This window comes from Alkalihalobacterium sp. APHAB7, assembly GCF_048323755.1.
In the GTDB taxonomy this organism is placed as follows: Bacteria; Bacillota; Bacilli; order Bacillales; family Bacillaceae_F; genus Alkalihalobacterium.
In genome coordinates, this window is the sequence record NZ_JBLWFS010000013.1 from 1 (window position 1) to 57,671 (window position 57,671).

The window sequence follows — 57,671 nt, forward strand, 5'->3', positions numbered from 1 at the left end:
GCGAAGCGAAAATTTTTGGAGAAAGAGGGGGTACCCCCTCTTTCTCCAAAAAATAATAAACCCTACCAAAAAACTAGTTAGGTGAAAACATTGATTCTCAAATTTACACAGGATTGTGGACTTGACTGCGTAACGGACTGAGAGGCCCTTATTATATAATATTGATGCTTAATTTTAATAAAATTGAACAAATAAGGGCTTCTGAGTCCGCTAAAGTCTAAATAAATAAGATTTTAATAGAATAGGGGCATCTCAGTCCGCTAAAGAAAAGCAGGGTCCTTCCGCTTTTCTTATGACCAGGAAGACATGCCGCCTTTAACGTTTGTAAGCTTTGTAAACCCAAGTCGTTTCAACCGTTTACTCGCTTTATTACTTCTCATCCCGCTTTGGCAAAGTAAGATCACTTCTTTTTCACGATCTAATTCATGATGCCTTTTCTTTATTTTAGATAAAGGGATGTTTTGAAATCCTTCAATGTGATTTAATTCATATTCTAATGCTGATCGTACATCAATTAATTGAACGTCTTTTTTCTTAACTAGCATTTTGACTTCGGTGTTACTAATTTGTTTTACACCTTTAGCTGGCAGAAAATTTCGAACGGTTAAAATAATTAAAACTACAACGATAACCCATTTTAGTATATCCAATGAGATCTTCTCCTTTTAACAGAGTTCTGCAAATTTTTTCTCTTTGTTGTCAGGATTGCTAATATAATATCCTGTCACCTGAACCCCTTTTTGTTTTAAAAATCGGATACATAGATTTTTCGCTACAACATCATTTGATATAATAATGACCTCACTACCTATGAATGGTTGATAATATCTTTTAATATAAGCAAATGGTATATTCGTAGCTCCTGTAACCGGATGGTGACTAGCGATATGGTAGTCACGAATATCTATGATTTTGGTTTCTTTCTTAAGGTGCTGAAGATTCGTGCACTTTACTCCTCGTACTGGAAAAAAGCGTCTGTAAAACCATACAAGAATAAAGAGCAATACGAATGACATCGTAATTGTAACCATTTCATGGTCCTCCTGTGTAACAAAGCTGCGTCTACTATTTTACTATATTATAAGAGGATGTTCAAAAAGTCCGGGAAAAATCTCTTTCGAATTTCTTCGTCAGCTTGCTCTTCCGCTCTTCACGTATTAAACCCATACGCTCCAGTACTCAGAGACTGCGCTTCCTCGAACTTCTCGGATCTTTTTGTCCTCCTTTATGAACATATATTATAAGATAAAAATTCATTTGTTAAGTAAAATATCTATTGGTAAAAATGCGCAGCTTGGTTTTGTTTATTATTGTGAGGGAGATACTTATTTTTGATTTCGCTTATTTATTGTTCATGTTTCTGATTTTATTGTCCGTTTTCTTAATTTATTGTGCGAAATCCACTTTTTTTAACCAAAATGTGAACTCTAGGAATTTGTCATTAAATCCAAGTGAATAAAAAATACCCATTACCGTTATATTGATAGCGGGAAAATGGGTATTGTTGAGAGCGCAGATTACTTTGTTACAAGTGGGCCATCCCAAGAAAGGATACCGCCACTTACGTTTGTTACTTTTGTATAACCTTGATCAAAGAGAAAGTTTGCCGCTTGCATGCTGCGGTTACCACTTCTACAGAAAATAACAATCTCTTGGCCTTGCGGAAGTTGCGCGTATTCATTAGCAAGACGGCTAAGTGGGATATTTGTCATTCCTTCTACATGAGCTTCTTCATATTCATCAATCTCACGGACATCGATAAACACCGCATTATCGTCTGTTTTCATTTTTGTTTTGAGTTCAGTTGTCGTGATTTCCCCAATTTGATCATTTGTTGTTCCAAAAAACATAAATATCACTCCTACTCCAATTACCAATGTAAGAACGGCTAACATGGTTTTCTGTTTCATACAGTACAAAACCTCTCTATCGTTGATTTATTATTTGAGTATTAGGAAAAACTCTTTAGATACTCTTAGGATAACATGATTAACGAGTAGAATGGCCCTAACTTCTTCCAAAAAGTACATTTTCATTCATCGATTGAACGTTGAAGAAATAGATTACTAGATAAATAAGTTGACGTTTCCTTCTTCTGCTTCTGCAAGATATGTTGCTACACCAGCATATTCAATACCGTCGATTAATTCTTCCTTTTGGATCCCCATTACATCCATTGACATCGTACAAGCAACCATTTTGATATCTAGCTCTTTCGCCATTTCGATTAACTCATTTAAAGAAACGACATTGTGTTTTTTCATCATATGCTTCATTAACTTCGATCCTGCGCCGCCGAAATTCATTTTGGATAATCCTAGTTTTTCAGGACCTCTTGGCATCATTTTACCGAACATTTTTTCTAAAAAGTTCTTTTTAACGGGGATATGTTCATCTTTACGTAGTACATTCAAACCCCAGAATGTGAAAAACATCGTTACTGGTTTCCCCATTGCTGCAGCACCAGTTGCGATAATAAAACTAGCTAATGCTTTATCTAAATCACCATCAAATACAATCATTGTCGCTTTCTTTTGTTCCATTTAGATCTCCTCCTAATATACTCTTATAGGTATTTTCTATATCGTTATTTTATACCCTTATAGGTATTTTGTCAACCAAAAAATATATTGGTTATCTTCCAATTCTCTTTCAAATTCTAGCTTTATTTTCTTACGTCCTTGTTCTGATCCTTGATTCAAGTTACGATCGTGACATTAGGTTAAGTTTTTACATATACTTAGCGTTTTTAAGTTCTCTCAGGATACTTAATAAACTCAATTTCCCCATTTTCAATATGGTAAAGAACAGGAATGATTGGTACGTGTTGACCTAACTCTTTATAGATTGGGTGCGCAATCAGTCGTTCCACTTGCTTCAGGAGGTGTGTCTCTGATAGTTGCGTAGTGCACATTTGCGTACTATCTTCATGGATAAATGACTCCTGGATTCCCTTCAGCCATGGTTTTAAAGCTTCTTCGTTATTTCCGTTTACCGCAGCATCTATCCCTCCACAATGAGTGTGGCCGATGATCATGATTCCTTTTACTCTTAAGTGCTTTAGAGCATAATATAAGCTTGCAGAAAAGCTTTCATCATGTTCATTTACTTGATTACCAATATTACGGTGAATAAATAATTTTCCAAGCGGCATTTGTGTAATAACAGAAGGACTCACCCGTGAATCACTACACGCTAAAACAAGTAATTCCGGTTCTTGCCCCTGAACCATATTATCGAAGAAATGAGGGTCTACTTTTCTCATCTCTTCATAAAACAGTTTATTGTTTCGTTTTAATTCCCTTTCCATTTCACTCACTCCTTGATTGTGGCCAGTGCTTCATCAATTGAATGAGACTCGATTTTCCCCTTGTATTTTTCATACCAGCCCGCTCGCTTTAAGACATCTCGGACAGGTCCTTTAATATCACACAACATGATATTCTTTCCGAGACTTTCATAAGTGATGAACAGTTCGTTTAAGTGTTCAATTGCGACAGCATCCATATCATTAACCCCTGAAAAATCAAGGATAACGGAATGAAGTGATGGTTGCTCTAAAAACTTTCTTTGAATCATGTCTTCAATTTTTGTAATGTTTGCAAAATACAACGGCGAGTCGATTCTTAATATGGAAACATTCTCTTTTTCGACAGCTTCTGGATATCTTTTGATATTACGATAGACATTCGCCTCTTCTACATAGCCTAATTCAGCAACATGAGGGTTTGCACTCCTCCATATAAAAACGATAAGAGAAAAAATAATACCAAGGAAAATACCCGTTTCAATTCCTAACGTTAATGTGGCGCCAAATGTAATTAACAATGTAGCACCATCTATTCGTTTGATCTTAAATAAATGCTTCGCTTCTTTAACATCAATTAACCCATAAACAGCTACCATAATGATCGCAGCGAGAACAGCATTCGGCATGTAGTAAAACCAAGATGTAAAGAATAATAGCGTTAAAATGATTAAAGTTGCTGTAATAATAGCTGCAAGACCTGTTCTGGCACCAGCACCGTAATTAACGGCTGAACGTGAAAAACCGCCAGTTACTGGATACCCTGAAAAAGTTGAGGCCGATACGTTAGCAAGTCCTAGACCAATTAGTTCACGATTTGCATGTACTTTATATTTCTCTTTTGTAGCAATCACTTTTGCCATCGCGAAACTTTCAACAAAACCGATGATTGCGATTGTGATTGCGATTGGCATTAAGGCGCTAACAGCCTCCATACTCCACGCCGGTAACGAAACCATCGGTAAACCGTCTGGTACTTCACCAATAATACTTACTCCTTTTTCATGAAGGTCAAATATATAAACAAGAAGTATACTATAAACAACGACCACAAGTGGCGCTGGAATTTTCGGTATCCACTTCTTCATAACGATTAAAATAATAATACTAGTAATTCCAATGAAAAAAGTATAAAAGTTAATGCTAGTGATTTGTAGGACCGCCCGATATAATAGTTCAAATACATTTTCAGTTGAGGGAAGGTTAATCCCCAGTAGATGTTTTAATTGGCTGAGACCAATAACGATAGCTGCTGCAGAAGTAAATCCACTAATAACTGCATGAGAGATAAATTCGGTTACAAATCCGAGTTTCAATAACCCGAGAACTAATTGTATGACCCCAACCATTAAGGCAAGTAATAACACAAGTGAAATATACTCACTTGAACCTGGATCAGCCAGTCCTTGGACACCCGTTAATACAAGAAGTGACACCATCGCAACAGGTCCCACTGCAAGCTGTCTTGAGGAACCAAAAAAGGCATAAACAATTAATGGTATCGTTGATGCATACAGCCCGATTACAGGTGGCAAACCAGCTAGCATCGCATAAGCCATACCTTGTGGAATTAACATAATGGCAACAATTAATCCCGCTGATAAATCACCGCGTAAATCATGTTTTTTATACGTTAACATCCACTCAAGCCCTGGAAATAACTTCTTGAGCATTGGTTTTCCCTCCTTTCTATTAAAGGAGAAGGTGACTCTCTAGCGATCTCACCTTCTCTTTTCTACTAAAAATAGATGCACCTCGTTTAATAGCATCTATTTTTAGTAATAGGTGGCCTAACCTTAGTTTGAATCACCTTCAATTTAAACCTTATTAAGCTTTTTTAATCCAGAACTTAAAAACATCACCATCTTCGTCTTGATGGACGAGTTCATTTCCAGAAGCTTTACACCAAGCTGCGATATCAGCTTTGGAGCCTTTATCTGTTGCATGAACTTCTAGTACTTTACCTACCTCTAATTCGTCGATTGCTTTTTTTGTACGTACAATTGGCATCGGGCACGCTAATCCTGTTGCGTTTAATACTTTATTACTATTCATGTTCATTCTCTCCTTTAAAATTAAGAATATCTAGAATACATTGCATTTAGATCACTTTTAGTTGCTTTCAACTTTTCCAGTCCATTCAGACATTCCAGGTTTTACGTTCAAAACCATTTCAAAACCATTGTCTGTTAACAGCTTCGCAGCCATTGCACTTCTGCTTCCTGTACGGCATACAACGTATACAGTATCATGTTGATTTAGTTCACCCAGACGTTCTTCTAGCTCGCCAAGTGGAATAGATTTGGAGGTAGGAATGCGAGCAAAAGCATACTCAGCAGGCTCACGAACGTCTAAAATCGTTACTCCCGCTTCACCAATTTTGCTTTCTAATTCTGTATTTGATGTGACATGAAGAAAGTCAACTTCCTCCTTTGTCTCAGAAGGATCCGCTTTACGTAAATAATGCAGTAGTACATCCCCTTCTTCGTTTGTACCTAAATATTGGTTGCCTGTTGAGTTAGCCCATGCTTTTAAGTCGGCTAATGAACCTTTATCTGTAGCTTGAATTTCAAGCACTTCACCTGATTTTAATTGATCCATTGCTTTTTTTGTACGTACAATTGGCATTGGACATGCTAACCCTTTTGCATCTAACACTTGATCTACTTTAATTGCCATGTTGTTACCTCCTCTTATTAATACCCTTACCCCTATAGATATAATACAATTAAAATATTTTGCGGTCAATACTTTTTACCTGTAGGGGTATTTAAATGTTTAAAATATTCTAGTTTCACTGCTAAAAGAAACTTTATTACATAGCCTTCCCCTAAATAAATATTAAGGGAAAGACTATATTCTATTTCATGATAAAAGCTACCAATTGAAACAAAATGAAGATGGCTCCTACCAGGAACCAGAGATAGACAGCAGGTCATATCGGTGGTTTCGTGTATTGCTTTTTATCCTCTGCTGTCTTCTTTGATTGAATGCCTCACAGGTGAGTTGTGCAGTGATCTTTTTTTTCTTTCATGAAGTGATGCCTCCCTTACTTAATTAGTGAGTGTGGTGCACAGCACAACGATTTGGTCCAATCTCTAATTCTTGTTTACGCTCTGCATCAGCTTGCTCCACACCACGGTTGATTGCAATAATATCTTCAAAGTTCGGTGGTTTTACAGAAGATGCAGATTGTTCTACGTGATCTAGGAATGAATCTTTTGTCATCGTGAACATTTTTTCATTACGTTCACGAATATTTCCTAGTAGATCACCAATATACCCTTTGTCATTCACTTCTTCTACATAATCGGCATAGTGACCCGGAAGAACAATAACATCGTCAGCAATCGCTGAAACTTTATCATAAATCGTGTGGTATAGGTCATCTGCCCACTCACGAACTTTATTACCTAAGTCAGGTCGACCTAAACCACTAACGAAAATGGTGTCCCCTGAGAATAGTAATTTATCATTAACGAAGAATGATACACTACCAGGGGTATGCCCTGGTGTTTTTACAGCTAATACTTCTAATTTAATATTGTTGAATTCTATACGATCATGATTTTCTAATGCTTCAAATTCAAAAATTGCTCCTTCACTTTTCATAAGGAAATATTTCGCCCCTAATTTTTCCGCCAATTCATGGCCCCCAGAAATATGATCAGCATGTAAGTGAGAGTCAACAATATGAGTAATCGTGGCGCCCTCTTTTTTCGCTGCTTCAACATATACATCTGTAAAACGGCTCGGGTCTACAATTAGTGCTTCATCATCCGATGTGACCATATAGGAAAGACAACCTTTTCCGATACGAATAAATTGGTCTACTTTAATTTTTTCATCTTCATAAATACGAACTTGGTGAAGATGTTCGCTCCACGCTTTCATTCCATCAACTAATGAGTAAACTTTATTAAAACCCGCGTCAACTAACATTTCTCCTACAAATGCAGATGAACCACCTTTTGCACATAAAACAACAATATCTTTTTCTGTTGGTAGTTGTTCTACTATTGGATCAACCCCATCAATGAGTTCAAAATAAGGAACATTAAGATGTGAAAAAGTTTTTCCTTCTATCTTCCAATCTTGGAAATCTGATTCGTTACGAACATCAAGAATAAATAACTCCTCGTTATCTACGATACGATCCATAATTTCTTTTGCAGTAATATCTTTTACATTACTCATCGTTTCATCTCCCCTTTAACTAATTTATACCCTATTAGGTATCGTTGTTGGTTATATCTTATACCTTACGGGGTATATATGTCAATAGAATTCATTTATTTTTTTCTAACCAACCCCTTTAATGTTAATGTTTGTTGCGCTTATGGAATTAAACACACATCTATTCGTAATGCATTTGAAGACCATTTCCCTTACACTTCTATCCTTTGAGGTCCTTCATCAGGTTCATGAAGGACACTTCCCTTGTAATTCATCCCTCCTTTGTCCTTCATCACCTCTATGAAGGACAACCTTTAATTGAAATACCTGCTTTAGTGGATACATTTTTCCTAAATGGAGAACTTAATTTTTAGGATAAACTTTCACTTGTGACAAACCATTGTTATTAAAATTCAATTAGAAACATAAAAGGATTGGTATGAACCATGGTCTATTTACTATTACTCCTAGGGTTTGTTCTATTAATTAAAGGTGCTGACTATTTTGTTGATGGATCTGCAGCCATCGCGACTCTTCTGCGAGTTTCACCCTTATTAGTTGGTCTCACGATTGTCGCGTTCGGTTCAGGTGCCCCGGAAGCTACTGTCAGTATAATTGCCGCTTTAGAAGGTAGTACAGATGTAACAGTAGCCAATGTCGTCGGCAGTAATATTATTAATACAGCCCTAGTAGTCGGCGTAACTGCGGTTATATTCCCTTTAAAAGTGGAAAGTGCCACTATAAAAAAAGAAATTCCTTTGGCATTCTTGGCCAGTATTGCTTTACTTGTTTTAATTAGCGATCAATTTCTGCAAGATGCAACAGAAAATATGATTACAAGAAGTGACGGTATCATCTTTTTATTGTTCTTTTCCATTTTTTTATATTATGTTATTGAAGCTGCCAGAAATAGTCGTGAGTCATTAACTGAAGAAAATGAGGATACTCAAAAGCCAATGTGGGGGAAAAACATTCTCCTAGCGATTGCAGGTTTAGCGGCCATTATTTTAGGGGGATATTTAGTTGTTGAAAGCAGTACCGAAATTGCAATTCGGTTTGGAATGAGTGAAACATTAGTCGGTCTAACAATTGTAGCGATCGGATCTTCACTGCCGGAACTCGCAATATCCATTTCTGCAGCATTAAAAAAACAAAGTCAAATGGCTTTAGGTAATATTGTTGGGAGTTCCATTTTTAATATTTTATTTGTGCTCGGAGTCGCTTCGATTATCACACCGCTCCCTGTCGACCCAAAAATCTTCTTTGATGTCAATGTCATGATCATTCTTACGGTCGTTTTATTCATCTATTCTCGTACAGAGTATACAATTGGAAAATTAGAAGGCCTGATTTTGTCACTCGTTTATATTATTTATTTAGTATTAATAATCATTAGAAATTAAATTGGAGTTAGTAAACTCTGGATAAAAAGTAAAAAAGGCTGTCTCATTTTGAGCAGCCTTTTCAATTTGAGGGTACAGTTAAGACATCCATGTTGTAAAGTTTGTGAAGCTTGTTTTTTTCACTTGTGGTGTTTTCATATCGGGATAACCAAGATAAATAAACCCTAATATTTCTCCCCGTTCAGACATTCCGAAAAATTCGTTCACTTGTTTCTCGTAGCAAATCGCTCCAGTACGCCATATCGCTCCTAGGCCAAGAGCATGCGCGGCAAGTAACATATTTTGTATCGCTGCATGAACTGCGGCATACTCCTCTTGTATTAGTACATTCTTTTTAGAGCTCGGTTCAACCCCAACTGTTAGGATAACAGGCGCTCGAAGTGGGTTTTTCTTGACTCGTTCAATTTTCTTGATCATCTCTGGTGTGGTAGGATCTTCGGAATTCGCTGTTGTAATCTTTTCAAATACTTTCCCTAACTCCGCACGACTAGCTCCTGTTAGAACGAAGAAGCGCCACGGCTCTGTATGAAAATGGTTAGGTGCATACGTTCCAGCTTCTAATATTTGTTCAATTAGTTCATTTGGAACAGGAGCCTCCTTAACAATACCTATACTTCTTCTCGTTTTAATCGCATCAAACAACTCCATGCAATCAACTCCTTCTATTGAGTTATGAGCCCAGAAATACTTCTTCATCTATATGAAAAGTTCCCAAGAAGTGTTAAATCTGATTAAAAAACAAATCGATCATTCGTCATTTCCAGGGGAAGCGCAAGATCTGACATAGATCGTGAATGTTTATGTTTATTTTTATAGTTAGATACTCTTTTCGTTTTCTTTGTTTTTAAATTTTGTATACATTTCATCTAGTTTTGTAAAAATCCATTGTAAAGCCAAACCGTGAAGCAATACCCCTAAAGTCTGAAAAAATTGATCGAAGGGTACAATCGCAATCACAAGGAAAGGATTTACTTTTATAAATCTCCACTTTTGTTCAGCCTTTATAAATCGTATTAAGTAATCTACTAAAAATATACCCCAAACGATCCAAATGGACAAAATAGTAAACACATACTATTAAGCTAAGTATGTAAATTTCGATAGATGGCACCTTTTAATAAAAAATACGGTACAGTACATCCATACTTTCTTAAGATAGTTTCTATGAAGTTTATAATGCTAGGGGTTATAACCAACATAACTATAACATTTCTTAACTTATCTAGCTTTGTAAGATAATTAGAGAAATAGCTGGAAAGAAAATCAAATTGTGACAATATTGTTAAAAGTATTGCAAAATAGTTAGAAAATTTGTAAAATTTAAATTAGTTATTAAAACTTTTTATTATTCAGTTTTGATTTCAAAATTTATGACAAAGGAGGTACAGAGATGGCTGGTATGAACACTGGAAAATTGGCTCATGATCATGCGTTACAAGTTTTAGAATTGCTAACACATGAGTATTGGACGAGTGAATTGATGGAAAAAGTTAAAAATGAGCTGAGAGTTTCTTATGAAAAGCTTAGCGAGCACTTATGTGCTGGGAAATGTGCTTGCGGAGATCAAAAGTCAGATGTCGACTTTTATCAAACGCTATATGAAGATATGCAAGAAGCATTATCTTCACAATCCATGTCGGTTGTTCCTGTACTTCAAGACCAATTACTGGAGTACTATCAAACTAAGGATCAATCGCATCGGTGTATTCAATCGTTATTGAATACTAAACATAAATGGGTGGATGAGATCGACTAACGAAAGAGAAAACCAGAAATGGCATAGGCTATTTCTGGTTTTCTTTCGTTCGTTTCGGTTTAGTGTTTGTATTTGGAAATGGGATTCGCTAAAATCTCGTTGAGGTGATCTTTTGGATATTTTGCTCTGGATAATCATTAGTGTGCTATTTGTATTTGGTTTTATTGGACTCATTTACCCGATCATTCCATCTGTCGTGTTGATTTGGCTAGGTGTTGTTCTCTATTATTTCTTCGGTTCAGCTGCAGCTGTTTCCTGGTGGACTTGGGCAACGCTTGGCGTCTTAACGGTCGTGTTGTTTTTAACTGATTATTTAGCGAATCTCTATTTCGTTCAACGCTCTGGGGGATCAAAATGGGGAATTCGTGCAGCAACAGTTGGTGTAATTATCGGCTGCTTTGTTGTCCCGCCTTTCGGGATCTTACTCGTCCCGTTTATCCTTGTCCTTCTCACTGAATTAATTCAGCGAAAAGCGTTAAGTGATGCTATAAAAGTAGCATTGGGAACACTCATCGCCTTTTTGAGTGGTACATTTGCGAAAGCTCTTTTTCAGTTGGTTATGATCGTTGTGTTCTTGATCGATGTGATTTTTTAGCACAAGATACACCATGCGTTAAAGTAAGCTACTTCCCGAATAACTCTAACTTCAACCTTTTCGATGGTTACCACCCAACTTCATCTTCTTTTGGACCATTGCTTCAAACCATGCCCAAGGTAGAATGTTTTTTATAAAAATTGTCGCTCGGATCCCTTTTCCAACTGGATAGCGAAATTTTGTGTTTTTCGAGCGACAGATATTAGCGATCACTTCGACTACTTCATTCGGGTCATCTGCTCGTTCCCCGGATTTCTTTGCCACCGAGTAAACTTTTTTCATAAACGCGTCGTAGTCGCCGTCGATATTTGGGTCAATTTTACTCAAGGCTTTTTCCCAAATTTCAGTTTTATACGAACCAGGTTCGACGATGCTTACTTGAATGTTAAAAGGAAGTAATTCTAATCGAAGGGACTCGCTAAACCCAGAAAGTGCAAACTTGGATGAAACATAGGGGCCTAAACCGGGAAAGCCAACGTGCCCGCTAACACTTCCAATATTAATAATCTTGCCGTTCCGCCTTTCTCTCATCATAGGAAGAAAAGCTTTTGTTACGGCAATGACACCGAAAAGGTTTGTATCAAACTGCGCCTTCCACTCTTCTAGGTCCAAGAGCTCTGTAATTCCGCCTGCACTGTATCCAGCATTATTGATCAGGATATCTAGTTTGCCGTATTGGTTTTCTATATGCTGCCTGACGTGTTCAATTTGATGAGGGTCCGTCACGTCTAATGGTAGAATTTCAATCCGATCTGTTAACTTTTTTTGTTCTGCTTCCATTATAAGTGCTGTTTGTTTGGACAGGTCACGCATAGTGGCGATGACAGTATACCCTCGTGATGCTAGTTCAAGTGTCGATAAAAAACCAAAACCACTATTGGTTCCCGTAATTAATACAATTTCGTTATTCATGATCGCTCTCCCTTACAGTTATGGTCTATATGTATTCGATATCGTTCTTATCATTATCCTTTATTTAATCGAGTTTTGTTTTTCTGCGGTACTCCTTTTACTACCAATAGCTTGTTTGATTAAAATTCTAAATCGAAATAAATACTATTTACAATCAAGATATGTTACGATAGACTATAAACCGTAATAATTACGTTTATAATGGAAGCTACTTCACTACATCGTGGTTGAGCTTATAGGAGGAATATTAGAAATGAGAGTACCAGTAACCGTTTTAAGTGGATATTTAGGAGCAGGTAAAACAACCTTACTAAATCATATATTACAAAATCGTGAAGGCTTAAAAGTAGCTGTCATCGTTAATGATATGAGTGAAGTGAACGTTGATGCAAAGTTAGTTAAAGATGGTGGCTTTGTTCGTACAGAAGAAAAACTAGTTGAAATGCAAAATGGCTGTATTTGCTGTACACTTCGTGAAGACTTAATGAAAGAAGTCGAACAACTAGTCGATGCTGGTGGTATTGACTACATTGTGATCGAGTCTTCAGGAATTAGTGAGCCTATCCCTGTTGCTCAAACGTTCACCTATTTAGATGAAGAAATGGATATTGATTTAACGTCAAAATGTCGTTTAGACACGATGGTCACCGTCGTTGATGCGAACCGTTTTTGGGAAGATTACGCATCAGGCGAAACGTTATTAGACCGTAAACAAGGTACAGATGAAACCGATACTCGTGATATTGCCGATCTATTAATTGATCAAATGGAATTTGCCAATGTGATTATTTTAAATAAAACCGAAATGTTAGAAGAAAGTGATACACAAGAATTAATGGACTTCTTACGTAAAATGAATGCCGATGCGAAGATCATACCAACTTCACATTCAAACGTTTCACTAACAGAAATATTAAATACGAATCGTTTTGATTTTGATAAATCAAGTCAATCGCCCGGTTGGATTAAAGAATTAAACGAAGAGCATACGCCTGAAACAGAAGAATATGGGGTAACTTCATTTGTTTACCGCCGCCGTAAGCCATTTCATCCAGAGCGTTTAATGAATTGGCTTGAAAATTGGCCGGTTGATGTAGTCCGAGCAAAAGGCTTCTTCTGGCTGGCGTCAAGAAATGATATGGCAGGTCTTCTCTCTCAAGCAGGTTCTGCGGTAACAATTCAAGGTGCTGGAGAGTGGGTAGCTGCTTATACAGAGGCAGAGAAACAAAAAACACTACAAGAAGAGCCCGAATTACTTGAAAAGTGGGATCCAGTATTCGGAGATCGAATTACAGAGCTTGTTCTAATTGGGATTGATATGAACCACGCTGAGGTGGAGGCTTCTCTTGATGAATGCTTGTTAACAGATGAAGAAATAAACTTGGATTGGACTACGTTTAACGATCCGATCCCTCGCTTTGTTGAAGCTTAATTTTTATAAGACCTAAAGTGAAGAGTAACTCATGACAGTTTGTCCTACACGATTTTTATAGAGACTGTTTCCATTTTGAATAAATGGACATGTCTCATAGATGTAGTGTACACATTAACTAATGAGTTGCTCTTTTTTATTTATTCCATCTTTTGTTCAACTTGTTTTAGTAACAATAGCTACAAACATAGCCGTTTATCCCAGCTCCTATTCCTTGTAAAATAACAATAACTGATTTGTGGAGTATAATGAAGGTAAGTGAATTCAATTATAATCAAATGTGGTGAGACAAATGCTGATTTTGGCTATCATTACTTGTCTATTCTGGCTCGCTGTTTTAGTCGATGCAACAGTAGGAATGAGGAAACTTGAGAAATTAGAGGACGTAAAAACGAGTGACTCGATAAAGCTAACCCCACCGTTAGTTTCTATCATTGTTGCTGCTCGTAATGAAGAAAATGATATCGAAGGAAGTTTGCATTCACAACTACAACAAACGTATAAAAATATCGAATGGATCGTTGTCAATGACCGATCCACTGACCGTACCGGAGAAATCATTAATCAAAAAAGTACTACAGACAATCGCATCCACCCTATTCATATCGAGCAACTGGACGAGGGCTGGCTTGGGAAAAACCATGCTCTATATAAGGGGTATTTAGCTTCAAAGGGAGATTATCTTCTTTTTACAGATGCAGATGTGTATTACAAACCCGATACCTTAGAAAAAGCCCTTTCTTATATGACAGAAAATCAAGTCGATCATTTGACACTCGCACCTAATATGAATGTAAAACGATTTTGGGCGAAAGCATTCGTAACCTTTTTTCTGTTTGGTTTTTCCTATTTTAAACGACCTTGGAAAGCAAATGATGATAAAAGTAAAGTAGCTATTGGGATCGGTGCTTTTAACCTGTTAAGAAGAGATGCTTATGAAGAAATAGGTACACATAAAGTAATTCGTGAACGTCCTGATGATGATTTGATGCTTGGTATTCAAATCAAAAGTTCTGGTAAAAAACAACGTTTCGTCTCTGCGTTGGAACATTTAGAAGTAGAATGGTATGCCACTTTAAAAGGAGCGTTGATTGGACTAGAGAAAAATGCGTTTGCTGGTCTTTATTATCGGTATACAATGGTTCTCGTAGCTATTACGGGGGTTTTTATCTCACAACTTCTACCTTTTCTCGCTGTATTTTTTACGGGTGGTCCTACTAGGATTGTCTATTTGTTATCGATTGCGATATTGTTTCTTTTATATCAACAAACTGCTAACGTTATGGCTAAAAATGCACTTAAGTACTTTTTGGTTTTTCCGATTTCAGCTGTACTGTTTATATACTGTATCATCCGAGCAACGGTTTTAACGACCGTACGTGGCGGGATCATTTGGAGGGGCACACATTACCCATTAGCGGAACTACGCAAACAAAATAAAAAATAACATCAAAAAGCGAGGTGTTCCTTACAATGAAGGACAACCTCGCTTATTCTTAGATAAAAAATTGTAAGTTTTAGTAATTTTAGCGTAAATACTGCTAAACACGTGCTTGTGCTTTTTTGCAGTAGCTTTCTAGTCGACTGTTTTCATTGAAGGTTACAAGAATGAGTATCTGTATAATGTTATTAACTATCACACATTACAACAGCTTATATTAGACTTCCATTACTCGCTTTCGTGACGCATATAAGTTGTTTCGTAGATATGTTCGATATCTTGATCTGTCATATGTGACAATGTCTGCTTCTCCATCCCTCTTACCATTTCAATATAACGGATCATATTCTCACGTTCTTTTCTACTCATTCTTAATTTCCCCTTTCTGTATTATAACAATGTTTTATTTATTTATTATTATATAACAGAAGAACTGAAAGTCAACACTGTTTTTTAAATTTTTTTAAGTTTTCTTACAAATAGGAAAAGAGGCTTGACCTATAAGGAAAGTCCGCCACTGCTACGAATAATTTCTGCATACTAAAGTCATGCTTTAACTTGTATTATCAGTAGGTGATGAACTCCTTTTTGAGTCAACCTCTTCGATTTCAGTTTATTCAATTACTCGTTTGGCAAATAAATAATTCTGTTGCCAATAACCAATATCCATAAAGTTTTCAGCAATATGAACACCTCTTGATGAAGAAGCGTGGATCATATCGCCGTCCCCCATATAAATACCGACATGGCCTACTCGACCATCTGTATATAAATCTTGGTTCGTAAAGAAAATTAAATCTCCTCGTTCTAGGTTTTGAACACTTGTACCAAGGCTTGCTTGTTGCCTAGATGTTCGCGGAATGTCAATCCCGTTTTGTTGAAACACTAATTGGGTAAATGAGGAGCAATCAAATAAATTGGGTGCTTCATCAAGAGTTGCTCCAAATTTATAACCAGCACCGATATATCTTTCCGCCTGTTGTATAACAAGATCTCTTACTTGGCCTTCTGTATTTGTGTATCGTTTGGGCACTGGCTGTTTTTCTTCCGCAGGTTTCATTTCTTTTGCTTGTTGACGTGGAACAAGTTTGATGACGTCACCTCGGTAAATAATGTTACCCTGAAGTCCGTTGATCCTTTTTAAAGCACTGACTGTTGTATGGTGCGCCTGCGCTATTTCCCACAAGGAATCTCCAGCTTGTACTCGATACCTCTCTGCTGGTTTTTCGATTTGGATTGACCCATTTTCTCGCTTGAAATACAAAAATGAGTTATATAACGCTCCTGCAGCACCTAGCGAAACGTAGGCGACATCGTTAAACCATCTCGGAGGATCAATGTTGATATAATCATCTCCTCGTTTTGCCATCGTTCCACCTAGTGTCATGCGAACGGATGTGGAGCCGTCTGTAGTTTCGTATGTCATCGTATCCTTTTCGAATATAATATGATTGTAGCCTAGTATTTTCGATAATTGCATAAATGGTAAATAGTATTGACCATTTAATCGAATTGGATTGATACCATCGACCATCGTACCGTTGATGGCTATACCAGCTTGAGGTACTTTTTCAAGAGCTGAAACCGGATTTAAACCAAAACCCGTAATTAGAATAATCATTACTAGAAAACCACTCACCGTGTTTCTAATCGTTAATTTCTGTCTCTTAATCATCATCATACTCCCTCATATAGTTGTTCTTTTATGCAGGAGTAGCTTCTGTTCATTTTTTGATTTTATGCATATCTCCATTTTTAGGAGTTACGACTAAGAACAGCCAAATTGGACGAAATAGGTGTTTTTAATGGGCTGTTCTATTTTCAAACCTTCACGCACAGTGTGAAGAGCCAAGCATCCGCTTAGCTTACGTCCTAAGCAAGTGGCAACTTTATTGTAAATGTCGTTCCCGCTCCCACTTTAGTAGAAACAAAAATTTCACCATTATATTGTTTAACAATTCCATAGCATACCATCAATCCAAGACCTGTTCCTTTTTCTTTCGTTGTATAAAAAGGTTCGCCAATTTTATTTAGTATTTCAGATGGGATGCCTTTTCCATCATCACTAATTGTAACGACAACGTTTTGATCACTAATTGAAGTGTCCACAATCATTTCCCCACCATCTTCCATTGCGTCTATACCGTTTTCGATTATATTAAAAAATACTTGTTTCATTTGTGCTTCATTACACAGTACAAAACAGGTACTTTCTATTGTTTTACAGGAAATTTGAATGTTTTTCGTCTGTGCATCTTGTTGAAAGATTTCAGTAGTTGAACGTAAAATTGCGCTAAGGTCATTAAGTTTGACTTGCTGAGATAGGGGCTTTCCTAATGTTAATAGTTCGTTGGAAATCATTGCAATTCGATCGAGCTCGCTCTCAAAAATTGAATAATGATCCGGGTAGTAGATCGATCCTTCCTTCCACAATTGGAGAAAACCTTTGATTGTTGTTAACGGATTATTAATTTCATGGGCAATCCCTGCTGCTAGTTCGCCGATAAAGGATAGCTTTTCGGATTGGATGTGAAGCTGTTGTTCTTCAAAAAGAGAATTATAATTTTCTATCGTATTTTCTAATGTTTTTTTAGTAGATGTAATGTCATGAAATTGAATTGCATATTCGTTTCCAGAACAATATATTTCTACATTAAACCAACTAAGTGTTAGCTCACAGAATAGCTCAAATTGTACATTTCCTCCCGTTTTTATAACTTCTTGAAATTTTCCGTATAATGGAGTGGGTGTAAGCGATTTAACTTCTTTCCAGACCACTTTGTCCGTTAAAGATTCTTTTGATGTTAAAAATAATCTTTCTGTTGCTTTATTCAAGTATTTGCATTCACCATGCTCATTTAATATGAAAAAAGGGTCCTGCAAATTGTCAATAAAGGCGTCTAATCTTCTTTCTTTGTCGTCAACCTCATTCATGAATACATTCCTTTCCAATTCCTTTTTTTCCATATTAACGGGCAGTAACTCCGACATGTAGACGTTGATATATCAATACGTCCATTGTGGAGATAACTGCCCGTAGATAAATTTAAATGTAGAACTAAACAATTATTTGCGTTGGTAGTATGTTAATGTTGTTTACTCCATCCTTTCAATTCAACAAAAAAGTACAAACACCTTCAATTTAGAACAAAAATAGGACTAAAATAGGAGAAAGCATGTTAATTCAATTAACATGTTTTCTCCCGGTTTTATACCTCTGTTTTATCTAGTTTATTTGATCCATGTTCAGCTCTAGCACAACTGGACAGTGGTCACTGCCTAAAATGTGACTATGAACGTGAGCGTCAATGATCTTTTCTTTTAATGCTTCAGAAATAATAAAATAATCAATTCTCCAGCCGATATTTCGCTCACGCACTTTGTTCATATAAGACCACCATGTGTATGTGTCGGTTTGACCTGGATAGCAGTGTCTAAATGTATCAACAAATCCGCTGGAAAGTAGTGTTGTCATTTTTTCTCGCTCTTCCTTCGTGAAACCTGAATTCCCATCGTTTGGTTTTGGGTTTTTTAGATCAATTTCTTGATGGGCGACATTTAAATCTCCACAATAGATAACTGGCTTCTTTGTATTAAGTTTTATCAAGTATTGGCGAAGTTCATCTTCCCATTTAAGTCGGTAAGAAAGTCGCGACAAGTCTCGCTTTGAATTTGGTGTATAAACATTAACTAAATAGAACGTATCAAACTCCAATGTAATGATGCGGCCTTCTTGTTCATCGTTATTTTGATCTACGCCATAAGATACAGATAGTGGTGTTTTCTTTGTAAAAACAGCTGTTCCTGAATACCCTTTCTTTTCGGCATAATTCCAATATTGCTCATAACCCTCTAATTCGAGAGTAATTTGTCCTTCTTGACATTTTGTTTCTTGAAGACAAAAAATATCAGCGTTCATTTCTTTAAAATAGTCTAAAAAACCTTTTGTTACACATGCTCTAATTCCATTTACGTTCCAAGAAATAAGTTTCATAGCCTCTCCGTCTCCTAGTTGTTTTTCTTAATCTATATTTAGATTAACTTGTAAAAAACAAGCTTCTGCTTCTTTATTTTCTGATAGAGTTCTATTATACAGGAAATTGATGATTTTGCACGGATAGAAGCTTACCTTGCTATGGGTTACTTAGCTCATCAAATTAAATGCTTATAAGGCGCGTTTAAGCTATTTTCAACCCTTTCAGTTGTTAAAGTGGCTGTAGAATCAACATCAAACCTAATGAGCACAAATCACCAAAACTAAGAACAAAAAAAGCATAATTTCCAACTCAATCGCGGAAACTATGCTTCATCTTTCAGTTCGAGTTTAATTATTATTTAAGTAAGTCGTTAGAACGTTTGTAATATGTTCAATGTCTTTTGACGCCTTAGATTGAATTACATAATGATCACCTTCTAAATGAGCAGAAACATTATGTACCCCTTGCTGACTTAAAAAATCCAACACATCATCAACACTTTCATTTTGAGTTAATAATACTTTCTGACCGACAAAATGACGGTTGACGTAAATATCATACATATCATGGGCTTTCTTTACTTGAGCTTCAGCATCAGCAACGCGAAAAAAAGGAAAGTTCAAATTCGTATTGTTGTTAAACATGGACTTCACTCCTCATTTGATGTTTCTGTTAGTATGCAGCACTAATCCAATTTGTATAACAGCCTACATCTTCCGGTAACTGGAAGCTTCGGATGCGGAACTACCTTATAAGAAATAAGTGGTGCCAATACCTTAAAGGTACCTGGCACCACTTATGTGGATATTTATTATTTTTATAAGCCTTCTTCCTCAAAGCGTTTTAAGTCATTTTTATGTCCAATGACAATGAGGATGTCATTTAAATGAATAAGATCATCTGGTAAAGGTGATACGATAACTTGTTCTTTTCGTTTGAAGGCTAAAATGGTACACCCGTATTTGGCACGGATATCAAGCTGAATAAGTGAACGGTTTGCTACCTTTTCTGTCGCTAAAAGCTCGACAATACTATATTCATCAGATAATTCAATGTAATCGATAATTTTTTCTGAAACAAGATGTTGGGCTATTCGAATTCCCATATCTTTTTCAGGGTGTACGATTCGATCTGCGCCGATTTTTTCCAACACCTTATGGTGATAATCGTTTTGTGCTTTCACCCAGACATTTCGAACACCCATTTCTTTCAATAACAAGGTACATAGAATACTAGATTGAATATTTTCACCAATAGCCACAATCACATAGTCAAAATTACGTATCCCCAAACTTTGAAGCGTACTTTCTTCTGTCGCATTTGCGATAACCGTATGGGTTGAAAAGTTCGTAAACTCATTAACTTTGTCCTCGTTAGAATCAATGGCTAATACATCGTGCCCCATCTTGTAAAGCTCTTTACAAACAGATCCCCCAAAACGTCCCAAACCAACAACTGCAAATTGTTTCCTCATGTAACTCTCCTTTAAAACACACCAAATAGTATAATATGGTTAATTTACTCCTAGATATTATTTTTGTCAATGTAAAAAGCAAAAGGAAGTTGGCGGTTTGCTTACGACCAACTTCCTTTTTATCAATTAGTGATGGGCGTGATGATCTCCGTGTGCTGAGATGATTTCGAGTTTTTCGTCAATAATCCCTTGAGTTTGGTATGAGACTACATCTGTAGTTCCTAATAGATAGGCGTGATTATAAGGGCCTTCAGTCGGTTCTACATCAAACATTGGTTTTAATAATGTTAAGAAATCGTACCATTCATCCGTTACCTCGCCTTCTTCTAACCAAACCATCGGTGCATGTTTCCCTAGATGAGCAAAAGGAGCGGCAAGAATAGCAAGTTCAGGCGATGCAGTGGACGCTATCATAAGACCATGTCCAGGCTGATTAACGCCCCAGCCAAAGTTTGTTGTTCGATCTTTAAATTTTGCGAATTCAATTGAAAGTTCAACTGGTGTATCTCCTGAGATTGTAGTAACTGTTCCGTATTCTTCTAATTGCTTGACAACCTCTTGAGAAATAATATCTTCAGATCCAAGTACATAAATTTCTGCGTTACCATTTCGTCGCTCTAACGCTTCAATCGTTTCTTGGGGAAGCTCTGAATGCGTAACATAAAGTACCGGTTCGGACATATGAGAAATCCAACTTCCAGCAGGTATAGAATGGAGCTTTGCTTCCTCATCCATTGAACTAATAATTACCCCATTTGGCGTACCGTGGGTCAGTTCAGCGTAAATTTGATCAATCTCATTTGCGAATGCTGCTGCTTCAGTTTCCGTTGTTTGATCAATTTTAAAGTCAGCCAATTTATCTAATTCTCCGTAATTAATCGTTCCCATGACCATCACTTGAGTACCAGCAACATTTCCTTTTGGTTGCAAGCGGTTTATTTCGGTAATCACCCTGTCTGGAATAGCTCCATTTTCAGTGTAAAATAACGGACCATCATTTGGATGGTGAACAAGGTTCAAACTAGCGAGTGATAATTGCCAGCTTTCAAGCGGGGCCAAAATAACTGTACCCGGCTGATTTTCTTCATGCGTTGCAGGCCAAATCATTTGTGACGTCATAATTGATAATTCGAGTGGATCATCCGAAGGTAGTCGTGTAATATTTTTTGTATTAAAATGCAACAAGTTTTCGGCGGCTTTATCATTGAAATTGGTTGGTGCAGTAAGTGTATCACCGTGATGATGACCACCGTGTTCTGTCTCATCAGCATGACCGTGTGCATGCCCGTGATCGTGTCCCTCTTCCACATCTACTTCTTCTTGAACTTCTGTTTCTTCAGGAGTTGGACTAGCTTGATCGTGATCGTCATGATTAGCGCAAGCTCCTAAAACAGTAATGAGTGCCGCCAGCGTAACGACGGATAGTGTTCGTTTAATCTTTTTCATAGATTGTCCTCCTATGTACTATAAGTCGGTTCTTTTAAAATGTACTAAAGAAATTTGAAGAAAGTTTGCAGATTCAAAAGTTCACAATTTCTTCTAAATAGGCAATTGATCTAAAAACTGTTCAACAACTGCTTTTGAATCAAGTCTGGCAGCAACATATGGAGGGTGGTTTCGCTTCATCGCTTCAAGCGGAAGACCTAACCACAACAACTGTTTGTCAACAATAACAAATGGAAAAGGAACTTCTTCTCCAACCCATTCATAAGGTTGATCGATACTGTGTTCAATTGCTGAAAGAATGGTTATTTTAACATGACTTGAAATAGCTTTCAATTGCTCCTTCCATACGCTTGGCAATGTCATAAGATTTGGTAACGAGAGAACAATCGAGTCACTCACACTTTCCAGGTCTTGAAAAACTCGTTCTAATTTTAAGGCGTGAATCCATTGAAGACGTGGGTGTTGATTTTTAATCCATGTCCCAATCTCTTGTGGTGTTACTAACTGCCGATTGTCCGTTTGGTATTCAACAAGTTGTCTCAGAGTTTTTCCGCGGAATACGCGTTGTTTGATAAAAGCAGTATTACTCACGTGAATAAATTTGCCTCTGGTTCTAGTAATTGCAACATTAATAAGGCGCTCACTCTCTTTTCCAATTAACAACATCCCTGCTCGTTCTTCAGGAAACGTATCAACCGAATCAAAAATCATCACATCCCGCTCACTTCCTTGAAAACGATGCACGGTCGCAGAAATAATATCAGCGATTGCCTGCTCCTTCTCATAAAGGTCATTCAGTAGAAGATCCATCATTTGTGCTTGGGCACGATAAGGCGTAACATAACCAATCGACTTCGCTTGATCGGAAAAAGCTTCATGAATGAGCTGGAATGAGAGGAGTAACTGCCACGGATTAAACCGAGATTTTGAGTTCCTCTCTTGCAACCCATATTCTCCAGTGTAACTGGTGTCGACCATTATAGAAGCACGCTTCGGAAACGGTTGTTGATTTACAATCTTTTCGCGTTGTTTAAGAACAGACGGGTGATCACCTACGAGACCTTGATAAATATATTGGTTTGTAAACGCAGAAACCTCAGGATGCATTCGTCGTTGTTCTTTTAAAAGATACAAATGTGGGTGAAGTGTTCCTCCATTTACGACATCAACAATACCAGCACGGTGAAATATATCTTCCTTTAACCACCGATCAACCAATTCATGCCTAGCTGCAGCTATCGGTGGCAATTGTTTAAAGTCTCCACATACGACAACCCGTTTTCCTAGAGAAGCTGCAAAGGCTGTTTGTGGTATATAAGCCATACTTACTTCATCGACGATGACGACATCATATTCTTCCTCATAGATTGTTGCATCTGTGGCTGCTTTTGCTAATGTCGTACAAACAATAGATGCTTGTTTTACATATTGAATTTCTTTTTGACGAATTTTCTCTAACACTCTCGCAATTTTCGATTCAATTTCGAGTAATTGGTCTGTATCTCTTTTGCTAAAAGACCTGGCTAAATCTTGTTTTAATCCTCGACGTTCTGTTAAAAGAGTTTCACGTTCTTCGGCTAAATGAGGCTCGTATTTTTCGATTAGTTGACTTGTCGTTAATGCTTCATGGAGTTGAAGTAATTCCCCGACTTGTGAACCGTACCGAAGGACTTCCCCTTCCTCAAATTTATTTTTCTTTTGGATAAAAGTTGCGATTTCACTTGAAAGGACGTCAACAGCCTGATTACTGTGTGACAAGATCAATACGCTTCTTGCGTTAAAATACATATTGGCAGCAACTCGTGCTAACGTGTATGTTTTACCGGTTCCAGGAGGTCCCCATACGAAAGTTACCGGATTTGCTTTCGTACGTAAATACAACTCATGTGCAGCAGTTTTAGCTGGTTCAGCTAGTTGTTTCGCTTCCATTGTCGGATCCATCAACCTCTTCACTCGCGCTCGTCTCTTTTTGCTTTTCTTGATATCTTCTAGACGTTCGATCAATTCATCAAGCAATTCCCAAGGATCATATAACAGGGTCGCTTCTGAAATAAGGTCGCCGATCGATTGCTCAACGGATAATAAGATGCTTTTTCCTTCAGATGAGAGGATTCTTCCGTCTTGTTTCACGTTCCCCCATTCTAAGCGAACGTTCGAACCGACAGGAACGCGTAAGGGGGATGTTGTTTCGAAATAATAGGTACAAAAATTATCATTTGATAATAGATGCCCTTTTACAACTCGATACTTGTTGCTACCATACTTTTTTAAGTGTTGGATCTCTATTTGAAGTGCTTTTTGCCATTCTTTTATATAAGTTAACGTACTGGTCATTGATCTCTTCCTTTTGTGTTTGTCCCTGTGAAATTTTAAGTGCAAAAGTATAATTACAGTGAGAAGTCTATTTTGCTATGCTCTATTCACATTGAAAGTTAATTCAGAAAATGGTAAAAATGTAGCCTCTTAGCTTTAAAAATATAATCCTAACATAATTAATGAGGTTTCACTAGACATCCTAATTCAGCAACCCAACTAAGATAAATGGTCTAACTTATGCTTTGTCCCATTTATTTGAAAACTATCACTATTCTTACTTTGTGTAGTTTTTGCATATGTTTTGTGCTATTCCCATATAATAATTATTGTCTCCTAACTCATACATCACGAACTGGCCTGGGCTGATACTTAGGGTTAGGGGACGCCAAATATGACCTAAACAGATTTGTGATAGTACTGTAGAGAAAAAAACAATTAAAAAAACGCGTTCCTTATTAAAAATGGAGAGACGCGCTTTTTATGATAGTTATATTTTTTTACTTTCATTTACGTTTGCGTCTAGACCTTGTTGGAATTCTCCTTTATATTCCACTAGATCAATGTGACACCCTAGACCGATTCGAATGTTCTGACCTCGGACAATTTTTGCGGTGCTACCTTTAACTATAACAGTTTCCCCATTTTTGAAATCAGTTCTTCCTCCATTTATGGTCACCTCTACAACTTCAACTTAAAAATAATGTAACATAACACTGTTACGTTGAAATGCCTGCAATCATTTTTTTATTTATGTATAATGAATATTGAATTTCTCCCATACACTTCAATAGAGCTGTTTTACTAGTAAAAGTTATGAATTTAGTCTTTAGGAAGGAACTGGACCTATGATTTTTTGAGAGATTAGCTTATAATTACTTTTTGGGGAGGAGGTAATGATATGGCAGATGTTCAACAATATGTGTTCTTTGATTTTGAAATGCTTTGTTCTAATCGAGGTATGCCTTTTGAAGATATGGAGGCGATCCGTTTAGGTGCTGTTAAATATGACCTAGCAACCGAGAATATCGTTTTTTTTGATGAGTATATTCGTCCAACAAAATTTAAACCACTCTCTGCTTTTTGTAAAAAGTTGACCGGGATTCATGATCAAGATTTAGTTGATGCAAAGGATTTTCCGACAGTTTTTGAAGAATTTCTGACGTGGGTTGGCGGAATTAAACGGACAAAGTTCTTCTCTTGGTCACCAAGTGATATTTCCAGGTTAAAACTAGATGCTCAGAGGCATGAGATTTCATCTAGAACGGTAAAAAAAATCGTTCAGCGTTATGTAGATTTCCAAGCCATTTTTACGAAACGAGTAACAAAAGAAAATGTTTCAGTAGAACGTGGTCTAGATTTTTATGGACTAACTTTCAGTGGCCAACAACATAATCCGATGCATGACGCCTACAACACTCTTCAAATCTATTTAAGTTTTGTAAACGATCCAACAGCAAGTGATCTAATTATGCTGAAGCAATTCATTTTCCATGAGGCTGAATATATTTCACAAAACCGTAAAACGTTAAATCAAGAAATTAAAAAGCAATTAGAAAAAGATGTTCATTCCTTTTTATTTGAATTAAAAGAAATTTATAAAATGAAAGACGCCTCTAAATTAACAAAACGAGCGCGACGACTTTCTCAAAAGTATGAAAATATCTTAATTAATCAATCTGGTATGTTCGAGGAAGATGTGATGGATGATATTCGATTGTTAGTGGATTTTCATCATGAACTACAATTATCGTTTGAAGAACATATGAATCATGCTTCAAAAATCATGATTTTACCAGAAAGTATCGTTCAACCAATGAATGATCTTTCACTGAAGCGAGGATGCTAAGCCATCTAGCTTCATACATATTTAAATAATTTATACCATAATTCCCCACCCTTCGTTTTTTTCAATACTTCTCTCCATCCCACTTATTTTCATGTTATATATTTTCACTATTGCTGACACTCTCCTCTTCAGCTACACTCCACTTTTCATCATGACTCCATATAACTGTTTATTTTACTCCACTTTGCATCATGATTCCCTTTAAATGATTTAGTTCTATTTTCTCCTCTTTTTAAAACACTATTTAAGGCAAAAATTAGCTGCGTTTGTAAGCTTCCCCTCGCATAAATACAGTCGCAAAAGCTGAACATAACTAATGTTTGAAACAATCTTCAAACAAATTACGGAGGGGGAATTCACTCATGAACATGTTCGGTAAAAGACGAAATAACAATCGTAATGGTTTAATGTTGTCTTTAGTAGGCTTAGGTGTAGGTGCTGCAGCTTACGGGATGATGCGCGGTCGAAATAACAATAACAACAATATGAACATGAATAACATGATGGATACTGTAGGACGAGCGATCCGACAAGTTCGTGACTAATTTTTGTAAAAAACAACCTCGAACAGCTTATCTCAGATAGGCTGTTCTTTTTTCAACCTTTTAGTTCTGAAAGGCATTTACTTTTCAGGTTTGCTCTCCATATTCCGGTTAGAAATTCCTCCGAAAAGCTTGATCATTTTACCTAAAAAGAATTATGATAAAACAATACATATAAAAACATATATCTTGTAAGAAACCAATGAAAGGTAGTTACAGTAAAGGAGGAACTCAGATGAACATACCAAAATACCCTGAAGGCTTTGACGAATGTGATCGCACTAAACGATTATCAGAAGAAGACCTAGACAATAAGATCAATGTAGAGATTGAATATATGATACAGTATATGACTCGTAATGATACAGAAAACTATTCGAAAGCATTTGAAGATGTTTTAATTATGATCGACCGTATATATGAAGATGACCAAACATATTACGAAATTTCCGTTGCAAAACAACATAGCCGAGCAATTGTAAGGTAAAAGTTTTTTACAGGTGTGCAAATATGTTTTTCATAAAAAAACTGACTTCCTAGAAACCGTTAGCACTCAAGTTGTTGAAACCACAAAAGTATTGTGAAAACAGCATGGAGCTGACGCTAGGAAGCCAGTTTTATTTTACATCCGGTTTAATTGTACTCACTTTGAACTTTTCGTTTTCTAATATCTCAATATGGTTGTCTGTTGTTGATGCAATGGCCTTCGTATGTTCAACCAATTGAATGACCGTGCGATGTGCTTGTTTCGCCCCTCTAATTAACAAGGGCACTCCAATAAAATCAATACCAAACCGCCTTGAAAATAATCCCCCAAAGGTCATAGCAACTGGAACGGTTGGTGAACAATTAGAGAAAACAATTTGATCGATTTCTTTACCGTCGTCTTGCAACAAAGAAATGAAGGAATGAAGAGCTGGTATAACAGCAGTTGATTTCCCTCTTCCTACCGTATACACCTTATGTCCACTTTCATCTTTCCCGTGATAAATAAACCTTCCGAAGTCTCCAGGTGTTAATTTATTGAAAATATCAATTCCTAATATTTCCTCTCTTGTTGGCTCTCGATCTTTCGGTAGTTTATCAAGATGGTAAGCTGCGGCTAATGCCGAAGAATGTGTTCCTGCAAAGCAATTATAAACATAAAGCAAAGCAACGCTCCTCCTTCATGTACAAATGATCCGAAAGTTGTCTCATTTTGAATACGATAGGATTGTCATATACCTTGTAAAATACCTTAGTTTAACAGAAATTATACTTGGCAAATAAAAATAACATAGTGAAACGGGGCTTTCTTTTACCAAAATGCACTACATAGCAAATTGAATACATGCTAAATTAAATCGGTAAACTAAGTTCGATAAGACATTTACAAAATAAAAATTAGGGTGTGAAAGCAGATGTCACAATCAAAAAGTCAAGAAGACCGTCAATTTAGAAAGCGGAAAGAAGCACAAAATCCACATGGTAAAATAAGATCATTAAAAGAAATCGCAGCTGAAACACCACCTAAAGAATAAATAGAATCTTAATCAATGACGGACGTTTAATTCAACAACTGAAGACTCAGTTTTAGACCGTCGATAATCTCTTACGAAGAAAAAACAGGCGGGGTAGTCTCCCGTCTGTTCCAATGGTCATTCGTTTTTCTCCATCGACTTGTTAAGCTTGGCTAACATTATATTTAAATTATGAAAGGCAAACTGGTCTGCTGCTTTTTCGTGAGGAATATTTCGATATCTCTTTTTTTCTTCATGAGTATGGCCATACTTCATTTCTTCTATAAAACGCTCGTAATAAAATTCGCCACGATTAAAATAATCAAATAAACGATCTCTCTTATCTCGCCCTTTTCCTCCAAGCAACCCGTGACAAAGATGTCCGACTTCATGTAAACATATAAAAGCCGCGTACTCATAACAAGAGACACACAATCTTTTCATGTCTAATAGGTATTCTTTATTTTTGTAATCTTCAGCAATCGCCATAATGTTCATATAAATAATTGGTTTGAAATCCCCTTCATCATCAATTTCTAATTGTCCTGGATAGTTAATCGGGGCATCTGAAATGTAAAATGTAACATCTTCAATAATGTTTTGATAAATCGAAGTCTCTAACCATGTGACGGTAGTACGAATCCCCTCTAGCGCCTCAATGATATGTTGTTTCTTAATTTTATATTTCTCACGAATCGTCTCCTCAGTTTCATACATAAATTCTAATGCTTCTATCTTTTTAAATGCCCGACACCTCCCTTTATTTGGTTCTCGTGGAAGCTTAGTTAGAAAAGTTTATTCTCAAATTGATTAAGTTATGTTTGACAGATAAGATCTTCTTAAAGATGACTTTTGTTGTTCCAGACGAATAAAATGAAAAAATTAACAAAATCTATAAAAAAGCACTAAGAAGGATGCAAACATGGATAATCAATCCGCTAACAAAAAGCACGTTACTATCGAGCATATGTAAGTTCTTTTAATACGAATGTAATCCACCCTAAAAACCCATGGGTACCTGCTTGGTGGTCTGCAGCGTTTCCAGGCATGGGACATTTAATGCACGGTGCGTATATCAAAGGGTTTATTCTTTTCATCTGGGAATTTGTCGTCAATGTTAATTCTCACATTAATGAAAGTATGGTTTATTCATTTACTGGTCAGTTTGACTTAGCAAAGGAGGTAATTGATACGAGGTGGGTTTTACTGTATATTCCTGTCTACATCGCTTCCATTTGGGACAGTTACAGAAAGACCATTGATATTAACAAAATCTACGTTTTAGCTAATAAAGAAAAGGCTCCTATAATTCCATTTAACCTTGGTCCTATGGGATTAAACTTTTTAGATAGACGGCAGCCGTGGCTAGCAATGGTTTGGTCATTTCTCATGCCTGGCATGGGTCACCTTTACTTAAAGAGGATGCCGACTGGTTTCTTTCTTTTGTTTTGTTGGATGTTATGTACATACTTTTCTAACATTCTCCCTGCTTTTCATTTTTCGTTATTGGGAGAGTTTGCACTCGCTACTGCAATCCTTAACCCACAATGGGCATTGTTTATGCCATCTCTTTATGGTTTTGCCATTTATGAATCATATTCATTGGCTGTAGAATACAACAAATTGTATAAGATGGAGCAATCAGAATACTTGAAAAAAGAATACCAAACACTGCAGTTACATTTGATAGATAGCAAAGGGTGAAGACTTTTATGTTAGTCGTATCCTCATTTGAACAATCGGCTTCTTTAGAAATTGCAATTGCTAATTTAGAGCAAAATGGAATACCAAAAAATAAAATTTTAGCTGTTCCCTTTGATAGACGACGAGAAGAGCGAAAACTATTTGATAGTATCCATCGTTCTGATGGTGTAAGTTTATTTGATGTAGCTGCAGCTTTAGGAACCGCTTTTTCTGTATTAGGTGCAAGCTTTGGGTTTGTATTGTATTGGGGGCCAATAATTTGGGGCTTAATTGGCCTTGCAGTTGGTGCTAGTTTAGGGTTTATCATCGATTATTTTTTTACGAAAAGACATTCAAAAAATCGGAAGGAAACAAAAACACCGTCAACAGAGGTCGTATTAATTGTTGAATGTGAAGCCGCTCAAAGTCATTTGGTAGAAGATATTCTTTGGTCTAATCTCGCTTTAGGTGTCACTCAAGTATCAAAGTCAATTTAAACCACAACTAAAAGCTAAAGGAGAAAACAATGAACGAAAATCACGTTATCGATACGCTCAATGAGTTTTTACAAGGTCAATATATGGGTATTCACGCCTATGAACATTTAATAGCAAGATTAGAAGACGATCAAGTAAAACAACAATTTCAGATGATACAGCAAAACCATAAGGAGCATGCAATGCGAGTAGCCGAGCGAATTCAAAACTTAGGTGGGACACCAGTCGATGATGAAGGGATTATCGGATCAATACAAGGGTTTATGAGCCAATTTACATTACCAGAAGCGACCGAAGATATTATTGAGTCAGCAATCAAAGGAGAAAGTGATTACGGAATTGGCATGTCAGAAAAAATCATTAGAGGCGATCTAGATCCTGAAAGCTATCAGCTCATCGAACAAATCTTTGATGAAGACCGAAAACATGTAGAGTTTTTAAGGAATTTACTACACTAATTCGTTTGACCATGCATTAAATCAACCGTAGTAGATTTAAACCTTACTATTGTACATAAGGTTTAAGACAGGACATGGTCATCCTGACTTATATTGTCAAATGCTATTAAGTTATCAACATGCGGTAAATGACGTGCTATATTCTAGCTGCCAAAAAAGAAGCAATGGACCTAAACATCGTATCCATTGCTTCTTCTAGAGCTTTGTTGAAAATATAGTTATGCAGTTTGAACTCCTGAATCGATTTCAACTGTTGCTTTTTGAATTCGGCGATTACGAACTTCTTCAATAGAAATTCGCATGTTTTCGTAAACTATCGTCTCCCCTTTTTTGGGAAGATAGCCGAGTGTGTCCGAAATCCAACCACCTAAAGTATTTGAGCTTGTATCTGGTATCGAAACATTAATAGACTCGCAGAATTCCTCTACTGAAATTCGTCCGTCTAACCGAAGTTTACCGTCTTCGAGTACTTCAATTAATTGTTCGTTTTCATCGTGCTCATCCCAGATCTCACCAACAATTTCTTCTAAAATATCTTCGATTGAAATAATACCAGCCGTACCTCCATATTCATCAAGAACTATAGCTAAATGAACTTTACTTTTTTGTAATTCCTTAAGGAGGTGAGAGATTTTTACCGAACCAATAACAAAGTGTGGCTTACGAATGATTTCATCTAATGAAAACGACGGTTCCTGCACGTACTTTGTAAAAAAGTCACGGTGAGAGATAATTCCGATAATATTATCAATCGAACCATCGTATACAGGGACGCGTGAATATTTTTCGTTAATAAACACATCTTTAATTTCATCAATTGGTGTATCCATCGACACCGAAATAACATCGGGTCTTGGTGTAAGAATGTCCTTAACGACAATATCATCAAATTCGATTGCATTATGAAGAAGTTCCCGTTCTTGAGTGTGAAATGTCCCTTCCTCTTCTCCAATTTCGACTAAGGCCTTTACATCCTCATCTGTCACACTTGGCTCTTCTCCTTTATCTCCCATTAGTTTATTAATTCCTAATTTGAGTTGAACAAAAAGCCATGTAATTGGATAGAAGATTTTCATGACTGCCCTCAAAGTGGCAGAAATTGCAAGTAAATATTTTTCTGCATACTGCTTTGCTAACGATTTCGGTAAAATTTCACCAAACACTAAAACTAATAAGGTTATAACGACCGTCGTAACAAGTAGTGTGCTGCCGTTACTACCATACATGTCAGTTGCAATCTTAGTCGCAATCGTCGCCATCGCTATGTTAACAATGTTGTTTCCAATTAAGATGGTTGATAAGCTTTGGTCGAAATTTTCTGCCATTTTTAATGAGCGTATTGCTTTTACATTATTTTGCTCAGCTTGATTTCGTAACCTCACTTTGTTTACGCTTGTAATCGCAGTTTCCGACGCAGAAAAATATCCAGATAACAATAACAATGCCCCTAATAAGATTATCGAGTCATAGGGTATACTGTCCAAAATTCCATCACTCTCCTGAAATGTATTACTACTAATATATATTAAACCTACAATAATTAGCAATGTTTTTTACATAAAGATAAAATGATCTTCATAAAAATGAACATTTGTTCAGTCTTGTCTCTATTACATATTTTTCTTCTGGAGAAAGCAACCTAAAACGAAGGAGGTGTTATTAAGATGGAAAAAGAAAAACAAGGAAGCCAAAACATGCCCGATTTTAATAAGATGTCGGACCGAATGATCGTCGAACCAACGGACAGTCCTACTTTTGTTATGAAAACGAATCTAGACACAAAAGATGCTACCGAAGATAATCCTTATTTTAAAGAAAAAAACAAACAACATACTAAAGAGTTTTGTGATTACTTTGAAGAGGAATAATTGCTACCCATTAAGCTAGGGAGTTTCCCCCTAGCTTTTTCAGATGTTCATGCAAATTTAAAAGGATTATTTATTCTTTCATTAATATTGATTTTCCCAATCTTGTATGTCCTCCAAGGAGTGGCTTGCGCTTTCAGACAGAGTTCTTTACTTGTATCACTGCTCGTTTCCACCATTACATTTGTAGCCATTCTAATAATATATTTAAATTCATCTGCTCTCATTTACATATTCATATATAACGGATCTGGACTAATTGGTTATGGTGGTGTTAAGTTTTTTCGCAAGAACATCAGCTAAAGTTGCCTACATTGCTATAACAATAAAAACGTTAAAAAGCCAACATCAATCTGTTGACTTTCTAACGTTTTTTCACTCTGTAAAAAGTTCCTGATGTGGTACTGACTAGTACACCATCTTCATTATAAATATCACATTCTGCAAATGTAACATTGTATCCATCTTTAGAAAAACGGGCTTTAGCAATTAATTTCCCACTTGTGACAGCATTCATGTGAGTCGTTTTTAATTCAAGCGAAACATATGGATCTTCCTTAAATCGAAAATGTAAATGACCAATTGCAGTATCAGCCAAATACGTAAAAACCCCGCCATGCACTGTACCTAATGGATTAAACATCGCTTCACTTACTGGACACTCGATTGTACATTGCCTTTTCTGTTCATCGTATGAAAATTGAAAATCAAAAAATTGAAATAGAAACACTTTCTCATAAGTCAGTTCAGTTTTTTCAGCTGCTCTTTGCGCTTGTTTTATTACGGATTCTTTGTCCAACTTTTCTTCCCCCTAATATTCAAATCAACTTAAATTCATCTATAATATTACTTTCGATATTTAATAGAGAAATTCCTTCTCTTGGAAAAACAACATCTCTTAGTTTAAACATATACGATGAGTTGGTGGAATAAAAATCATTTGGAGGAAGGTTATCTATACAGGAATTAAAAAATATAAGAGACTGATACACAGTTAATTACTGAATTTATAGTTACTAAATTTTCGATAATAATTTAGTAAGTTTATATGATTGTGCTTCTTCAGGAATCTAGCCGTCAGTCTCTTTATTTTATCGTGGTTTACGGTTTTAAAACGACTTTAATACAGTCATCTTGATGGTCGTTAAATATTTTATATGCCTGACTTGCATCGTCTAGTGAAACTTTATGGGTAATTATTTCTTTTGGGTCATATTCACCGTTAACAATTTGATCATATAACATTGGCATATAAGGAATAACTGGGGCTTGTCCCATCTTTAACGTTATATTTCTTGCGAAGAAAGCACCTAACGGGAACAGGTTATAATTTGAACCGTATACACCTGTAAGATGAACCGTTCCATTTTTTCTTACCGCCTTAGTCGCAATTTGGATCGGGCCTAAAGTTCCTCCTTGAAGCTTTAACTTTTGTTCGATGAACTCAAGCGGTGATTTTTTACCGTCCATTCCCACACAATCAATGACAACATCTGCTCCGCCTTGTGTAATTTCTTTTAAATGTTCCCCCATATCCGGAAACTTAGTGAAATCATATACTTCGACATTGTTCATTTTTTTCGCGTGATTCAAACGATAGTCCAAATAATCGATTGCAATTACCCGCTTCGCCCCCTTCATCCACGCATATTTTTGTGTCATTAATCCAACAGGGCCACAACCGAGAACAATGACGGTATCTCCTTCTTTTACACCACTATAATCGACGCTCCAATAAGCAGTCGGTAACACATCTGATAAAAATAACAATGACTCATCCTCTAATTCACACGACTCTGGAATGAGAAATGGCGTAAAGTTACCAAACGGTACTTTTAAATATTCGGCTTGTCCCCCAGGATGATCACCAAATTTTTCAGTGTACCCAAAATACCCGCCCGAGTCGTAATGCGGATTCGAATTATCGCATTGACTCGTTAAATCATGTTCACAGTATATACAGTGCCCACATGCAATGTTAAAAGGGACAACGACTCGATCCCCTTTCTTCACTTTTGTGACTTCGGGTCCAACTTCTTCCACGATCCCCATTGGCTCATGTCCAATAATATAACCATCCGGTAATGGCATATTACCTTGATACAAGTGCAGATCAGAACCACAAATCGCTGTGGATGTAATTTTTACAATAATATCATCTTTTTTTTCTATAGATGCATCAGGTACATCTTTGACAACAACATTGTTAGGCCCTTGGTAAGTTACAGCTTTCATCATTTCACTCCATCTCGGTTTATTTATCCGTTTAATTTCTATTGTTTTGTATGACTTAATGTTCATTAACGGCTCAAATTCATGTAAATATATTTAAAGTGTACCCATTTGAACAACTAAAAATAGATCTACATATAACAAAAACAAAACCCCATTTAACCAAAATGGGGTTTTGTCTATTAATGCTTAAAGTCGGAGTCCGAATAACAACGGATTTCAACAGTATAATCTAACATAGCTAGTTCTTTAAAAAATCAGCCTCGCGTTTTTCTAAGAATGCTTGAATCCCTTCTTGACCTTCCTGACTGATTGCTCGCTCAGACAATGAAGTCGCTTCAATTGCCATTTGGGATTCCAATGTTTCTTGTAAGGAATGGGCAAATAATTTCTTAGTTGCACCGAAAGCATGGACAGGTCCTTTTGCAAGGTTTTCTGCTAACTCCATAACAACATTCATTAAGTCGGCTTCAGGAACGACATCATTTACAATGCCCCATTCGTTAGCTTCTTGAGCATTTAACATACGGTTAGTGTACATCAATTCCAATGCTCGTTTCATTCCAACGATTCGGGGTAAAAAGTAGCTACCTGAACCATCAGGTGTTAAGCCAATTTTATTATAAGCCATGACAAACTTGGAGTTATTAGATGCGTAAACGAGGTCACATGCACACGCTAAACTCATACCAGCGCCTGCTGCAATCCCATTTACAGCACCGATAAACGGCTTGTTCATCCTAGCAAAATAAGAGATGGCTTGATGCAAGTAAGCGGTAACATTTTTTAAATGCGTACCAATCTCATCTCCTTCTTTCGCAAAACTTTTTAGATCTCCACCCACCGAAAACTTATTTCCCACTCCTGTGATAACGACTGCGCGAATCTCATCATTTTCTGAGCAGTGAATTGCTACTTCCATTAATTCTTTTGCCATTTGAAGATCAAGTGCATTTCCAGCTTCCGGTCGGTTCATTGTAACGACACCGACATGATTTTCTACAGTTAATACAACACGTTGCTTTTCCATATTTGTTCCTCCCTGTAAAGTTTATTTACCATTTCATTCTAACAAACTTTGTAGACAAAAATAAGAATTTTGCAATTTTTTTATATTCTCATATAAAAGGTTGGTTATTTTTTCAGGAATGATCCCAAAACAAACAATATACTCTTTTAACACCTACTCTTCTTTATCAACGCTAAACTTTTTAAAAAATTCTAATATATGGGAAAAAGGTAAATGTTAATCTCTTATAATGATGAAAATAAATTGTTATAAATTTCCTTTGGGAGAAACTTGCATTGTCCTACTCGAAACTGCTATTATAAATACAATTATTTTTGCTCCATTCAACATAAAGAACAAATACTTACATAATAAGTACTGAGTTTCAAACGTGTTATTGGACAAAAATAGTAATACTATCGTGGTATATATAACCACTATGGAGGCATTTACACATGGCAGAAGGAAAAGTTAAATGGTTTAATGCAGAAAAAGGCTTTGGATTTATCGAAGTTGAGGGTGGCGACGATGTATTCGTACACTTCTCAGCAATTCAAGGTGATGGATTTAAATCATTAGAAGAAGGTCAAACTGTAACGTTTGATATCGAACAAGGCGCTCGTGGACCACAAGCTGCCAACGTTCAAAAATAAGTAAAGTAGGACTCCATTTTGGGGTCCTTTTCCTATTCTCAAGGTTTGAGGATAAAGAATCGTTTTAGGTGCTCTAATTTTTTGAAATGATATCGGGGATGTCATGTGTCATCCTGCAAATAAACAAAAGAAGGCTGATTCATCGTTTAACGAATGATACAGCCTTTTGTTATACAAGAATATTAAAAAATAAGATGTGCAATTAATACAATAATAGGAAGTGTAATTAATGTTCTCTCAATAAAAATAATGAGCAAATCGCTGAATTTAACAGGTATTTTCGACGCAAGTAGTAATCCTCCTATTTCAGACATGAAAATTAGCTGTGTGACTGAAACACAGGCAATAACAAAGCGAGTAAATTCACTTTCAATACCACTTCCGATCACCGCTGGTAAAAACATATCCGCAAAACCGATAACCATCGTTTGCGCTGCTTGTGCAGCTTCAGGTACTTGCATTAAATTTAGTAAAGGTACAAATGGCGCACCGAGAATTGCAAATAATGTTGTGTATTCAGCAATAATTACAGCAATCGTCCCGAATGCCATAACGACTGGAAGAACGCCAAACCACATATCGAGAACGTTCTTAACTCCACCTTTAGCATGAACTGAAAAATAATTCGTACTAGACGTCGCCCTTTGGACTGCTTTTTTCAATGCAAGAGCAAATAGATTTTGACCTTTTAATTCACTATCTTCTATACGTTGTTGATTTACTACGTAATACGTATCTGGTTTTCGCGATAACGGCGGGATTCTCGGAATAATAACGGCCGCAATAAAACCAGCGATCGCAATGGTGAAGTAATACTGTAAAAATAAATACTCTAACTCCATATAAGCTAATATGACAATACTAAACGTAATGGAAACGACTGAAAATGTCGTTCCAATTACTGCTGCTTCCCTCTTCGTATAAAAGCCTTCTTCGTATTGTTTATTGGTTAACAATACACCAATTGTCCCGTCCCCCATCCATGAAGCTAAGCAGTCAATGGATGAACGTCCTGGAAGTGTAAAAACAGGTCTCATTATTTTATTGAATAAGATTCCAAAAAACTCTAACAATCCAAAATTTAAAAGTAGCGGTAAAAAAAGCCCCGCAAATAAGAATACCGTAAACAGCAAAGGTATTAAGACAAATAAAAGTAATCCCCCTGTGTCTTCAGACCAAACCCATTGTGGACCGAGCTCGAACAATGTCATCGCCGCTAAAATAAATCCAATCACCCGAATGACAAACCATGTTGGATGTACATCAAACAAAGCTTTCAGCAGTTCACTTTTCATTAACTTTTTCGGTTTAAATATTGTTATCCAACCCGTTATAAGTGCTACAAAGAATAGGATAAGCGTTACTAATGCGGGGAGTACGCCGACTAACAGCCCTTCTAGTTCTTTCGCTAAAAATGCAACTGGGATCGTAATTGCTGCGTCTTCTCCAAATGGTAAAGGTGTCATAAAAAGAAATATACCGAGCAATGAAGGTATTATAAAAAGCAAATAACCTTTTAACGGCAAGGGTTTTGCTGTTGGTTTCTTCTTCTGCATTCCATTGTCACTAGATGTCAATACTAGCACCTCCTGATGTATAAAAATAAGGTCGAACTAATATTATAATAGTCTTTTGCCGAGAAGGGAAGTGATTAATGCAACGGCTACGTCACCTGTTTTATTTTTTATATCTAAAATAGGATTAACTTCCACAAATTCTGCGGATGTTATTAAATTTGATTCAGCTAACATTTCAAGCGCAAGATGACTTTCACGATAGGAAATCCCGCCGATAACAGGTGTCCCTACACCTGGTGCATCTGTCGGGTCAATTCCATCGAGATCGAGACTCAAATGCACACCGTCCGTTCTTTCAGATAAATATTCTATGGTTTCTTCCATGACTTTTGTCATGCCGAGGCGATCAATTTCATGCATCGTATATACTTTTATACCTTTTTCTCTAATTAGGGCTCTTTCGCCTTCATCAATAGACCTTGCTCCAATAATAACAATGTTCTCTGGTTTGATTTTTGGACAATATCCACCTATAGTAGTTAGTGACGGATGCCCGATCCCTAAATTAACAGCAAGTGGCATACCGTGTATATTTCCAGATGGAGATGTATCCGCTGTATTTAAATCAGCATGTGCATCATACCAAATGACACCGAGATTTTGCTAACGCTTACTTAAACCAACAATAGAACCGATACTCATACTATGATCCCCGCCTAATAACAGTGGAAAGCTTCCTTCTTCTTGGATTTTTTCTACTTCTTTTTGAAGCTCTTCACTCACTCGAATGACTTCATGTAAATTCGTCAAGTTCACGGGAACCGTTTCTTTAACTCGTGACCTGTCAATTTGCAAATCCCCGTAATCTCTTACTTCATAGCCAATCTGTTCAACTTCTTCTATTAAACCTGCATACCTTAATGCACTTGGCCCCATATCAACGCCACGACGTTTTTGTCCTAAATCCATGGGTACTCCGATAATAGATATTTTTTTAAATGTTGTGTTCATAAAAAGGTTCACCTCTCCCAGTTATTTAGCTCTTTCTATATCACACTGCAAAAACCGTGCCAACTTCCCTAATGTTCTGATTATGCATAAAACTATGAATATAGAATAAACTTTGTCTTACACATAATATACATCAATGTATAATTTTGCGCATTGCAAAAAAATCGATCAGGTCCACGCAAAAATAATTTGCATTTTAAGGAGTTTATACTTTCAATAAAGGTTGAAAGATTCAAAAACAGCTGCACTTTTCGTAGATGCAACTGCTTTTGTCGTTATTCAGGTTAATGATTTACAAGTATTGTCGATTATTATTCCCACGTAAGTTCAACAGGAAGTACTTTCTTAATTTCTTCAAAATGTGATTGTTTTTGTTCCTCAGTCATCCATAAGTGTACATTACCGTGGTCTTCACGGCTGCGAATGAGGCGCCCTATTCCTTGACGAAGACGAAGTAACATATAAGGAGTATCAATTTCTTGCATTGGATCTTCAACATGCTTTCGTTTTGCTTGGAAAACAGGGTCATGTGGTGGAAACGGTAATGACGAAATAATGACTTGTGTTAAAGATTCACCTGGAACGTCCAAACCTTCCCATAAGTGATATGCACAAAGTACAGTTGAAGGGTTTTGTTGAAAATGACGTACAGACATACTTATCTCCTGGTCTCCTTCAAAAACGATATCAAAGCTCCATGATTGTTGGTCAGACCATTTTCGGAAACGATCCATCTCTTCTACAGATGTAAAAAGTACGAGTGAGTGGCCATCATTATTTGTTAATGCTGTTCCAATCTTTTCCCACTTCATCTTTTCGCTTTCTTCGATATGACCCGTTAGTTTCATTTGACTTTCATAATCGAATGGTGACGCAACTGTAAATGAAGAGTAGTTCGTTATTCCCAAGCTGTTTGCGATATAAGAAAAGTCACCGGTCTTCGATAATGTAGCCGATGAAAAGATAAATGGAATGCCTTGAGAAAATACTTCTTTCTCTAAGATATCTTCTACAAGGCGTGGCATAATGACGAATGACGTTTCAAACTCACTTTCTTCCAACCAAAAAATTCCTTCGCCTTCTTTTAATAAAGTCGTTAACCCATAAGAGAAAAACTCTAAATATTCTTCAATGATCTTGACATGATAACCTTCAAGCGTGAATAATTCAGAGTCAAACACGAGTTGTTCTAACAATTCTTGGACATACCGGTCCATCTTTGTAGCTAAATCGAGCATCACTTTTGAGCGAGGTACATCAAGTCGGTACGAACCTTCTACTGTTTTAGCTGAATCTCGTAAAATATCAAACCATTCGTCGTGTAATGCTAAAATTTCTTCAATTAGTATAAGTGACTCTTCACGAACATTTTGATTCATATAGGCAGTTAATACTGTCGTTAATGTTTCCGAATGAAAGCGATAAGTTAGAGCTTTTTGCGCAGAAAACTCAAGCAAGTGCCCTTCATCAAACACGACACAACTTGCCTCAGGTAACAGCGGAAGTTGCCCTTCGCGCTTTCGCGATTCCTTTGTCCACACGTGCTCCATGTAAAAGTCATGGGAACAAATAATTAAATCGGTCGACTCACGGTAATAGTTACGATGAAGTGTTTGGCCACAGCGGTGACGCCACTCACAGGTTGAGCATTGTTGCAATGGATCCCAGCCTACTTGCTCCCATTTCGGATTCGACAGCCAAGGATAGTCTTTCCGATCACCGTAACGGTCAAATAAAGCCATTGAAGAACTTGTATCGTAAACGAAGCTTGGGATTTCCTCGTGAACACGCAATATATCTTCATCTTCAGTACGATTTGCAAGTGGATCTAACTTTTTCATACAAACGTATTGTTCACGTGACTTTGCTAAACGAACATCAATTTTAAGACCGAGCGCCTTTTCTAACTTTTCAATGTCCCCACCCTTTTTTACAAGTTGTTCAATAAGGGTTTCATCGGCACAGGAAATAATTGCTGGTTTTCTCATATATCTTGCGTAGCAAATCGAATATAACAAATATACAAATGTTTTCCCTGTCCCTACACCTGCTTCAGCAAAACTAACACTTTTATTTTTGAAAGCTTGTTCAATTTGGAAGGCCATATAAATTTGTTCATCTCGTAATTCATATCCTTGTTCGGGTAAGATATCATAAAAAACATCACCGACATAGTCTCCAAGGCGGTCGAAGAATAATTCAGTTTTTGAAATTGAAAATGGAAGCTTTTGTGTCATGCTTAATCTCCGTTCTAAATAATAAATAGTATGTATGTTTAAAGTTGCATTTTTCTGTTTCTTTGTTACAATTGCACTTGTTTTTACAATATGAACAAGTCCACCAACAATAGACTTAAAGTCATAAAAGAAGACCAACATCTATCATACCGGAACGTGTAATCACTTGTAAATGAGTAACAGAAAATCCTTAAAAATAATCGGTTAAACGATTATTAATAAAGCCTGATTTCGTAAACTTTGTTGCTTTTTGACCGTTTTTGGAAAATAAAATACCTTTTCGAGACAAATTCATTTATCTGAACGGCTATTTTATTTAAAACCTTCACGCACAGCGTGAAGAGCCAAGCATCCGCTTGGCTTCGGTCCAAAAGCAAGGAGCAACAATCTTTGAGAAAAGAGACTTAATAAAAGACATCGCATTCACTTCCCTTAAGAAATGGACACGATGTCTATAATTTACGCCTATGGTACGGTTAATATTATAATGAGTTTGTGATATTCGTTAGTTTATCAGACGCAACCGCTACTTGTTCAGCTGCTCCATTAATGTCTTTGAAAATAGTAGTTAACTGTTGCATTTCATCAGCAATTAGAAGATTTTGTTTTTTCATATGAACCATTGACTGCACAATTTCATCAAAAAATTCGCTAGTCATATTGGACTCCGCTGTCCCTTTATTAATTTGCCCCGTATTGTTAGTTATCGATTTTGACATATTGGCTGTATATTGATTAATTTCACTTACTAGGACAGAAACTCCCGATACGGCATTCTTCGTATCTTCCGCTAATTTTCGAACTTCATTAGCAACGACGGCAAATCCTTTTCCTTGCTCACCTGCGCGAGCTGCTTCAATCGCAGCATTTAATGCAAGCAGGTTGGTCTGATCAGCGATGGATGTAACCATTCTTGAAATTTCCTCAATTTTTTTTGACGCTGTCATTAAGTCATTCATTTCGATGGCAATCGTTTTCATATTCTCTTCAGTTACAGTGATGACTTTGACGAGATATTCCAATCGACTTTTTCCATCTTTAGATTTTTCTTCTGTTGAGATCGCAATTTGTGAGCTTGCTTCAGTGAGATCATTAATTTCATTTGTTTTGGCGGTCATCTCTTGTAAAGAAGAGCTCGTTTCTTCGCTAATGGCGGCCAATTCTTGGGCACTCGAACTGACTAGCATTTGCATTTCCTTCTTTTGTAAGGCTACTTCGTTCCGAATACGTTCATTTTCAAGCTCATAAGCTTCTAACACAATTTGCTGCTCTAAATTAAGGATTTTTGTAATTGCCATAATAACTTCGCTGTTTTCTTTGACATCATGTACATGATCACTAACGATATTAACTAAAGATTGTAGTAGATCTTGGAAGGCACACATATACCATTTAGGGTCTAAACCGATACGAACATGTACATGTGCAATTATATTTCGTTGCTGGATAAAAGAGTCATCAATTTTCCCACTGAACATTTCATAAATATGTTTATGAAGCGTCTTTTTTAACCGATCGACATGACTATGGTCGTTAATTATACGCATAAGTGATTGTTCTTTGCCTAAATTATTATAGAATTGTTCTACAATAAGATCCAAATGTTCCTTAATAACAGGTTGTATAGCACGAATGATCGTTAAGTCCCTCGTTGTTAAATTGATCATTTCAATTTGTTTTATTATGTCTTTGTTTCGATCTATTTTAATGTATACTTCAGAATTATGTTGAGTTAACTTTTCAAATATATTCTGTGTCCTATCTATCTTTTTGACTGTAAATAAGTTTCTCATACATCCCCCAAATTTAAATAATTATTTTATTCTAAGTGTGCTAAACGAGTCTTGGATTCATTCACGACTCATACACCTTAATTTCTAGATAAGTACTCATCTAGGTCTTTTTCAGGTAATGGTTTACTGAAAAAGTAACCTTGAACATCATCACAGTCTTTCATTTTTAGTAGTTCGTATTGTTCCTCTGTTTCAACGCCTTCAGCAATAGCGGTAAGGTCTAAACTATGACATACAGAAATGATTGCTTCAATTAGTGTTAGATCAAAATTGCTTTCTTTCATATCCCAAATAAATGACTTGTCGATCTTAACGGTATCGATTGGAAGTTCTTTTAGATAATTCAAAGAAGAATATCCGGTACCAAAGTCATCAATGGCAAGTTTAACACCCATATTTTTTAGAGCTGTCAGCACTCTGATTGTAAATTCTTTATGTTTCATCGCGACGGTTTCAGTAATTTCAAGCTCAAGATAATGGGCAGGCAAATCCACTGTTGTAAGTATATCGTTAACATTTTTTACAAAGTCATCTTGTAGTAATTGAACCATCGATACGTTAACAGACACTCGAATTTTTATATTTTGATCGAGTAACATTTTAGCTTTTTCACAAGCTGTACGAAGAACCCATTCCCCAATCGGAACGATCAAACCTGTTTTTTCAGCAATTGGTATAAAGTTCACAGGTGAAACGATACCTAGCGTAGGATGTTTCCAGCGAATGAGTGCTTCAACTCCATACGTATGACCCGAATGAATATTTACTTTAGGTTGATAAAATAAACTAAGTTCTTTTTGTTCTATCGCTTTTCTTAATCCGTTTTCAAGTTCTAGCGTTTCAATGACTTCTAATTGCTGTTGTTCTTCATAAAAAAGAAATTGATTACCACCATTTTGTTTCGCTTTATACATTGAGATATCTGCTTGTTTCAATAACTCTTCTGCATGAATACTTTGATGAGGATAGAGGCTTATACCAATACTCGTTGATATAAAAATTTCTTGTTGTTCCACTATAAAAGGTGTAGAAAACAGCTTTAATAGTGCAGTAGCACCTCGTTCTACTTCATCAACGTGTTCATATGGAACAATAAATATAAATTCATCGCCGCCTTGTCGGGAAACAACTACTTGATTTTCGATTAAATCCTTTAATCGGTCAGCCACCTTTTTTAGGAGAATGTCACCAAAAGAATGTCCGTATGTATCATTAATCAGTTTAAAGCGGTCAAAATCGAGAAACATAACGGCAAGCTGGTCATGATCCTTCATCTTTTCGGATAAGGTTAGATTAAAGCTTAAGCGGTTTGGTAATTCTGTTAACGAATCAAAGTGCGCTAATCGTCGATAGTCCTCTTGGCTGAGACGAAGGTCTTCTTCAATCTTTTTCCGAGCACTAATATCATTACGAATACCTACATACTGGTAAGGCTTTCCTTCCCCATCTAAAAACGGAACAATCGTCGTATCGACCCAATATAACGTTCCATCTTTTGCTTTATTTTGAATCTCCCCTTGCCAGATCTCACCTTTTTGAATGGTTTCCCACATCTCTTTGAAAAAACCTTTTGAATGGTAACCCGAGTTAATTATTCGGTGTGTTGAACCAATCAGTTCTTCTTTTTCATATTGAGAGATGACGCAAAATTTTTCATTTACGTATGTGATTACGCCTTTAACATCCGTAACCACTAAGATCGATGATTTATCAAGAGCATATTTTATATCTGATAGCTCTTTGTGTATTTCATCATAAGCAGGTATTAGCATCCTCTCCACAAAATCCCCCCCACTAGTAGTTGGTACCTATAATTAATTATGTCTATTTTTTATACTTATGTAATTTTTTGTAGTTTTCTTTAGTACATTAGTATGATAGCAATATTGTTTTTAAGGAACAATCATTTTTTCTTCTTCATATAGTTGATTGAATGATTTAATAAGAATCTTTTTGATCTTTTTGGTCATATAAACCTAAGACTTTTTACCTATTAGGGTATATAAGAGGTAACGATAGTATCACAAACATTTGCCACTTGCTATTTATCATTCTCTAAACCTTTGTAATTAGGTATTTTGAACTGTTTTTGGGTTATATAATGAAATCAGCGTTAGCGTGCTGCTTTTAAACATAATACAACTTTGCATTTTTAGGAGTTTTTTACCAAAAAAAGACTAAGACCATGATAGGATCTTAGTCTTCTTTAGTCGCAGAAAGTGAAGAGAAGGATTAATTTTTCGATCTTATGATACTAACTGGTCGCGACCATTTTCTTTAGCAAGATATAATTTATCATCTGCAACCTTAACAGCATGACGAACTTCAGAATGATCCTCCAATCTTGCTAGTCCCATAGAAACTGTGATCTTAAGCATTTTATCATCTATCGAAAATTCTGCTTTACGAATGTCTTTTTGGATATTTTCAAGAATTTTAGTTACTTCATCAAAGCTGTAACTCTCAATATAAATGATAAATTCTTCCCCACCATATCTAGCAACGGTTATATTATCATACTTTTTTAGAATTGAAGATAATTGGACCAGTATAGCATCTCCTGCTTGATGTCCGTATGTATCATTGAACTGTTTAAAATGATCAATATCGACCATAGCTATATAAGGTTGGGATGAGGATGCACTCTTCCTTCCTTCGACAATGTTGAAAAACTTATTTTTATTTAACAGCTGGGTTAATTGGTCGTGCGTTGCTAAAAATTCTAACTGTTGCTTCAATGCATCTCTTTTGTGTTCTAGTAAAATAAACGAATAGAGTATAAATGAAGCTCCAATAAATGAGCCATATCGAATAAAGAAAATGCTTTTAAAAACCTCTAATCCATTTGGCATGATGAATACAATTGGGAAATCAGAAATAAACCAACAAACTGTAACAATTAGTACCTTTGGGAGGATATTTGTATGTACATCACTTCTCTTATAGAAAGCTAGAGCGAAAAGAGTCGGTAAGACCAAACCAAAGATAATTCCAGGCAGGGCCCCGTCCCCCCCCATAAAAAATCGCCACATAGAAACAATGATTAATACAGGAAGTGTTACTTTCCAACCTCTCAATAAAGCTAAAAAGATTAGGGGGATTAGCCTTAAGTCTAGGCGATATTCACCAAATTGTATGGGTAAATAAAACATGGAAATAACGGCACCAGAAAAAATGATAACGACACTGATAGACACTAGATGTGGTCTTAACCGGTCTTTATAATTCATTAAAGTACTCATCACGAGATGAGTTAATAAGATGATAGCTAAGTTAGATAAGATCGATTGGAACATAGTTTACTCCTTTTAATCGTGCTTGCAACTTATTTGTCTTGTAACTTTAAGACTTTAAGAGATAAGTAAATTCGTTAGTAAAATTTTAAGGCAATCTAGTTACTTATACCCATAATATATTAATCTATTTTCCATATTTTTTCAATAATCCACTATTCTTTTGTATGAAGCAAATGTTGAGTATTAATTTAATCCCCAAACAAAAAAAAGACCAAGGGGCAGGTTTAATCTACTACCATTTGGTCATAAGAACTAATTAGCATTAGCAAGTATATCGTATTACTCTCTTGCTATAGCTCCTTAGAAATTGGTAAATGTATGTTAATTGTCGTTCCTTCTCCAAGTTCACTTTCAATTTCAATTAATCCATTATGTTCTTCAATGATTTTAAAACAAACCATAAGCCCTAATCCTGTGCCATGATCTTTACTTGAGTAAAATGGCTCACCGAGTCTTTCAATTTTTTCTTTAGGGATGCCACAACCTTGGTCAGTAACGTCGATTTTAACGTGGGGACCACTGTTTTTCATTTTAATTTCAAGTTTTCCACCTGTTGGCATGGATTCGATGGCATTTTTCAAAATATTAATTAACACTTGTTTAATTTTATGTTCATTACAAAAGATTGCCTTTATACCTGGATCTATATAACATTCGATTTCGATTTGATTTAATAAGGCTTCTGTATCGATGATAGCTAATGTATCTTTTAATATTTGAACTGGATCTTTTTCTAAGAAAAGGTTGGCTTGAGGTTTAGCTAAAGATAAAAACTCGGTCACAATCACTTCGATCCGTTCTAATTCAGATAACATTAAATCAGCATACTCTTTTTTTATTCGGTCACTAAAGAGCTGGATAAATCCTTTAATCGATGTAAGTGGATTTCGTATTTCATGTGCGACAGCAGCTGACAACTGACCGATGACAGATAGTTTGTCCGATCTTTTTAATAGTTCATCTGTTCTTTTCCGGTCACTTATATCTCTTGAAACCGATGTGAAGCCAATCAAGTTACCTGTACCATCTCGTAATGGAGAATACGTAATACTAACGTCAATAATGGAACCATCTTTCTTTTTTCTTTTCGTTTCAATTCCGATAATATCTTTGCCTTCTTTTATGTTAGCAATAATTTCTTCCATTTCTTCACGTTGTTCTTCAGGAAGGACAGGGTATTTTTCACCGATGATTTCTTCGAGTTTCCAACCGTAAATACTTTCAATGGCTGGGTTGACATGTAGTACTTCCCCTTCTAATGACAGGGTACCAATGCAATCCGCGCTATGATAGATTAAAGATTCCAAAAATTCTTTCGTTTGCTTTAGGTTTTCCTGTGACTTTATTTTCTCTGTTATGTCCTCTACGATTCCATATACTCCAATTACGTTTTCCTTAACGATAATCGGTACATTTGTGACTTTTATATATACAATTCTACCGGTTTTATGTCTAATGGTTGTTTCAAATTCTTGGGATTTACCTGTGAGTGATTTATTAAAGAGTTCTTTTATTCTTTCAACATCACTTTGATCTAAAATTTGATAATAGTTACCTTTTATCTCCGTAAACTCATACCCTAAAATCTGTTCAAGTGAACGATTGCAGCTCGTCATTTCTCCGTTTAAATCGATAATACAAATACCGTTCGGGTTATGATCAAACAACGATTTAAATTGTTGTTCGTTTCTTTCTAACAGTTCCTCGGTTTTCTTTCGTTCGGTTATATCGCGTCCAATAACAACTATACCCTTATTGAGTATACGGTCCTCACTTATAAGAGGTACTTTAATGATGTCGTATACTAACTCTTCACCATTAGTTTGCGGGAATTTTAGCTCCCTTCTTACAGGTGAATTACGCTCCAATACTAGTTGGTCGGTTTCTTCTACTTGAGAAAGGAAATATTGATATTGTTGATATAAAGGCTTTGTTTCGTCACCAATTTGACTAAATTGAAAAGTTGGAAGTTTTTCTTTTGCTGTTTGATTTCCTTCAAGCCAACGACCTTTCTCATCTTTAAAGATGATTAAATCTGGCATAATATCCATAACGAACTTAAAGCGTTTTTCTGTTTCATGAAGTAATCTTTTTTCTCCCTCTCTTCTTTCTATAGCTAATCCTACTAATTTAGCACAGGTCTCAATCATTTCTAATTCTAGGACTGTTGGTCTAGATGGAAATGGATGGTAGATGGCAAAACAACCAACTACCTCTTCATCGATTAATATAGGAATGGACCAACATGAGCGTAAGCCATAGTTTACAGTATGCTCTCGAAACTCATCCCATAGTGGATCTGTTAAGATGTCTGGAGTAATCACGTTTTTTTTCCGAATTATCGCTGTCCCACAGGAACCTTTCTCACGTATTTCCTCACCCAAAAATGGATCTGCAAATTCTTTTGGTAGGTTTGGTGCAACCATTTGACTAAATCGTTTTTCTTGATTTATTAGCAGGATGGATGAATATGTTTTTCTGACAAAGTAGGTCTCAACCATTAGCGATAAACGACCTAATATATTATGCAATGATTCGCGCTTAACAATCATATTGAGCATCGTTTGATTTAAGTCTAACAGTAAATCACGTTGCTTTTGCTTCGTAATATCTTCTAATGTGATTAAAATAAGGTTTGCCTCATTTTCCGTGTAAAAACGACAATGCAGTTTCAACCAATGTTTATGTAAAGTTTTTACTTCGAGCAATCGGGAAGATTGTTCCATTTCATGTAAATGATTAGTAGAATGATGAATGAGTTCATGATAACGGTCTTGAATAAATTCATAAAATGAAGTGCTTCCTAAACTCTTGCCTTTATTTAAAATGTCATTTGCCAAATCATTTGCACTCACTATAAAACCATCGATCGTAATCGCAATAATTGGTATTGGACTATGGTTACAAAAATGAGTAATATTTTCATACGATCTTTCTAGTTGCTCCATAAAATTTTTCCTCCAATTCCCAGACTTCATCACCCTATATAGAATCCAATAAATTACAGATCATTTGCTTATATTTTATTATAAAATGATTTCCTATTAAACTCTTTTATAATATTCTAGTAGATTCTCTTAAGATAATAGAAATAAAGTTATTTATAATGACCTATACCCAAATTCTAACAGAATAAAACCAAGTATAAAACCAGGCACCTTGATCCTTTCGTACTTTAAAGGGATCAAGGTGCCTGGTACCTAAAATTAAAATTTTACGTTTGCTAATACGTTCATTCTTGTCCCAGGTTTATTGTCTGCTTGAACGATCTTAATGTTCTGGAATTGCATATAGTTTTTCTTTACCCCAGCTGATAAGTCAATCATTATACATTTATTTGCGATGTGAGCAATGACTTGATCATAATGCTGTGTTTCGATTAGTTGCTTTTCGAGTGTGTCTATTCTTTTGTTCGCTATTGTTTTCTCACGAGCTGAAATGTCTTCACTCAAAAAGGTGTTCAATCGCACCAACTCTGCTTCGTAATTTCGTTGCACCAGATGAAGATACTCAGTGCGAACGCGAGCAACAAGCCCCTCATCATATCTGTGCATATAAATAAGTGCCTTGAACCCATTTTGTTTACCGCTGTCAAATTGCCAATAGATCGGACGTTTTTTATAAAAATGCAAATGGTCCTTATAGAAGTCTTTGATAAAGTATCGTCGAATCGCTTGTCTTGGAGACTCTGTTGCTTTTTTATTGAGTGCATTTGCAATCCATTCGAGGTTTTCTTCGAGTTGCTCTTCACCAAACGTTACTTGAAGAAAATTAACAAAACGCGTGATGATATCGTCATCATAATACTCCTCATCTGTAATTGGAATAACGTTATCTTTTTCCGCATTAAACGTCTCATAACAGCTCGGCTTTAACGTTCCTCCTGCAAAAACAAGGCCCTCTTCATCCAATGAATATCTTCCGAACATACAACCGACTGCAAAGGAGATGAAGGATTTTACATCACGTTCACGCTCAGCAATTCGAATAGAGAGTTCATCTTCCTTTACCGCTGAAGAATATTCCCCTTCTAGACGATACAACTGAATGAACATTTCGTTTAACTGTTCTTCGTTTGCTTTCAAACGCTCAAATTGTGCAGTCTTATAATTTCCCCAGTTTGTAAATGTTTCTTCAAGTGTACTTCGATTGTGTAGTAAGAATGGATGTTTTTTAAAATCAACTGATGTCTCAAACGAATCCCAATCTTCTTTTACCATTCGGATGTTCTCTCGGACGATTGCTATGACTTGCTCCTTCATATCATCAGGTGGACTGACGAACGGAACGCGCACAACGTCATTTAATTTAACGTGCAATCCTGAATTTAATAATTTAAAGACTTCATTTGCAACAACGGAATTTAATAACCCTAATAGGTAGAGTCGATCGTCTTCGTTCTCTATTAACAAAGCTGGTCCTGCCATATCAAAAAGGGTATCGCTCGATAGCACTCGCGCATTAAACGCACGTGTCGTTAAATCGGTATAGGTAATTCCGTCCTTAAACCAATATTCTTGGTTTAATAAGTTTGACGTCGGATTTTCCCGGTAAAATGCTTTTGCTTCATCTGACCAATCAATAATTGTCTCTAAGTTCCCATACCATTTTCTTAAACGTCCACCTTTTGCATATAAAAACCAACGCTTGTTCATATCTTCTTGATTCACTTCCCAAACAAACCGTAGAAAACGGTCATTGTTTGCAGTCTTGTTTCCTGAACCAACATTGTCAATAACCGAGTCAATCGACGGGTACATTTTAAAATTTTCAAGCATCGTTTTATTTGTCCAATAAGCAAAAGGATACTTTGGAATTCCTTTAAATTCTTCGACTTTTTTAATAAACCAATTATCTGTATCCAACAGTTCTTGTTCTTTTTCTACGGTGCCAAACGAAACGAGATTAATAAAACAACTAGTAAAATCCTCAATTGGTGTATTGCGAGTGATATATGAAGTAGTTTGAACAACTTCGCCGCCGATTTCTTCAAACGCACGTGCACCGAGATGGACCATCGAAACGATCGATTGAGTATCCATTAAAAACAATCGAACTCGTTCGTAGCTGCTTAAGAACATCCAGGAGTGTTGATTGATGGTCGCAATATAGCTTGCATTTGTTCCTAATTCGTGCATTTGTTCCATGAAAACAGTGAAAAGATCATTAGAGTATTCATTGTAATGCTTTTCAATGTATCTCTTAACATTAGGATTCATATTTCCTATTCCCATATAAGGCGGATTTGTTATAACAACATCGTATTTCCTCGTTAGTAATTTGGCTTGTTGTAGCAACGGCGGAATTGTTTCTAAGATGAGATCTCGATATTGTGCTTCAAATAAATTAGTTGAGTCATTCGTTCGGATCTCTTCTAGTCGTTGCTCGACTGCAGTGAGTTGGAGGTTTTCTAGTTTTAGAATTGAACCGTATTCTTTTGCATCATGGAAACTAGCGATGAAATGGCTTAAATCGATTTGAATTGTTGCATCCATTTCAACATTAGTTGCGTCAATAAAATAGTCAACCGCCTCACTGGGAATACCATTACTTTCTTGGATGGAGCATACGTTCACTTGAATTGCATCTTTAAACAAGCGTCGGTTATAGCTTCTCGCTTTCATCATGAGCGCAAAATAGGCTAACTGTGCAGCACGGTCATCAATGTCCAGCCCGTATAAATTGTTTTCAAGAATCAACTTTGGAATTTCACGAGGAGAATAACCTGCCTTTACATAGATGTCATAAAGAACATCAAAGGCGTACACGAGAATATGACCTGAACCCATACAAGGATCTAACACCTTAATTTCTTCAGGCTTTAATTCGGTAGGTTTCAAGCTGTCCAGTTGAGCTTGAACGTGAGCATCTTGTTTAGTTTCTTCTATATAATAGTTCCAGGTTCCTTTCAATTCTTCGTTTGATTGTGCGTCTAACCATAAACGCCCAACTGAATTTTCAACCATATATTGGACGATCCATTTCGGTGTAAAAAGCTGAGTGGCTGCTGGAATGTTTTCTTTCGTGACTTTTTGCTTTTTCTTTAATCCAGCAAACACTTCATCTTTCTTTTCAGAAATGTAAAATTGGTATAACCAACCGATGATTTCAACTTGATCTTTCCAATCTTCTTCAGGAATTAAGCTAACGAGAAGTTGGAGGACGGAATCATCCTGCAATAAATTGTGTGGCAATAACAGTTCGGTATAATCGTTAATCTTTTCAAACATAATCGGTAAAATTGTATGTAATGCGTTGCATTGCTTAATAAGTAAGTATTTAAACAACCCTTCTCTGTCGTTTGCATCTTGAAGACGATATAGCCTATCCAAGTTAATGTCTAGATTGATGTTTTGTGCTTCTGCTAAAATGTCCGGCTCTGATTTCCAGGGCTGTTCTGAGGAAAGGACCCTCACACCTGTTGGCAAGTAATCATTCACTTCCATAAAACGAAGGGCTATCAAACGGTTAAACCACGTATAAGCTACCTCTTCAATAATTTGCTCGTAGCCTTTTTCTTTTATTTTTTCAATAAGCTCTTCTCGTTGCTTTAGTTCAAAAAAGGGGAAAATTCTTTGATTGACGCGGAAGCCTCCTTCAAAGACTTCCGCTTCTTTGATCTCGCCTGGAGTTATTCCAAGTTCATACGCTTTTTGTTCGATATCAATAACCAGCTGAGTTCGGGCTTGGACAGCGAATTTTCGAATAGCAGATTTATTCATATAATTCTCCTTCTCATCCTTAAATTAACCGAATGATTGAATCTTCTTTTAATTCTTTTTTGAGGCGCTCACGCAGCTGTTCAAGCAGATTGTCAATCTCTTGTTCATTTTCAATCGTTGTTGTTTCCCTCAAGAGATTCGACATGCTTACATTTAGAGTCGTTTTCGGTTTAAACTCCGGGTTGGGTTTGTCCAATTTTACTGTTTTTCCAGACGGTATTGTTAGTGTAAATCGTGCTTCTTGTGACTGTATTTGTTTCGCTTCTTTTGCATAAATTTCATTAAATGAGCGAAGCTTTAATCGGTCGCATTCTTCTTTCATGGCAATGGCTTCATAAAAGTTGTTCACTGTTTCTAATCGGTGTGATAAATCATCAAAGCGCTCTTTAACGATCGGTAAAAGTTCGTCTTGAAATGGCTTTGTAGAAAGTTCTTTAATAACTCTTTCATAATCCGCCTTAATCACTTCCCGCACAGGACCACACTCTCGTTCTAATAATTCCGTGAATTTTTCAACAAACTGTTTGATTAAAACTGGTAATCGATAAATGTTGCCGTACGGGTTCGCTTGCTGAACAATTATTTTCATGTCTCTAATTGTTTTTGTGATCTTGTCGTCCATAACGTAAGATCGATTTTTCTCGAAAAGTTCAATTTTTTCAAGTGCATCGTCAAAAATGGGTTGTTGTTCTTCAAAGAAATGGTTTATATCTTTTCTATCATCAACATAATCTAGAATATCTTCTTTTAATTGAAAGGACATTTTGAACCATGTGAGCGTGTCAGTAATTGCTAGCAGTTCTTTAAAAGTACGCTGTGCTTCTAGTAAAAGGTCTTTTCCTGGATAAGGCTGTTTGTCATAGCGAGCTAAATACCTTTTAATAACTGAATCAAGCTCTTTTTCTACTATTGAATTAAAATATCTTCGCAAACGCTCTTCGTCTGCAGGGAGCGCAGCCTCACCTGTTAACTCTTTAGATAGATTTTTAATATTGTTTATATATTTCGCCGCTATTTTCTCTCGTTCATTTATGACCGTTCGCTCAATGTAATCTCGTTTTGTTAAGTAATTTAGAACATCTTTATCCTCTAGCTGGATCTGCTGTTCGTCTAAAAGTAATTTAATTTCTTGTGATTTAAACAACTTAATGACAGAAGCGACGATATCATATTCAAGCCAACCGTATGGAATGTTGGAAAAGAACGTTAGGACATTCTTCATAGTAATCGGAAGATCTCGCTGGCTATTTCTCCTAATATAAGCATTTAATTCAGCTAGTGCTAGCTTATTCGGATCTTCATCAATAAAAGATAGTTGTTCGTTTGTCCTTTCCAATAATGAGGATAAATCTTTTAATGAATTTGTATGTTGTATCATTTGGTTAAGCTTATGATAAAGGGCCTCAATCAGAACTTTGATCGCTTCATTTATTCGCTCTTCAGGTTTTTTTGATTTCACTTTAAACACTTGATTATTTACATAGAGGTTAGCCTCTTTTAGTCCTTCAATTAAAAGTGTTTTGACTCGTTTCTTCCTTTCTGTTGACTCGTTTCTTTTTTTCAACTTAATTTCGTCAATGGTTGGTGTTGTTGCCGTTCCGCCCGCTTTCCTTAAATAAACATCTATCTTTTTCGCTTGGTCCATTTCTTCGAACAACGTCGTATCTGGTGGAAGTTTAATAATTAAATTATTTTCACGCATTGACATCGATTTGAGTTCCGCATCGTGAATTGCGTTTAACCCTTCAAAGTATGGAGTTATAATCTTCACACCAAACAGATGACCTTGTTGATGTAAGGCAAGATCATCAATATATGTGTTAAACGGAAAATGATAGCGAGTTGAATAACGAAACTTTTTCTCATTATAGATATCTTCAAAGATTAAGTGCCCGATTTCCCGTGTCGTTTCAGAAAAATCAATAGGTATGCTTTTAATTTCACGATTGACATTTTGTTCATCATTCGTTAGAAAAATGTACTCTTCGCCGTTTTTCTGTATAAATGTTTCGCCGATGAGTCGTTGCAAGGAACTATGAATATTCTTCATTTTTTCGACTTTATCCTCATCGATATTTTCCACAAGCAACGTTGTGATGTTTTCAATATTTGCTGGTATTTCTTTTACGTATTTAACTAAAAACAAGAGTTGCAAAACTTCAACATCTTCGTCTGTTAAACGGATATTTTGTTTCGCTTGAGCAATCACCGAGCGAATATTCGCATCAAGGAAAGCTTCAATCGTTTCATAAAAAGCGGAAAACGGGACGAGTGTTCCTACTTCATCCGAAGCATGGGCAATAACAGACTCCTGAAAAGCACTTAATAAGGAACGCTCTCCTTCAGATAAGCTTTTTCCTGCAGCACCGTGAACACGTACTCCAGTGAATACTTTTTGTAATAAGTTAAATTGATAAGGAACAAATGGATATACATTAATAAAATCGATTTCATCAGCGAACGATTTCATTTCAGGTGTATCTTTAAACGTTATTAAATTATTAATGATTGAGCGCTTATGCGGATATAACAATTGCAATGTTTGCTTTGCTGTCTCATTTTTTTCAAGTATCCGTTTACGAATGACTTCATCAACATTTGCACTCGATAAACTTAGTCTTGTGTTAAAGCGACCTTGTATTTTAGAAAAATCATCGCCTTTTACTTTCGTAATCGAATCGATTTCTTGTTGGCTCGTTACTAACACCCAGCACTTTCCGCCGCAATAAACTCCTAATTGCTCCACTACGGTCTGAAGGTTCAACATGAGTTGAGTGTCGTCGCCAATGTATTGACCCATTTCATCAACGAGGAATAGCACCTGATGATTGGTAGCTTGGCTTTCTATATATTCATTGACGCGTTGAGCGAATTTTTCAATACTTAAACTATAATTATCTTCAGCCTTGTTGTACCAATGTCTCGCTGCCTCTTCACTCATTTTTGTTGTTTTGGCTAACGCTTCAACAATCGCATCTTCTACGTAGTAAAAGTTTTCACGAGATTGTTCCCATGTCGAGCCTGAGATTGATTCGAATGTGGACTTAAAAGTCTCATACACGTTTTCTTTCACTAATTGTCGCTCTAAATCAGCAACCCACGGAACGGAACCACAAAGGCCTTCCATTTCATTAAATGCTTTATTAAATACTCTTAAAATAGAGTCCTTATTTAGTTTGGAGTCAGAATCTGACTTGGCATCAATATTAAAAAGGATCACATCGTTCGTGAATTTGGAAACGTCTTTCATGTTTTCTAAAAGCTTTGCATCATAAATTTTATCTTCAAAAAAAGATAGTGCCTCTCTATCTTTTATTTCTTTATTAGCTAAAAGGTACGATAATATTTTCAGAAAGTGCGATTTACCAGAACCAAAAAATCCCGAAATCCAAACACCCATTTTATCCGTATGGCCTAGTACTCCACTTTTGTATGCCTCAAAAAATTCTTCAAAGTGTTCAGATAGCTCATTTGTAACAACATACTCATCCAATTCTTGATAGACGTTGGTTTCATCATCTTGACCAACTTTAATGACACCTTTTATATCCCGGTCAATCGGCTTTTGAAACATATCTTTAATGTGCATAAACATCCCCCTCGCCCTCTCATTTTACACTTATTCATAATGTCGGTAAATGCAAAAGGAGTCCTTGTCGGAATGTGAAATTGAATTTACAAAGGTAGTCTATTAAGCCAATAATTGTTATATAAGGATATAAATGATATGATTAGTAGATTAAAGGAGGTTTTCATGAGTATAGCTACAAAAACCATAGCGCTAACAGAGAATATGCAAGTGAATGAAGGTTCACACATTCTCTATTTTTACCAGTCTGAACAATTATATTTAGACAACCTCGTTTCATTTATTGTTAATGCTATTGATTTAAATCAACATGCAATTGTTATCGAAACACCGAAGCGTTTTGAGTCCGTCTTACAAAAGTTAACTGACCAAATAAGTAAAGATCAATACGAAATTGATCATCTCTAACCTATTAAGTAATGCCATTAAATACAGCTTTGAGGACAGTACGATTTACCTAAATAGTTTTATTGAAAACGACAGGCTCGTCCTCGATATTATTGATCAAGGCATCGGGATTTCACCTGATAACTTGGAAAAGCTCTTTCAAAAATATCATAAATTAAATGAAGAAGAAGCGGGTCAAGGGATCGGCTTATTTATGGTTTATAAACTGGTTAATCATTTTAAAGGTGACATTACAGTTGAAAGTGAATTAGGAAAAGGTACTTCAGTCCGCCTCATGTTCCCAATTTAGTCATTACATATATCCTACCCATAACCGCACTAAGCTTTCTCATTATAAGGATAGTATGCTTATTGCAATTCACTATATATGGCTATTAAGATTAATTAATCATAAAGAAACCGGGTAAGACATGAGTTTGCCTTACCCGGTTATACAACGGATCTGCTTAGTTACTGGATTGGGTCGCCTCCTTGTATTTAACGGCCTCTTGTTGACTACTTTCGTCACTGCTTCCTTCATTGGAGAGAAACGTCCCACGATGGCGGTACAATAGATACCCAGCTAATAAGAAAGAGAAG

General features: G+C 36.3%; 50 protein-coding genes and 1 pseudogene (1 of these 51 running past the window's edge). 16 read left to right on the plus strand and 35 right to left on the minus strand.

The features are described 5' to 3' along the window. Positions 1 to 290: 290 nt before the first annotated feature. From ACNSTQ_RS13575 to ACNSTQ_RS13615, 9 genes are all read right to left on the minus strand, one after another. Entirely contained in the window at positions 291 to 650 is a 360-nt protein-coding gene (locus tag ACNSTQ_RS13575) for a rhodanese-like domain-containing protein (RefSeq protein ID WP_418200357.1), read from the minus strand. 15 nt (positions 651 to 665) lie between these two features. Then, positions 666 to 1,031 (minus strand): sulfurtransferase, encoded by a 366-nt coding sequence (locus ACNSTQ_RS13580; protein ID WP_418200358.1) that lies wholly within the window; start codon positions 1,029 to 1,031, stop codon positions 666 to 668. A 486-nt stretch (positions 1,032 to 1,517) separates the two neighbouring features. Beyond that, the gene (locus tag ACNSTQ_RS13585) at positions 1,518 to 1,850 is read right to left on the minus strand and encodes a rhodanese-like domain-containing protein (protein WP_418200359.1); all 333 of its coding nucleotides are present in this window, start codon (positions 1,848 to 1,850) and stop codon (positions 1,518 to 1,520) included. Positions 1,851 to 2,066: 216 nt separating this feature from the next. Next, the gene (locus ACNSTQ_RS13590; protein ID WP_216828574.1) at positions 2,067 to 2,543 is read right to left on the minus strand and encodes a DsrE/DsrF/DrsH-like family protein; all 477 of its coding nucleotides are present in this window, start codon (positions 2,541 to 2,543) and stop codon (positions 2,067 to 2,069) included. Positions 2,544 to 2,749: 206 nt separating this feature from the next. Then, positions 2,750 to 3,310, minus strand: coding sequence for a carbonic anhydrase (locus tag ACNSTQ_RS13595; RefSeq protein ID WP_418200360.1), 561 nt, complete (start codon positions 3,308 to 3,310; stop codon positions 2,750 to 2,752). A 5-nt stretch (positions 3,311 to 3,315) separates the two neighbouring features. Next, entirely contained in the window at positions 3,316 to 4,980 is a 1,665-nt protein-coding gene (locus tag ACNSTQ_RS13600; protein WP_418200361.1) for a SulP family inorganic anion transporter, read from the minus strand. A 154-nt stretch (positions 4,981 to 5,134) separates the two neighbouring features. Further along, on the minus strand, positions 5,135 to 5,362 hold the full coding sequence (locus ACNSTQ_RS13605) for a sulfurtransferase TusA family protein (protein ID WP_418200362.1): 228 nt from the start codon (positions 5,360 to 5,362) through the stop codon (positions 5,135 to 5,137). 57 nt (positions 5,363 to 5,419) lie between these two features. Beyond that, positions 5,420 to 5,986 (minus strand): sulfurtransferase TusA family protein, encoded by a 567-nt coding sequence (locus ACNSTQ_RS13610; protein ID WP_418200363.1) that lies wholly within the window; start codon positions 5,984 to 5,986, stop codon positions 5,420 to 5,422. Positions 5,987 to 6,364: 378 nt separating this feature from the next. Continuing rightward, positions 6,365 to 7,504, minus strand: coding sequence for an MBL fold metallo-hydrolase (locus tag ACNSTQ_RS13615; RefSeq protein ID WP_418200364.1), 1,140 nt, complete (start codon positions 7,502 to 7,504; stop codon positions 6,365 to 6,367). A 425-nt stretch (positions 7,505 to 7,929) separates the two neighbouring features. Here ACNSTQ_RS13615 and ACNSTQ_RS13620 point away from each other — a divergent pair, with 425 nt between their 5' ends. After that, positions 7,930 to 8,886, plus strand: a complete 957-nt coding sequence (locus ACNSTQ_RS13620) for a calcium/sodium antiporter (protein ID WP_418200365.1) — start codon at positions 7,930 to 7,932, stop codon at positions 8,884 to 8,886. A 78-nt stretch (positions 8,887 to 8,964) separates the two neighbouring features. Here ACNSTQ_RS13620 and ACNSTQ_RS13625 read toward each other — a convergent pair whose 3' ends face one another. Then, the gene (locus ACNSTQ_RS13625) at positions 8,965 to 9,534 is read right to left on the minus strand and encodes a nitroreductase (protein WP_418200366.1); all 570 of its coding nucleotides are present in this window, start codon (positions 9,532 to 9,534) and stop codon (positions 8,965 to 8,967) included. 742 nt (positions 9,535 to 10,276) lie between these two features. On the opposite strand from ACNSTQ_RS13625, the gene ACNSTQ_RS13630 reads away from it, so the two are divergent. Then, complete coding sequence (locus ACNSTQ_RS13630; protein ID WP_418200367.1) at positions 10,277 to 10,642, plus strand: hypothetical protein; 366 nt, start codon at positions 10,277 to 10,279, stop codon at positions 10,640 to 10,642. 142 nt (positions 10,643 to 10,784) lie between these two features. Then, positions 10,785 to 11,237, plus strand: coding sequence for a DUF456 domain-containing protein (locus ACNSTQ_RS13635; RefSeq protein ID WP_418200368.1), 453 nt, complete (start codon positions 10,785 to 10,787; stop codon positions 11,235 to 11,237). A 51-nt stretch (positions 11,238 to 11,288) separates the two neighbouring features. Here the strand turns inward: ACNSTQ_RS13635 and ACNSTQ_RS13640 are convergent, their stop codons facing one another. Continuing rightward, entirely contained in the window at positions 11,289 to 12,149 is an 861-nt protein-coding gene (locus ACNSTQ_RS13640; protein WP_418200369.1) for an SDR family oxidoreductase, read from the minus strand. Between the two features lie 253 nt (positions 12,150 to 12,402). On the opposite strand from ACNSTQ_RS13640, the gene ACNSTQ_RS13645 reads away from it, so the two are divergent. Both ACNSTQ_RS13645 and ACNSTQ_RS13650 read left to right on the plus strand, forming a co-directional pair. Next, positions 12,403 to 13,581: a GTP-binding protein gene (locus ACNSTQ_RS13645; RefSeq protein ID WP_418200370.1), complete on the plus strand. Its 1,179-nt coding sequence runs from the start codon at positions 12,403 to 12,405 to the stop codon at positions 13,579 to 13,581. A 292-nt stretch (positions 13,582 to 13,873) separates the two neighbouring features. Next, positions 13,874 to 15,028, plus strand: a complete 1,155-nt coding sequence (locus tag ACNSTQ_RS13650; protein ID WP_418200371.1) for a glycosyltransferase — start codon at positions 13,874 to 13,876, stop codon at positions 15,026 to 15,028. 222 nt (positions 15,029 to 15,250) lie between these two features. Here ACNSTQ_RS13650 and ACNSTQ_RS13655 read toward each other — a convergent pair whose 3' ends face one another. The 8 genes from ACNSTQ_RS13655 to ACNSTQ_RS13690 form a co-directional block, all read right to left on the minus strand. Further along, on the minus strand, positions 15,251 to 15,391 hold the full coding sequence (locus ACNSTQ_RS13655; protein ID WP_418200372.1) for a BH0509 family protein: 141 nt from the start codon (positions 15,389 to 15,391) through the stop codon (positions 15,251 to 15,253). A 244-nt stretch (positions 15,392 to 15,635) separates the two neighbouring features. Continuing rightward, on the minus strand, positions 15,636 to 16,697 hold the full coding sequence (locus ACNSTQ_RS13660; RefSeq protein ID WP_418200373.1) for an NlpC/P60 family protein: 1,062 nt from the start codon (positions 16,695 to 16,697) through the stop codon (positions 15,636 to 15,638). Between the two features lie 197 nt (positions 16,698 to 16,894). After that, positions 16,895 to 17,956 carry a two-component system sensor histidine kinase NtrB gene (locus ACNSTQ_RS13665; protein WP_418200374.1) on the minus strand — a complete coding sequence of 354 codons (1,062 nt, stop codon included), beginning with the start codon at positions 17,954 to 17,956 and terminating at the stop codon, positions 16,895 to 16,897. A 292-nt stretch (positions 17,957 to 18,248) separates the two neighbouring features. Next, the gene (locus ACNSTQ_RS13670; protein ID WP_418200375.1) at positions 18,249 to 19,016 is read right to left on the minus strand and encodes an exodeoxyribonuclease III; all 768 of its coding nucleotides are present in this window, start codon (positions 19,014 to 19,016) and stop codon (positions 18,249 to 18,251) included. A gap of 330 nt (positions 19,017 to 19,346) precedes the next feature. After that, positions 19,347 to 19,643 (minus strand): hypothetical protein, encoded by a 297-nt coding sequence (locus ACNSTQ_RS13675; RefSeq protein WP_418200376.1) that lies wholly within the window; start codon positions 19,641 to 19,643, stop codon positions 19,347 to 19,349. 173 nt (positions 19,644 to 19,816) lie between these two features. After that, the gene (locus ACNSTQ_RS13680; protein ID WP_418200377.1) at positions 19,817 to 20,473 is read right to left on the minus strand and encodes a potassium channel family protein; all 657 of its coding nucleotides are present in this window, start codon (positions 20,471 to 20,473) and stop codon (positions 19,817 to 19,819) included. Between the two features lie 126 nt (positions 20,474 to 20,599). Next, complete coding sequence (locus ACNSTQ_RS13685) at positions 20,600 to 21,919, minus strand: cell wall-binding repeat-containing protein (protein WP_418200378.1); 1,320 nt, start codon at positions 21,917 to 21,919, stop codon at positions 20,600 to 20,602. A gap of 93 nt (positions 21,920 to 22,012) precedes the next feature. After that, positions 22,013 to 24,253, minus strand: a complete 2,241-nt coding sequence (locus tag ACNSTQ_RS13690) for a DEAD/DEAH box helicase (RefSeq protein WP_418200379.1) — start codon at positions 24,251 to 24,253, stop codon at positions 22,013 to 22,015. Between the two features lie 880 nt (positions 24,254 to 25,133). Between ACNSTQ_RS13690 and ACNSTQ_RS13695 the strand changes: the two genes are divergently transcribed. The 3 genes from ACNSTQ_RS13695 (at position 25,134) to ACNSTQ_RS13705 (ending at position 27,110) form a co-directional block, all read left to right on the plus strand. Further along, on the plus strand, positions 25,134 to 26,081 hold the full coding sequence (locus ACNSTQ_RS13695) for a 3'-5' exonuclease (protein ID WP_418200380.1): 948 nt from the start codon (positions 25,134 to 25,136) through the stop codon (positions 26,079 to 26,081). A gap of 362 nt (positions 26,082 to 26,443) precedes the next feature. Continuing rightward, on the plus strand, positions 26,444 to 26,626 hold the full coding sequence (locus tag ACNSTQ_RS13700) for a DUF3918 domain-containing protein (protein WP_418200381.1): 183 nt from the start codon (positions 26,444 to 26,446) through the stop codon (positions 26,624 to 26,626). A gap of 232 nt (positions 26,627 to 26,858) precedes the next feature. After that, complete coding sequence (locus tag ACNSTQ_RS13705) at positions 26,859 to 27,110, plus strand: hypothetical protein (protein ID WP_418200382.1); 252 nt, start codon at positions 26,859 to 26,861, stop codon at positions 27,108 to 27,110. A gap of 130 nt (positions 27,111 to 27,240) precedes the next feature. Here the strand turns inward: ACNSTQ_RS13705 and ACNSTQ_RS13710 are convergent, their stop codons facing one another. Beyond that, the gene (locus ACNSTQ_RS13710) at positions 27,241 to 27,774 is read right to left on the minus strand and encodes a DUF3189 family protein (RefSeq protein WP_418200383.1); all 534 of its coding nucleotides are present in this window, start codon (positions 27,772 to 27,774) and stop codon (positions 27,241 to 27,243) included. A gap of 249 nt (positions 27,775 to 28,023) precedes the next feature. On the opposite strand from ACNSTQ_RS13710, the gene ACNSTQ_RS13715 reads away from it, so the two are divergent. Next, complete coding sequence (locus ACNSTQ_RS13715; protein WP_275118153.1) at positions 28,024 to 28,143, plus strand: DUF6254 family protein; 120 nt, start codon at positions 28,024 to 28,026, stop codon at positions 28,141 to 28,143. A 117-nt stretch (positions 28,144 to 28,260) separates the two neighbouring features. Here the strand turns inward: ACNSTQ_RS13715 and ACNSTQ_RS13720 are convergent, their stop codons facing one another. Further along, positions 28,261 to 28,839, minus strand: a complete 579-nt coding sequence (locus ACNSTQ_RS13720) for a hypothetical protein (protein ID WP_418200384.1) — start codon at positions 28,837 to 28,839, stop codon at positions 28,261 to 28,263. A gap of 342 nt (positions 28,840 to 29,181) precedes the next feature. Between ACNSTQ_RS13720 and ACNSTQ_RS13725 the strand changes: the two genes are divergently transcribed. Genes ACNSTQ_RS13725 through ACNSTQ_RS13735 form a run of 3 tightly spaced genes read left to right on the plus strand, consistent with a single transcriptional unit; the run spans position 29,182 to position 30,760 of the window. After that, a complete protein-coding gene (locus ACNSTQ_RS13725) occupies positions 29,182 to 29,826 on the plus strand; it encodes a hypothetical protein (RefSeq protein WP_418200385.1) in 645 nt (214 codons plus the stop codon). Positions 29,827 to 29,834: 8 nt separating this feature from the next. Next, positions 29,835 to 30,302: a hypothetical protein gene (locus ACNSTQ_RS13730; protein ID WP_418200386.1), complete on the plus strand. Its 468-nt coding sequence runs from the start codon at positions 29,835 to 29,837 to the stop codon at positions 30,300 to 30,302. 29 nt (positions 30,303 to 30,331) lie between these two features. Then, positions 30,332 to 30,760 carry a ferritin-like domain-containing protein gene (locus ACNSTQ_RS13735; RefSeq protein WP_418200387.1) on the plus strand — a complete coding sequence of 143 codons (429 nt, stop codon included), beginning with the start codon at positions 30,332 to 30,334 and terminating at the stop codon, positions 30,758 to 30,760. Positions 30,761 to 30,978: 218 nt separating this feature from the next. Here the strand turns inward: ACNSTQ_RS13735 and ACNSTQ_RS13740 are convergent, their stop codons facing one another. Further along, a complete protein-coding gene (locus tag ACNSTQ_RS13740; protein WP_418200388.1) occupies positions 30,979 to 32,244 on the minus strand; it encodes a hemolysin family protein in 1,266 nt (421 codons plus the stop codon). 180 nt (positions 32,245 to 32,424) lie between these two features. On the opposite strand from ACNSTQ_RS13740, the gene ACNSTQ_RS13745 reads away from it, so the two are divergent. Next, positions 32,425 to 32,628 carry a hypothetical protein gene (locus ACNSTQ_RS13745; protein ID WP_418200389.1) on the plus strand — a complete coding sequence of 68 codons (204 nt, stop codon included), beginning with the start codon at positions 32,425 to 32,427 and terminating at the stop codon, positions 32,626 to 32,628. Positions 32,629 to 32,989: 361 nt separating this feature from the next. Here the strand turns inward: ACNSTQ_RS13745 and ACNSTQ_RS13750 are convergent, their stop codons facing one another. From ACNSTQ_RS13750 to ACNSTQ_RS13760, 3 genes are all read right to left on the minus strand, one after another. Next, complete coding sequence (locus ACNSTQ_RS13750) at positions 32,990 to 33,424, minus strand: PaaI family thioesterase (RefSeq protein ID WP_418200390.1); 435 nt, start codon at positions 33,422 to 33,424, stop codon at positions 32,990 to 32,992. Positions 33,425 to 33,726: 302 nt separating this feature from the next. Beyond that, positions 33,727 to 34,860: a zinc-dependent alcohol dehydrogenase gene (locus ACNSTQ_RS13755; RefSeq protein ID WP_418200391.1), complete on the minus strand. Its 1,134-nt coding sequence runs from the start codon at positions 34,858 to 34,860 to the stop codon at positions 33,727 to 33,729. A 238-nt stretch (positions 34,861 to 35,098) separates the two neighbouring features. After that, positions 35,099 to 35,887 (minus strand): enoyl-CoA hydratase/isomerase family protein, encoded by a 789-nt coding sequence (locus ACNSTQ_RS13760; protein ID WP_418200392.1) that lies wholly within the window; start codon positions 35,885 to 35,887, stop codon positions 35,099 to 35,101. Between the two features lie 434 nt (positions 35,888 to 36,321). Between ACNSTQ_RS13760 and ACNSTQ_RS13765 the strand changes: the two genes are divergently transcribed. Beyond that, positions 36,322 to 36,519: a cold-shock protein gene (locus tag ACNSTQ_RS13765; RefSeq protein ID WP_216828527.1), complete on the plus strand. Its 198-nt coding sequence runs from the start codon at positions 36,322 to 36,324 to the stop codon at positions 36,517 to 36,519. A gap of 182 nt (positions 36,520 to 36,701) precedes the next feature. Here ACNSTQ_RS13765 and ACNSTQ_RS13770 read toward each other — a convergent pair whose 3' ends face one another. The 9 genes and pseudogenes from ACNSTQ_RS13770 to brxC form a co-directional block, all read right to left on the minus strand. Further along, positions 36,702 to 38,075 carry a YjiH family protein gene (locus ACNSTQ_RS13770; RefSeq protein WP_418200453.1) on the minus strand — a complete coding sequence of 458 codons (1,374 nt, stop codon included), beginning with the start codon at positions 38,073 to 38,075 and terminating at the stop codon, positions 36,702 to 36,704. A 63-nt stretch (positions 38,076 to 38,138) separates the two neighbouring features. Next, positions 38,139 to 39,047, minus strand: a pseudogene (rocF, locus tag ACNSTQ_RS13775) (arginase). Between the two features lie 311 nt (positions 39,048 to 39,358). Beyond that, positions 39,359 to 41,284, minus strand: coding sequence for an ATP-dependent DNA helicase (locus ACNSTQ_RS13780; protein ID WP_418200393.1), 1,926 nt, complete (start codon positions 41,282 to 41,284; stop codon positions 39,359 to 39,361). 482 nt (positions 41,285 to 41,766) lie between these two features. After that, positions 41,767 to 43,077, minus strand: coding sequence for a protoglobin domain-containing protein (locus ACNSTQ_RS13785; RefSeq protein WP_418200394.1), 1,311 nt, complete (start codon positions 43,075 to 43,077; stop codon positions 41,767 to 41,769). A gap of 77 nt (positions 43,078 to 43,154) precedes the next feature. Further along, a complete protein-coding gene (locus ACNSTQ_RS13790) occupies positions 43,155 to 44,849 on the minus strand; it encodes an EAL domain-containing protein (RefSeq protein WP_418200454.1) in 1,695 nt (564 codons plus the stop codon). Positions 44,850 to 45,323: 474 nt separating this feature from the next. Further along, positions 45,324 to 46,373: a diguanylate cyclase gene (locus ACNSTQ_RS13795; protein WP_418200395.1), complete on the minus strand. Its 1,050-nt coding sequence runs from the start codon at positions 46,371 to 46,373 to the stop codon at positions 45,324 to 45,326. Between the two features lie 290 nt (positions 46,374 to 46,663). Further along, positions 46,664 to 49,321: a PAS domain S-box protein gene (locus tag ACNSTQ_RS13800; protein WP_418200396.1), complete on the minus strand. Its 2,658-nt coding sequence runs from the start codon at positions 49,319 to 49,321 to the stop codon at positions 46,664 to 46,666. A gap of 258 nt (positions 49,322 to 49,579) precedes the next feature. Beyond that, complete coding sequence (pglX, locus tag ACNSTQ_RS13805; RefSeq protein ID WP_418200397.1) at positions 49,580 to 53,095, minus strand: BREX-1 system adenine-specific DNA-methyltransferase PglX; 3,516 nt, start codon at positions 53,093 to 53,095, stop codon at positions 49,580 to 49,582. 19 nt (positions 53,096 to 53,114) lie between these two features. Next, positions 53,115 to 56,684, minus strand: a complete 3,570-nt coding sequence (gene brxC / locus ACNSTQ_RS13810) for a BREX system P-loop protein BrxC (RefSeq protein WP_418200398.1) — start codon at positions 56,682 to 56,684, stop codon at positions 53,115 to 53,117. A gap of 165 nt (positions 56,685 to 56,849) precedes the next feature. Here brxC and ACNSTQ_RS13815 point away from each other — a divergent pair, with 165 nt between their 5' ends. Together ACNSTQ_RS13815 and ACNSTQ_RS13820 are read left to right on the plus strand one after the other, a co-directional pair. After that, the gene (locus ACNSTQ_RS13815; protein ID WP_418200399.1) at positions 56,850 to 57,092 is read left to right on the plus strand and encodes an MEDS domain-containing protein; all 243 of its coding nucleotides are present in this window, start codon (positions 56,850 to 56,852) and stop codon (positions 57,090 to 57,092) included. Further along, positions 57,079 to 57,381 (plus strand): sensor histidine kinase, encoded by a 303-nt coding sequence (locus ACNSTQ_RS13820; RefSeq protein WP_418200400.1) that lies wholly within the window; start codon positions 57,079 to 57,081, stop codon positions 57,379 to 57,381. Before ACNSTQ_RS13815 ends, ACNSTQ_RS13820 begins: the two co-directional genes overlap by 14 nt. Positions 57,382 to 57,538: 157 nt before the next feature. Here the strand turns inward: ACNSTQ_RS13820 and ACNSTQ_RS13825 are convergent, their stop codons facing one another. Then, positions 57,539 to 57,671: the final stretch of an MATE family efflux transporter gene (locus ACNSTQ_RS13825; protein WP_418200401.1), read on the minus strand. 1,283 nt of this gene lie beyond the right edge of the window; only the last 133 of its 1,416 coding nucleotides appear in the window; the start codon falls outside the window, past its right edge; the stop codon is at positions 57,539 to 57,541.

Coding starts and splice junctions, on each gene's coding strand:
- ACNSTQ_RS13580 (WP_418200358.1), bottom strand. CDS start 1,031: ATGGTTACAATTACGATGTCATTCGTATTGCTCTTTATTCTTGTATGG.
- ACNSTQ_RS13585 (WP_418200359.1), bottom strand. CDS start 1,850: ATGTTTTTTGGAACAACAAATGATCAAATTGGGGAAATCACGACAACT.
- ACNSTQ_RS13590 (WP_216828574.1), bottom strand. CDS start 2,543: ATGGAACAAAAGAAAGCGACAATGATTGTATTTGATGGTGATTTAGAT.
- ACNSTQ_RS13595 (WP_418200360.1), bottom strand. CDS start 3,310: ATGGAAAGGGAATTAAAACGAAACAATAAACTGTTTTATGAAGAGATG.
- ACNSTQ_RS13600 (WP_418200361.1), bottom strand. CDS start 4,980: ATGCTCAAGAAGTTATTTCCAGGGCTTGAGTGGATGTTAACGTATAAA.
- ACNSTQ_RS13605 (WP_418200362.1), bottom strand. CDS start 5,362: ATGAATAGTAATAAAGTATTAAACGCAACAGGATTAGCGTGCCCGATG.
- ACNSTQ_RS13610 (WP_418200363.1), bottom strand. CDS start 5,986: ATGGCAATTAAAGTAGATCAAGTGTTAGATGCAAAAGGGTTAGCATGT.
- ACNSTQ_RS13615 (WP_418200364.1), bottom strand. CDS start 7,504: ATGAGTAATGTAAAAGATATTACTGCAAAAGAAATTATGGATCGTATC.
- ACNSTQ_RS13620 (WP_418200365.1), top strand. CDS start 7,930: ATGGTCTATTTACTATTACTCCTAGGGTTTGTTCTATTAATTAAAGGT.
- ACNSTQ_RS13625 (WP_418200366.1), bottom strand. CDS start 9,534: ATGGAGTTGTTTGATGCGATTAAAACGAGAAGAAGTATAGGTATTGTT.
- ACNSTQ_RS13630 (WP_418200367.1), top strand. CDS start 10,277: ATGGCTGGTATGAACACTGGAAAATTGGCTCATGATCATGCGTTACAA.
- ACNSTQ_RS13640 (WP_418200369.1), bottom strand. CDS start 12,149: ATGAATAACGAAATTGTATTAATTACGGGAACCAATAGTGGTTTTGGT.
- ACNSTQ_RS13645 (WP_418200370.1), top strand. CDS start 12,403: ATGAGAGTACCAGTAACCGTTTTAAGTGGATATTTAGGAGCAGGTAAA.
- ACNSTQ_RS13650 (WP_418200371.1), top strand. CDS start 13,874: ATGCTGATTTTGGCTATCATTACTTGTCTATTCTGGCTCGCTGTTTTA.
- ACNSTQ_RS13655 (WP_418200372.1), bottom strand. CDS start 15,391: ATGAGTAGAAAAGAACGTGAGAATATGATCCGTTATATTGAAATGGTA.
- ACNSTQ_RS13660 (WP_418200373.1), bottom strand. CDS start 16,697: ATGATTAAGAGACAGAAATTAACGATTAGAAACACGGTGAGTGGTTTT.
- ACNSTQ_RS13665 (WP_418200374.1), bottom strand. CDS start 17,956: ATGAATGAGGTTGACGACAAAGAAAGAAGATTAGACGCCTTTATTGAC.
- ACNSTQ_RS13670 (WP_418200375.1), bottom strand. CDS start 19,016: ATGAAACTTATTTCTTGGAACGTAAATGGAATTAGAGCATGTGTAACA.
- ACNSTQ_RS13675 (WP_418200376.1), bottom strand. CDS start 19,643: ATGTTTAACAACAATACGAATTTGAACTTTCCTTTTTTTCGCGTTGCT.
- ACNSTQ_RS13680 (WP_418200377.1), bottom strand. CDS start 20,473: ATGAGGAAACAATTTGCAGTTGTTGGTTTGGGACGTTTTGGGGGATCT.
- ACNSTQ_RS13685 (WP_418200378.1), bottom strand. CDS start 21,919: ATGAAAAAGATTAAACGAACACTATCCGTCGTTACGCTGGCGGCACTC.
- ACNSTQ_RS13690 (WP_418200379.1), bottom strand. CDS start 24,253: ATGACCAGTACGTTAACTTATATAAAAGAATGGCAAAAAGCACTTCAA.
- ACNSTQ_RS13695 (WP_418200380.1), top strand. CDS start 25,134: ATGGCAGATGTTCAACAATATGTGTTCTTTGATTTTGAAATGCTTTGT.
- ACNSTQ_RS13700 (WP_418200381.1), top strand. CDS start 26,444: ATGAACATGTTCGGTAAAAGACGAAATAACAATCGTAATGGTTTAATG.
- ACNSTQ_RS13705 (WP_418200382.1), top strand. CDS start 26,859: ATGAACATACCAAAATACCCTGAAGGCTTTGACGAATGTGATCGCACT.
- ACNSTQ_RS13715 (WP_275118153.1), top strand. CDS start 28,024: ATGTCACAATCAAAAAGTCAAGAAGACCGTCAATTTAGAAAGCGGAAA.
- ACNSTQ_RS13720 (WP_418200384.1), bottom strand. CDS start 28,839: ATGTATGAAACTGAGGAGACGATTCGTGAGAAATATAAAATTAAGAAA.
- ACNSTQ_RS13725 (WP_418200385.1), top strand. CDS start 29,182: ATGCACGGTGCGTATATCAAAGGGTTTATTCTTTTCATCTGGGAATTT.
- ACNSTQ_RS13730 (WP_418200386.1), top strand. CDS start 29,835: ATGTTAGTCGTATCCTCATTTGAACAATCGGCTTCTTTAGAAATTGCA.
- ACNSTQ_RS13735 (WP_418200387.1), top strand. CDS start 30,332: ATGAACGAAAATCACGTTATCGATACGCTCAATGAGTTTTTACAAGGT.
- ACNSTQ_RS13745 (WP_418200389.1), top strand. CDS start 32,425: ATGGAAAAAGAAAAACAAGGAAGCCAAAACATGCCCGATTTTAATAAG.
- ACNSTQ_RS13755 (WP_418200391.1), bottom strand. CDS start 34,860: ATGAAAGCTGTAACTTACCAAGGGCCTAACAATGTTGTTGTCAAAGAT.
- ACNSTQ_RS13760 (WP_418200392.1), bottom strand. CDS start 35,887: ATGGAAAAGCAACGTGTTGTATTAACTGTAGAAAATCATGTCGGTGTC.
- ACNSTQ_RS13765 (WP_216828527.1), top strand. CDS start 36,322: ATGGCAGAAGGAAAAGTTAAATGGTTTAATGCAGAAAAAGGCTTTGGA.
- ACNSTQ_RS13770 (WP_418200453.1), bottom strand. CDS start 38,075: ATGCAGAAGAAGAAACCAACAGCAAAACCCTTGCCGTTAAAAGGTTAT.
- ACNSTQ_RS13780 (WP_418200393.1), bottom strand. CDS start 41,284: ATGACACAAAAGCTTCCATTTTCAATTTCAAAAACTGAATTATTCTTC.
- ACNSTQ_RS13785 (WP_418200394.1), bottom strand. CDS start 43,077: ATGAGAAACTTATTTACAGTCAAAAAGATAGATAGGACACAGAATATA.
- ACNSTQ_RS13790 (WP_418200454.1), bottom strand. CDS start 44,849: ATGCTAATACCTGCTTATGATGAAATACACAAAGAGCTATCAGATATA.
- ACNSTQ_RS13795 (WP_418200395.1), bottom strand. CDS start 46,373: ATGTTCCAATCGATCTTATCTAACTTAGCTATCATCTTATTAACTCAT.
- ACNSTQ_RS13800 (WP_418200396.1), bottom strand. CDS start 49,321: ATGGAGCAACTAGAAAGATCGTATGAAAATATTACTCATTTTTGTAAC.
- pglX (WP_418200397.1), bottom strand. CDS start 53,095: ATGAATAAATCTGCTATTCGAAAATTCGCTGTCCAAGCCCGAACTCAG.
- brxC (WP_418200398.1), bottom strand. CDS start 56,684: ATGCACATTAAAGATATGTTTCAAAAGCCGATTGACCGGGATATAAAA.
- ACNSTQ_RS13815 (WP_418200399.1), top strand. CDS start 56,850: ATGAGTATAGCTACAAAAACCATAGCGCTAACAGAGAATATGCAAGTG.